The sequence below is a fragment of the Pseudomonas lopnurensis genome, assembly GCF_015070855.1.
Classification (GTDB): Bacteria; Pseudomonadota; Gammaproteobacteria; order Pseudomonadales; family Pseudomonadaceae; genus Stutzerimonas; species Stutzerimonas lopnurensis.
Genome location: NZ_JADDIX010000091.1, coordinates 1 through 57,671 on the forward strand (window position 1 = coordinate 1; position 57,671 = coordinate 57,671).

Genomic DNA, 57,671 nt, shown 5'->3' on the forward strand with positions numbered 1-57,671 from the left:
AAGCGCGTTCTGCTGGCGCAGTCGAGTCCAGGTCGCGGAGCCAGATTCGAAAGCCTCGGTTCATAACCGCAATGCCGTTCAGATATAAGCACAGAGCTCCGTAGGAGTGCGCCATGCGCGCGAATCGCGGGCATGGCCCGCTCCTACACTCGCTCCTTGCATCCAGTGGGGGCCGAGCGTCTGCCGGATGGCGTGAAAACCGCTCGCTCACCAGGGACTGCGGCCTTTAAGCTTCTGGCAGGCCTTGCGTCGCAGCGAGGGCGCGCCCCCACAGGGCCCAGCCTGCACAGCCCTCCCTGTTTTTTTGCAGGAGCCCCGTCATTCGGCCACCGGCTCGGCGGGACGCTGCCGCAGCCACTTCTCCATCAGCAGCGAACAGCCCCACCCCAGCAGGACCCCGAGCACGTTCGCCAGCATGTCCCAGCGGGATGCCGTTCGGCCCGGCAGGAAACCCTGCCCCAGCTCGATCAACAGCGCGGCCGCTACCGTCAGCGACAGTCCCCAGAGAAAGGGAACCCGAGCAAAGGCCAGGCGCAAGGTGAAGGCCAGGGCGGCGAACCCCAGTAGGTGATGTAGCTTGTCCTGCTGAACGAAAAGCTGTGGAACGGGCTCGGGCTTCAGGCCGTTGAACAACACGATCGCCAACACGATCAGAAAGGGCACGGCACGCAAATACGGCATAAGACGGACAACTCGTTCAGGGCGCACCCGCCTACGACAGGCGGCGCAGTGGGCCAGGACCGGAGAGCCAGGCGAGAACGAGCCTCGCCGTGCACCTCCGCCACGCGGCCAATAGACCAGCGAAACGGCGTAAAGATCGCAGGCCGTTCACCATCCGTCCGTAACCGCGCGCCACAATCGAATATAAAAATGCCCGCAGCGCTTCGATGCGGGCATCAGTATCAAGTGGCTGCCGACCGAGCGGGCGCCTCGCCCGACGGCGCAAGGCTCGAATCGAGCGAAGCCGCGGGTCAGGCGTCGGTCTTGCCGACCGTCGACTTGATCAGTTCCTGCAGCTCACCCTTCTCGAACATCTCGAGGATGATGTCGCTGCCGCCGACCAGTTCGCCATTGACCCACAGCTGCGGGAAGGTCGGCCAGTTGGCGTACTTCGGCAGGTTGGCGCGAATTTCCGGGTTCTGCAGGATGTCCACGTAGGCGAACTTCTCGCCGCAGCCCATCACCGCCTGGGTAGCGCGCGCGGAGAAACCGCACTGCGGGGCGTTGGGCGAGCCTTTCATGTACAGCAGCACCGGGTTGTTGGCGATCTGTTCTTTGATGGTTTCGATGATATCCATGGAGTACCTCGGCTAGACACGGTTGCCGCGTATTGTAACGGAAATCGCCCCCGAAAGCCGAGCGAAGGACTCAGCTTTATAGCGCCGAAAAGGCCGCCAATGCTGCAATTCAGGGCGTTGCGCCAGGCCGGCGGGAGATTTGCGCCTGCGCTTGGTTTCTGGATAAGATCGCGCCTTTCCCGTTTCGTCGCTCCCCGTGCGACCCCCAGTCGTCGGTCCCCTTTCCCCGGAAATCCCAGGACTGCGAACTGCGGCAATAAAGGTAGTTGATATGAGCGCAAGGCATTTTCTCTCACTGATGGACTGCACGCCCCAGGAGCTGAACAGCCTGGTCCGCCGCGGCATCGAGCTGAAGGAACTGCGCGAGCGCGGCGTCCTGTTCGAACCGCTGAAGAACCGCGTGCTGGGCATGATCTTCGAGAAGGCCTCGACACGCACCCGGCTGTCCTTCGAAGCCGGCATGATCCAACTCGGCGGTCAGGCGATCTTCCTCTCGCCACGCGACACCCAGCTCGGCCGTGGCGAGCCGATCAGCGATTCGGCCATCGTCATGTCCCGCATGCTGGACGCGGTGATGATCCGCACCTTCGCCCACTCGACCCTGACCGATTTCGCCGCGCACTCCAGCGTGCCGGTGATCAACGGCCTCTCCGACGACCTGCATCCCTGCCAGCTACTGGCCGACATGCAGACCTTCCATGAGCACCGTGGCAGCATCGCCGGCAAGACGGTGGCCTGGGTCGGCGACGGCAACAACATGTGCAACACCTATATAGAAGCGGCGATCCAGTTCGACTTCCAGCTGAAAGTCGCCTGCCCCGAGGGCTACGAGCCCGACGCCGCGCTGCTGGCCCAGGCCGGCGACCGCGTGCAGGTAACGCGCGATCCGCGCGAGGCCGCCGCCGGCGCACACCTGATCAGCACCGACGTCTGGGCCTCGATGGGCCAGGAGGACGAAGTCGCAGCACGCCTCGCCACCTTCCGTCCCTATCAGGTCGACCGCGCCCTGCTCGACTGCGCTGCGGAAGACGTGCTGTTCATGCATTGCCTGCCGGCACACCGCGGCGAGGAAATCAGCGAAGACCTGCTCGACGACCCCCGTTCGGTCGCCTGGGACCAGGCGGAGAATCGCCTGCACGTGCAGAAGGCGCTGCTCGAATTCCTCGTCGAGCCGGCCTACCACCACGCATGAAGCACGAACCGCCGCTACTGCAGCTGCGCGACCTGGCCTGCGGCTATGGCGCGCAGAGCATCGTGCAGCACCTGAGCCTGCACCTGAACCGCGGCGACATCGGCTGCCTGCTGGGCCCCTCGGGTTGCGGCAAGACCACCACCCTGCGCGCCATCGCCGGTTTCGAGCCGGTGCATCAGGGCGAGATCCAGCTGGCAGACACGGTGATTTCCCGCGCCGGCTTCACCCTCGCACCGGAGAAGCGCCGCATCGGCATGGTCTTTCAGGACTACGCCCTGTTCCCGCACCTGACCGTGGCGGAAAACATCGCCTTCGGCATTCGCAAACAACCCGACAACCAACGTATCGTTGCCGAGATGCTCGAGCTGGTGCACCTCTCGCACCTTGGCAAGCGCTACCCGCACGAGTTATCCGGCGGCCAGCAGCAACGCGTGGCGCTCGCGCGGGCGCTGGCACCGGAGCCGGCCTTGCTGCTACTCGACGAACCCTTCTCCAACCTCGATGTGGAGCTGCGGCGGCGCCTCAGCCACGAGGTGCGCGAAATCCTCAAGGCACGCGACACCAGCGCAATCCTGGTCACCCACGACCAGGAGGAGGCTTTCGCGGTCAGCGACCAGGTCGGGGTGTTCAAGGATGGACGCCTGGAGCAATGGGACACGCCGTTCAATCTCTATCACGAACCGCTGACCCCCTTCGTCGCCAGCTTCATCGGCCAGGGTTATTTCATCCGCGGGCAGCTGCTCGATCCGGAAACCGTGCAGACCGAACTCGGCGTCATCCATGGCAACCGCGCCTACAACTGGCCGGCCGGCAGTTCGGTGGATGTCCTGCTGCGCCCGGACGACATCGTCTACCGCCCGGACAGCCCGCTGCGTGCACTGATCGTCGGCAAGACTTTCCTCGGCGCGTCGACCCTGTATCGGTTGCAGTTGCCCACCGGCAACCAGCTGGTGGCCATCTTCACCAGCCATGCCGACTACCCCACCGGCCAGGACATAGGCATCGCCATCGCAGCCGACCATCTGGTGGTATTCCCGGCCCAGGGCAGCATTGCCGCCCGCGACGCACTCCCGGTAGGCGCCGCGGCTCGCTGAGCACGGCGCCACGCCAGGTTCGCGGAACTCACGACCCCGTAGGGTGGGCCTCAGCCCACCGGCAGGAGAGATTGGGTGGGCTGAAGCCCACCCTACGACGTTCAGGCCGCGAGGGCGATGCTTTTGAGCTTCGGCAATCCTGCAACAATCCAACGAAGCAAACCAGCGCGCCTCCTGTAGGGAGCCAGCTTGCTGGCGATGCTCTCGGGCGTCGTCGGGATCACCAGCAAGGGCCGGGCGTTCCCCGTGTGCAAACCGGCACACCGGTATCAGCCGTCCGCTCGCCCCTTCAGCCGCCGCAGGCGAAAGAACTCGCTGAGCATTGCCCCGCACGCCTCCATCAGCACGCCGCCCTCGACCAGCACCCGGTGGTTGAGAAATTCCTGCGCGAAGAACTGCCCGCGACTGACCACCACGCCGGCCTTCGGCTCGGTCGCGCCGTACACCACGCGCTGGATGCGCGAATGCACGATCAGCCCGGCGCACATGCTGCAGGGCTCCAGCGTCACGTACAGGGTGCTACCCGGCAGCCGGTAGTTCTCCACGGCCAGGGCGGCATCGCGGATCGCCACCATCTCCGCGTGGGCACTGGGGTCATGCCGGGATATCGGGCAGTTGAAGCCACGCCCGATGACCTGCCCGTCCTGCACCAGCACGGCACCCACGGGCACTTCGCCCAGCGCCGCGCCTTGCGCCGCCAGCGCCAGCGCCTCGCGCATGAAGCGCTCGTCCTGGCTGCGGTCGATGATCTGTGGTCTTTTCATAATTCAGGCTTCAGGGCTGGACGCTGGAGGACAAGCTTCGGCTTCGGCTGCTTTTCCGCTCAGCTTCCAGCGCTTTTATCGTCTTCTGCGCCTACACCACCTCGATCGCCGCCATCAGCCCGGTTTCCATATGGTCGATGACGTGGCAGTGGAACATCCAGACGCCGGGATTATCCGCCACCAGGGCGATCCGTGCGGTTTCGTTCTTGCCCAGCAGGTAGGTGTCGGTGAACCAGGGCTCGATCTTCCGACGGTTGGAGGCGATCACCTTGAAGGCCATCCCGTGCAGGTGGATCGGATGCTGGTACTGGCTGAGGTTGCGCAATTCGAAGATGTAGTGACCGTCGCGCTCGAGGGTCGCGATCGGCCGCTCGGCGCAACTCTTGTCGTTGATGTCCCAGGCCTGGCCGTTGATCTGCCAGAAGGTGTAGGCACCGCCCTGCTCGACGTCGGTCGACAGGGTGCCGGCCCATTCGAAATTGAAGCGCAGCGTCTCGGCGCGCTGCAGATCCGGTTCGGCCACCGGGTTGGCCGGCAGCGCCGGCGGCCAGTCGCCCGCCGCTTCGCCGTTCGCCACCGAGCGCAGCGTCGCCAGGCGCAGCGGCCCGTTACGCAGCGACAGCTCCGTACCGGCAGCCGGCACCCGCAGCGCCAGTTCGATACGCATGCCCGGGCCGAGCCAGTATTCCTTGCCCAGGGGGCGCGGCACGACCGGATGGCCGTCCAGGGCATAGATGCGCGCCTCGCCATCGGGAAGGTTGAGTCTGTAGGTCAGCGTGTTGTCGAGGTTCAGCACGCGCAATCGCACGATCTGCCCGGCCGGCAGACCCAGAGTGGGCGCATGTTCGCCGTTCACCGTCGACAGCACGCCCGGCGTGCCGCCACGTGCCGCCTCGCGGGCCACACTGAAGGCGGTGAAGGCGCCCTGCTTGTCGACATGCCAGCTTTTCAGGTTCAGTGTGCGCTCGTGGCGGAAACCGCTCGGCTCGCGTTCCTCGACGATCAGCGGGCCGACCAGCCCACGCCCCAGTTGCTCGCCGCTAGCGGTGTGGGGGTGATACCAGAAGCTCCCGGCATCGTGCAGCTGGAAGCGGTAGTCGAAGAACTCGCCGGGCAGCACCGGCAGCTGCGACACGTAGGGCACGCCGTCCATTTCCAGCGGCAAGCGGATGCCATGCCAGTGGATGGTGGTCGGCTCCGGCAACTGGTTGATGAAGCGCACCCGCAACCAGTCGCCCTGGCGGCCACGCAACTCCAGGCCCGGCGCCTGACCACCATAGGCCCAGGCGGGGGTCGAATGGCCGGGTACCAGCTCGATATCGAGCGGCGCGGCAATCAGCTCATAGTCGTGCGTGGTGACGTCGGCGGGACGCCCCAGCCAATAGCGAACACCGCCGGCACCGAGGCCGACCACACCGAGACCGGCCAGGCCGGTAAGAATCTGTCTGCGGGTAAAGGACATGCGTCGGGCTCCAGCCAGTCCAATTCATGGGCCCATCAGGCTCTGCTGCGCGCTTCTCTACGGAAGGCTGCGCATAGCATGAGGGCAGCCTGGGCTGCCCTCATTGCTTCAGATCACTCCCACTCGATCATCAACAAGCCGCCCGAGCCCGCTTGGCTTAGGGGATTGGCTGAAATTGAAATGGGCCTTACCGTCACCTCTACCGTCAATCGCGCAGAGCTTTTACTGACGCGGGAGATAGACCGATTTGTGGGGCGACGGTTCTAGCAACGCCATCATCAATCAGCCTACATATTATCCGCACCCCGCCCCCGAGACGAGCCCGAACATGCCATCGCCGAATCAGGGGCCCAGGTGTTACCCGTCTTCAATCTCACCTACGCCACAGTAGGTTGCCATCCTGAAACCCTCGGGCTAGAGTGCGCCCGTCGTGGTAAATCCCACGACCGGGTGTGACAACCTGATTCGTTCGAGGCGCGGTAGCGCCATAGCTTGAGTAGCCAGCACTTGATGTGCTTGGTTGCTTAACTTCTATGGTGGGCCGTGTGGGGCAGGCTTTTGCCTGGCCGGTTCCCTCGGACGCCGGTTTGTCACCCCCGCACGGTCCGCCACCCACATCCGAGTGACAACGGCGGGTGACGGCTCCTTAATCGTCTGAGGAGCACAAGGAAAATGCGCTACCCCTTTTTTACCCGAGAGCTCCGCCTTGGGCTTCAGGTCTTGCTGTCCACCTCTGATCTGGAGGTGAGCCATGGCTGAGTTCAAATCCTGCGTTGTACCTTTTCCACTGCAGCGAAGCCCGCTGCATGAATCCGAACGCTCTCCCCTGCCCTCCGAAGCTGCCGCTGAACTGCGCGGCGTCATGCTCGGCAATCTGCTGGATCAACTGGCTGAACCTGATGGGCTGCAGCCGGCAGACCTGCGCGTACGGATCGCTGCATATTCAGCCCTGGATCTACTCGACGAGATGGTGGTGCTCTATCGTCGAGCCCTCTCCGAAGTACGAGGAGGCACCAGATGAGCAAGGGTGTCATAACCTGTCTTCCTCCCCACGATGGCCACCCAGGTGTAGAAATCATCTGGGCTGCCGACTGCAGGGAGGCATTCAACCAGGGCGTCAAACTTGCCCAGACCTGGCTCGACAACGCCCGCAGCGGCTGGCTCTGGGCAGTAATGATCGCCGAACGCGACCTACTGCCCTGCGCGATAGAACGGAGAGCCTTCGAAGTGGGCTTCCTCAGCCGCGTCCACCAGCGCATATGCTCTCACAGGTGCTGCGGCCAGTCGGCCAATCCCCTTTCCTTGGAGCTGTAAAGCGGATGTGCACGAGCCGGCCTTGCCGGCTCGCGCTAACTGTCACATGTCGTCAAATTTTGGGGACGTCCCCCAAAACGCGGGCGCCCTAGAACAGGCCGAGAACGGCCGATTCTGTTGAAAAAGTCGGTTTCTGAGAGCGCCGCTTCCTGGCTGCTTAAAAATCGCTCAATTTCGGCGTTGCTACGTAAAAGCTAGGACAGCTCCGTCTTCTGACCGAGCCAGATTTCAACGTCGGTCACGTTCTTTCATCGGCAAAAAAAGCGACAGGACTTTTTCAACAGAATCGGCCAAAAGTGGTCGTTCCTAGCCAGAAACAGCTGCTTGAAGGAGTCTACGAATCTATGGCCGATTCACTCTACATCTGTAAATGACCTAGCTCCGCCTCGTTGGCTCTGATAGCTTTTTGACATGGTCTACCATCAGGGAGGTAATACAGTGGACGTTCAGGCAGAGATTCGTACATGGCTGCTCAAGCAAAATGATTGGCTACAAGAGGCCGCTGACAGACTTCTGAAAAATGGAGAGCTGAGTCCGGCGGATATTGCTGCCCTGGTGGCCATCCTCAAGACTCCAGCAGGCCAAAAGCCTACCAAGCACCGCGGCTTCGTGGAATTGACCAACAATCCAAAGGTAGGAGATGAGCTGCGGTTGGTTCGAATCGCCGAGGTTGTCGGGATCGAGAACCTGGAGCCCCGCGCTCCACTTGAGTTTGGCAGCGCGAACCTCACCGTGATCTACGGCCACAACGGATCAGGTAAATCCAGCTATACCCGCATTCTCAAAAAGGTCTCGGGCAAGCCAAGGGCCGTTGACCTAAAAACCAACGTGTTCAAGGCGGCTCCGGCGCACAGCAAATGCCATATCACCTCTCAGCTCAACGGCGTAGAGAGCTTGCATGAGTGGAGCGTAGGAGGCGACGCCGTCGACACACTGCGAGGCATCGACATCTTCGACAGTGACGAGGCCAGTCATTATCTGACAGCTGAAAGCGCTGCGACCTATATCCCTCCCGTCCTTAGTCTCTTTGAGAAGCTTGCTTCCGCAGTCGAAATGGTTCGGCAGACTCTGGAGTCCGAGCAAGACAAACTGGTCAGCGTATTACCCGTGCTCCCACCGATTTACGGTACAACCCCCTCCCAAAAGCTGTACAGCGAGCTCGGCAAATTGTCCGTGGCTGAACTTGAAACGGCCTTGCATTGGGCCGCTGAAGATGAGCTTAGGCTTGTAGAGCTAGTGGAGCGCCTCAAGACCGAAGATCCCTCCGCGTTGGCACAACAGAAACGACGCACTAAGGTCGAGCTCCAAAAAATCATCAGTGCACTCCAGCAAGCGTCTACTGCTTTTGGAGTCGATAACATTCAGGCACTGCGCCTCCTCAGACAGGATGCGGTGTCCAAACGACAAATTGCTGTCGAGGGCGCCAAGGTAAAGTCAGCCGTGCTTGAAGGGGTGGGCACCGCCACATGGCGTGCGATGTGGGAGGCTGCCAGGCTCTATTCCGCAACGCCATATCCGGAAACTGCCTTTCCGGCGACTGCGGATGCACGGTGCGTGCTATGTCACCAAGAACTTTCTGAAGATGCGCAGCAGCGGTTGAAGGACTTTGAATCATTCGTGCATAGCAAGCTTGAATCAGATGCGAAGACCGCTGAAGCAAAGTACAAAGCGGGCCTTGATCAGCTGCCAGGCATCACAGCTGAACAAGATATACAGACCCAGTGCCAGGCTGCCGGCGTGACAGATGAGGCTTGGTGGAATTACCTCAATGGCTTCTGGCAGCAAGCGCTTTCAGCAAAAAACGCTCTGATTGCTCATGAAGTCGAGCAGCTTGCAACCCCAGTTCACGCAGTCGATGAAGCCATCATTAAGTTGACGGGTTATCGAGATGAACTGGAAGCGACCGCAGCTCAGTACGATCAGGATGCTCTGGGGTTTGATAGAGCGCAGGCGACCAATCAAAAGCTAGCGCTGGAAGCCAAGAAGTGGATTACAGAGCAAGCTGCGGCTATTCGTGTTGAGGTCGATCGACTGCGCCAGGTGAAAGACTATGAGTCCTGGAAAGGGTTGGCAGGCACCCGAGCGATATCGATGAAATCAGCAGAGGTGACCCAAGCTGTCGTCACCGAGGCGTACGTTGAACGATTCAATCGGGAGCTCCTGGCACTCGGAGCAACCCGCATACAAGTTGAACTGGTCAAGACCAGAACTCGCAACGCCAAGGTACTGCATCAGCTCAAGCTCAAAGGTGCTCAAAACGGTCGTGCCATGCCCGACAGTGTCTTGAGTGACGGAGAGCGTCGCATCATTTCCCTTGCGGCATTTCTGGCCGATGTCTGTGATAAGCCGGGCGCGGCCCCTTTCCTATTTGATGATCCTATCTCCTCCCTCGACCATGATTTTGAATGGTTTGTGGCATGCCGCCTCGTTGAGCTTGCCAAAACCAGGCAGGTAATTGTGCTCACTCACCGATTGTCCCTTTACGGAATTCTGGAAGACTTGGCCCGAAAACAAGGCGATAAGTGGAAAGCAGATCACTATCAACCTATGTGTATCGAAGCCTACGCTGGTGTTGCTGGCCACCCGGCAGACCAGGACGTTTGGAACGCCAATACAAAAAAGGCCAACAACCTTTTGATCACCAAGCTGGATGCCGCGCGCAAGGCGGGTGAGACGGGTGGTGCTGCGGCCTACCGGATGCTCGCCCAAGGAATTTGCAGTGAGTTTCGCAAGCTGATTGAGCGGTCAGTTGAAGAGGATTTGCTTAACAAGGTCGTGCTCCGGCATCGGCGTAGCATTACCACCGATAACCGACTGCATGCTATTCAGGGCATCGAGCCACAGGACTGCAAACTGATTGATACGTTGATGACCAAATACAGCTGCTACGAGCACAGTCAATCTAGTGAAGTACCCGTATTTATTCCGGATGAGCCAGAGCTGCGTCAGGACTTGGAAGCACTCAAGGCCTGGCGTGACGGTTTGACCAAGCGACGCGCTGAAGCGGCTTAGGCGTGGTCGCCTCAGTGGTCAAATGACTTATAAGGCGAAGCCTTTAATCTCCTTCGAGTCAATGGATAGGAATGCCATGCCAGCTTTGAATTTCAAGGAAATCGCTCCGGCTCACAAAGGCACGGAGCGTGATCAGTTTGAGCTGTTCGCACGTGATTTTCTGGAAGCGGAAGGCTTTTCCGTTGTCGTAGGCCCTGATCGAGGACAGGACGCGGGGCGGGATCTTATCGTGAGTGAAATCAGATTTGGTCCAGGTGGGCAGTCCGAGTACCGTTGGCTCGTCAGCTGCAAACACAAAGCGGGATCGGGCGAATCTGTCGGTCACAATGAAGACATCAATCTACGCGATCGACTGGGGACTCATCGCTGCAATGGCTTCATCGCCTTTTACTCGACCGTGGCCAGCAGTACCCTCGCGACACACCTAAAAGCCTTACTCCCCGAATACGGTCTTCTGGTATTCGACAACGAATTAATCGAAGCCAAGCTGCTCGACTCGCCAAAGGGGCGTGCGCTCGCTGCCAGGTATATGCCAGTGTCATTCCAACGCTGGGTACTTGCCTCTCAATACGCCGAGGCACCGGCCACAGCAAGTGCCGTTAAGGATCGCTTCTTTCTCCGTGAGCCCCACTCGTCATTGGAAACCGCACTTTCGGAAGCCGCGGCCAGGGATGCCATGGTCTTCGTTGTCGTGTACGACGAACTTCACTCCACAAAAAGCGATTTGACCTATCGCTTGGGCTACTTCATGGGTTATGAGCTCACAAAGCGCCTTGTGGATGAGCATTTTGTAGCGGTGCTAGGTTCAAGCTCATTGCCTTCGCTGCAGGCCCTGATTCCCGACGATGATCCGCTGGAAGACTGCCGGCTGATCATCATGGACGCGACAAGGCGGGAGATCTACTCGGACACTGTCTACGCGAACAAGAAGGAAGCACTAAAGATAGTCCGATCTGCTATCCAGGACGGATCCAAGCTCAAGAGTAGCCTCAGCAATTAGTCAGTGATACACACCGTACTCACGAGGAATGAGGCCAATACCTCATAGTCAGAGGGGGCTTTGAGTAGATCCTGTGGGATCCGCTGCTCCAGCCCCAGTTTTGATTTGCTAAGCCATCGCTCTGCTTTGATCCCCGAACCAAACATGGGCTCCGCGCGCGAGTACGGCGAGCAATCGGAGCAAATGGATGCCGTTTTCGGGTGTGAGGCTTGCAGGCGGCACCCTGAGCCATCGCTGCAGCGTTCGCGCTGAAATGCCCATTGCCCGTATGACCAATTGGCGATTTTTCAGGAGATTAGTGTGCTGGGCAACCTGAATCAATTCGCAGAGTACCAAGTCGGTGGCGAACGCGTCAGACACCTCTGCTGCGCTCCAACTTTGCGTCGCTTGGTCAACCACTCGTTTAGTCAAAACTCCGAGTGCGAGGTCGGACACGAAGGACTCATTCATGTATTTCGTCCGTGCGCATATCTAGTAGAGGATTAGTGGCCCGCCTCGCGAGAAGGCGTGACCTAGCGTCATCACCAGGAAGTGGCTGGGGGACAGCCACAGAACCACCCAATATCCGCTTCGCCGTTGACTGGCTGCTTCTGGCCGGCTGCTGCCTGTCGCGACAGGCCGGAATCGACCCACAGCAGTCGTTCATGAATGTCTCCCGTTGGATGCCTGAATTTCCCTCTAACCCGAACTAGTCGGGTATATCGCCTACCTCTGTGGCAATAGATGACAAATTTGATGCTCTGCCAGGATAGGTGCGACCAGCAAGGACTGCCCCTTTGGGCTCACGATAAAAGTTAGAGATCTACGGGCGGCCAAGATTGGCCGGATGCGAGATCGGGGTGACGCGGTTCGCCCATCGGCCTGCCATGTTCCAGGCGCCATTCTTCGATCTGACCGAGAAGCATGAAGGCAGACCTCCGTCGTTTCTCGTCCCCAATCGCCATTCTGAACAGCAGGACGCGCAGTTCATTTGAAGCGCGTGCGTGTCGCGTGAAGACGTTGGAATTTTGCCCATAGGGTCGTCGTTCGACGAAAGCACTTTCGAGTTGGTCCCAAATGCCCTGCGGAACCGGTGAGGGCTTAGCGTCATCGATCAGGTTCATATTTGCGGCAAGGGCTTCGGGCGTTCCGAGCCAGTTCATTACCTTCGAGAGGACGTGCCGACTGAGTTCCGGCAGTTCGCGTTCGCACAAATTCAGCAGCCACGCGGCCACCTCAGGCCTGCGCTGGGCCAGCTCCGTGAGCCGCGCGACCAGCACGTCCTCGCGGTGAAGACGACGCGTCAGCGCGATGCCGCAAATATCCGGATCGACAAAACCCAGGAGCAGTTCCTGCGCGCGCGGAGTATCGAGCGCGGCGAAGGCGTTGATGAAGCTGTCCTCGCATTGCTCGAACGTCTGCGCATCACGCGCAAGCTCGTACAAGAGATCGACGGAGGCATCCGATCGGCTCTCGCCGAGAGCGGTGACAAGTTCGCGCAGTTCATACCCCCGGAATTGCCGCTTGCCAAGCACGTCGCGCATCTTGGCGATCCCGGCCGCGGGGTCGTCGACGAACGGGCAGAGCGCAAGGATGCGGCGCAGAAGGTACCTGTCTGAATCCTGCATCCATTTCTCCGTCCGCTCGACGATAGAATCGACGAGGGCGAACGCGGTGGTTGCGGGCAAGACGACACCCGCCATCAACAGGCGCTCGGCGGCGTCAAGACAGATGTATTGGTCCCATTGGCCGGGCATGGCAATTGCGTCGAGCACCGCTGACGCGGAACCACGGCCGTCAATTGCGGCAAGCGCCTTTGCGAGCTCTTTCAGCCCTGCAGCGGATTTCCCGTCTTGGTTCTGCTCTCGCAGGCGCTTGATTTCGGCATCGAGTGCGGCGGCGAACCGTGTGCGCCGCAGGTCGTCGCCGGGCTGCGGAGTGCGACCTTCGCGTGCGGCCCACATCATGTCGTAGCGGAACGTCCGGTCGAAGGAACGCTCCGATTTTGGCACGAAGTCGCGCGCCATCGCAGCGGCGGCCTCGGAGCGGTATTCCGGCTCGGGAAGCAGGTCAATGAGCACCTGCTCGGCACCGGCCGCGTTGAGGTGCATGACGGCGGCGATGTGCCAGCCGGCGTAGCTCATGGCTGCACCATCACCGAGAGGTCCGCGGTCGCCGGCAGCACGCTCGGCCCGGCCGCGGCGTACCCGCTCGATGTCGGCGCGGATGAGCCTCACCAGGTCCGCCATGTCTTCGGGCCTTCCGGCTTGGGCGATCGACGAGGCCAGGTTAGCTTTCTCCTTGCCGTTGAAATCGTCTTGGCGCAGGACGACATCAACGCTGTTTTTCAGGTAGGTGCAAAGGTGTGCCTTCAGGTCGTCGTCCGCGATGCGGAGCGGTTCCACGTCCGATCTGGCGACCCTGCTCAGAAGGCCGGCTGCGACTTTGATGTCGAGCGGATCGCCGCTGGTGACGGACGAGAGAATGCCAGCCGCGGCGATGTCGTCGGGAAGGTGGCGAAACATGGCTTCCAGTTGGCGCATCATCTGCCACTCGAGTTCGTGCCGCACGCCGGGCTCCGCATCCACATTGCGCCGCAGCTCGCGCAGCTTCGCAAACACGCGCGCCGCAAGGTTGGCTTCTGCACGCGCGGCAATGATGGAAATCACGCCGCCGAAGTGCCCGTTCTTGAGGTCTTCGGTCTCGAGGCGTTGCAGGTATTTCTCGACGAGACTGTCGGGAATGACGGTCGCAAACGGCAACCAATACTCGGGCTCGTAGAGGAAGCCTTCGGCAATCTGGACGGCCACCCACTCGCTCACCCAGGCGGGATCGCTTTTGCGCAGATGCTTGAGCGCCGGCTGGATGTAGTGCGGAGCCAGATTGCGCAGGTCGCCGCCGGACAGCGCCGCCAGTGCATCCTTGATGACTCCGTCCATCCCTGTCTCGCCAAAATCGATCAAATCGAGCGCGGTTCGCAGGCGGGCGGGATGGTCCGTGGTGCTCTCGATGAATTTCCGCATCGCTGCGATAGTCTTGGGCCTGAGGGCCGCGGGCATGCGGTCGGCGGATTGGCGCGAGACCTCCTCGAATGTCTGCTCATCCATCGACTCGAGGACGCGGGTCAGCGCGTCGTCAGACCCGGTCCACATGAGGCCGGAGACCGCGGCCTTCTTCACCGCGACGCTCTTGTCCTCGGCAGCAAAGGCGGCAATCTCGTCATCGATACGATGATGTAGCAGTTCGGAGACGAAATCCGCGCGCGCCTCGTCGCCCCAGCCGCGCACCTGTTCGTGCCAGTTCGCTCCCAACGACGAGACATGGATGTCCGGCCAGAGCCGGTAAGTGCGTAGCCGCGTCTGCTGGTCTTGTTCCGACAGAAGCGGCACGATGAGGTCGCTGAAGTCGTCCGCGCCGGTAGCCAGCAAGGCGGCGGTGGCATACTGGCGAAAGCTGCCGTCGCGGATCGTGTAGAGGGCGCGAAGACGCTCGCCGACGGCTGCGCGAACTTCATTCCAGACGGCCGTGCCGCAAAGCTGCGCAAGCTCGGCAGCGAATACTGGGTCGACGGCGAGTGCCATTGCCACCAGCTTCCTGCCGGCGCTGGTGTTTCTCCTGTCGGTTTCTCCGTCGCCGGTCTGTTCAGCAAACGTCTCGGCGATCATGAGCAGGGGTTCGGCCCATGCCGGATCGTTCACGTAGTCCGCCGTAAAGCAGCCGGTCGCGTCGTGGTCATCGCACCGCAGGTCGAAAAGCAGCCCACGCAAGTCAAGCGCAGCGTAGTACTCCTGAAGCTGCTGATGCTCGAATTGAAACGCCGTTTGCGGGTAGTCGACGCGCTCGAAGACGTGGTGCGCCGTGAGCGTCGCGAGGATCGTCGGCGCTCCTACCGGCTCGATCTGGCCACGGTGCGCAAGCTCTCGTGCAACGGCAGCAACGACAGCGCGGGCATCAGCCTCGGGCAATGCCACCGCGCCGCGGCGGGTCATCTCGGTTGCGATGGCCTTCAGGTAGTCCTTTTGCCGGCCGAAGATTGGTGCTGCGTGCAGCGCGTTTCTGTGTTCGTCGCGTCGTTCTTGCAAACGGAGAACTTGGTCTAGGATTCCGATTTTCGTGGAGGGAATTTCGGCGCCAGCTTCAAACAGCGAAGCGACTTCCGAGAGGATGAATGGCGTGCGGGTCAGCTCGTCGAGCGACGGGTCGGCATCGATGCGGGCGCGAAGCTCGGCGTCTTTCGCGCCAAGGCGGGCCGCCAGATACGCGACCCGCTGCGTACGCCGCAGGCGCAGCAATCGCAGCCGTAAAGCGCCGGGCAGTGGCGGTGTTAAATGGTACGTGCGGGTTGCGACGATGATGCCAGCGCTCGGAAAATCCCGTTCGAGTTCCCGGAGTGCGTCATTCGCCTGCGAGGAATTCGTCTCCGCAATTTCATTCCAGCCGTTCAACAAAAACAGGAAAGGTTCCGTTTGCTGCACGCGCGCGAGGTCGGCGGCCGTGAGACCTTCGGCCTGGAACGCAGGCATGCCGGCAATGTATTCGAGAATTCCCCGGTGCGAGGACGTCCACGCCGGAAGTTCGACGATAAGCGGTGTGCCGGCGGTGCGCACGCGTTGTGCGAGCTGTATCAGCGTCGTGGTTTTTCCGCGGCCGGCGGGCCCTTCGAGAACGATGCGGCTGCTCTGCAATAGCGCCAGGTCGATTTGCTCCAGCGACAGCACGTCGGCAGACTCCGCGCCGTTCGGGTCAAGCCGCACTGTTGTGAGCTCGATGAGCGGATGCCCTTTTGTCTTGGCTGCCCAGGCCCGTGTGACAGCATTGGCCGCACGCTTTGTTCTTTCAATGAGGTCTGCGACCTGCGGTTCGGCATCGATATCGAGGTGGAGGAAGCTCGCACGGAGCGAAGCGTTCTCCGGCATCATCATCTGCGTGATGATTTCCTCGCGCTCGATGATGTGAAGTTCGACGCTGTGGTCTTTTTGAATAGCCTCTTCCCACCGCTTTCGGTCGGCGTTGCCAACTTTGGCGGACGTCACGAAGAGGAGCTTCCTGAGGTCAGGAAAGTTCTTCTTGGCGGTCTCCGCATCGTCAGAAATCTTCTTCAGCGTTGGCGTGATCGAGGCGGCGAGCCCCTTGCCAATATTCTCCGGCGTCAGGCTTGCGGGCGCGTAGGCATCGAGGCCGAGATCCTTCTTCCGCTGGCGGGCGATGAGTTCGGGCCAGCGCTTCTTGCCGAGTACTACCGCCAGCCCCTGAAAACGCATCCCCTCCTCTTGGGAGGCGAGCTCATCGAGTGCCCTTTCAATGTCGGTTCTCAAGACAGCCATTCGTAGACCGCGCTGCGTGTCGAAGGAGTGTGGGGGAATATGCCACGGCTTACTCGGCCGTTCCACGTGCCCGACATGTCGTTACCATCACCCGTGAACTTTCTGCAGACTGTGAACCTACTCAGGTGACCGACCGCTTCTGGCCGATTCTGTTGAAAAAGTCCCGTCCCGATTCTTGCCCATGAAAGAGCCTGAGCGAGGTGGAAATCTGGTTCGCTTAGAAGGCGGAGCTGCCTTGATTTTTCCGTAGCAACGCCGAAATCGAGCGTTTCTTGAGCTGCCGCCAAGCAGCGCTCTCAAAAATCGACTTTTTCAACAGAATCGGCCGATCTCCGCCCATGGCGACCGGCGGAAATCGGCCCAAACCGGGCCATCGCTAATGCTCGATATAAGCGGAGAGGCTCAGCTTGCTGGGTCATGTCCGCTCGATGGAGGGGGTTAGCCGTTACTCTGCTCGTTCGCCTGCCATTGGTTGAAGTGATGCATTAGGAGCGATGGATCAGGGTGACAGGCGGAGTCAACCGGTAGATTGATGACGCTGCCATTCAGAGGTTGGTAAGTGTCTCCGAGTCCTCTAGATACAACTACCTTGGCAGTTCTTGGATCTATTGAAATGAGGCGCAAATCGAACAATGTGTGCAGGTCAGCCCGCAGGAGCAACCCGTTTGCAGTGCGGTAGTCTTGTGTATCACTGTGGGGGATGATGTGCGCTGCTTCCAATACGTCGACGTCCGCACAGGTCGAGATCGCACAGCGACAACCATATGCGCGGAGGAGTGCAGATCGGAAGCCTGATTGTCCCCTGCGAGTGAGGATCTCGCGCACGACTCGCTCGTCAACAGGGGGCGGTGGTTCCTGAGGCTTCTCCATGGGTATTGCATTGCCTCTTGAGTTCGATAGGGACTCGTAAGCACTGCAGAAAACGCGAATCTCATCGAGGGACCAAACTGCTACTCGCGGCCACCAAAGCGGCGACTTGCTCTCCGCTGAATGAAGAGACTTCTGCGCTTTTAAGAACCATACGGTAATTGCGTCTGGTGAACATGTCAGTTCGGTCGATATGTTTTCTATGCCGACAGCTATCTCGATTTGACCACTGTTCGCGTCGTCAAGTCTATCGTGGTAGACAGTGAAAACCGTGCCATTCAGATAATTCTTGTACTCGGTGCCGTTGCCACTCTCAACAAGCCGGTACGGGGCAAGCTGATTTCGATGCGCGAAATTAGCGAGTTCGCGATGAGCGGAAACTTGAAAATCAGTTTGCATTTAGATGGCCTCAACTTGATGGCATAGAAGCGTTACGGCGAACTTCTTTTCTAACCGGCGAGTGAAGCGTAGCTTTTTTGAGTCAAGCTAGCGAAACGATCGGGCTGAGTGAAAAATGACCAGACTGTTTAGGCCGCTTTGTGCCTATCGCATCAGGCAGGAGTCGGCCAAAAGCTGCCTCTGCAGAACCTGGAAAAAATTGAGCATACCCGCCCAACAAAACTCCCGATATTGCGTGAGGTGGTGCAACTACGAAGTATTAACGATCGGCAAATGGATAGGCCGCTCACTAAGAAGGCGGAAGCGGTTTTGACGTCGTTGGTTTACTGGGGGTCGATAGTGTCTTGAACGTCTCGATCTTCTCCGACTCCAGTTCCTTCAAGATCGTCTCCTTCGCGTCATTCTTGTCAACCGACTTGACCGTATTATCAAAGGTGATCTGCTTAATCCGTAACTCGATTTCGCTGTCCTTGTTTTGGCCTGCAGAAAATTCCGGAAAGCCAAGGGAGATGACGCAGTTACCATCGAGCCCGGACGTACTGAAGCGAAATTTGGCGTCTAGGCGATGCAGGAATAGACTCGGCCTATAGGATGGATTGGATAGAAAATCCGAATCCTCCAAGCTGAACCCCTTCAAATCCAAGTTGCGAATTTTCTCTTTCATCCACCCAAGGTCGGCTGGGAGCATATTGTCGGGGTCGGGTGCTATACCAATATCCACAATTTCGAGGAAAGTGATGGCTACTAACCGGCTGCGCTGGGTCAGGCCTAATAGATAAAGGAATCTGTTCTCGTTGGTAAAGTCGCAGAAACGAATGGATGTAACCGTCTCGTTCTCATCGATTTGCTTGACAGATTTAAAGTGCGAGACCAAGTGCTTGGATATGGCTTTATTCGTACTTCTTGTCTCAGGTGCAGTATGCGTGCTAATCAGGATCAGCTCATCCTGGGCCTTGTTTTTCTTGATCTCGATTGCCCCTTTGAAGGTCTTGTGTGAGTCCGCCCAGCTTTTGGACCGATCAATTCGCTCCAAGACGTAGTCCATCCGGATGGTATCGAGGTCTTTATTGACAGGGTAGAAATTTGGCGTACCCAGTACCTTGAAATTCACGAAGTCGAGGTCAAGAAGCTTGTTTACATCAATCGCATCGGGAATGGAGTCAAGCAATGCGTCGCTCCCTTGCCACTTGATGGTTTGAGTGGTGATCTTGGGATTGTCCTCCTTGGTCGTATAGGCAAGCTGGAGTTGCGAAAACTCACTCGGCCTGATCAAGGAAAGTGTAAGTGCAGGAATAGTCTGTTCCTTTTCCTGACTATTGATGAAGACGCCCCGATTCCTCAGTGCGATCTTGATATCGCCTACACCTATGTAAGGTTGTACTAGATAGGTGCGCAGCGCCTCACCTTGCGGCAAGATTGAGTCAATATTTTGATTGCTCATGGCATCAACCTCTGAAATCCACCTTATAAGACTCTACACTAACTATGGCGGCGAATTCTTTATTCGCGATTGCCACCTTGGCAATATTCACAGTTTCTTCGTGTTCGACGTAGTTGTAGTCGGGAAATGCAAGCGTCACTTTATGTGGGAATTCAAGGGCGATTGCCATCGAAAAACCGATCATGCGTTTCACAGTTTCCTCGCTAAATTCATCCTGGCAGCATATGACCAAGTGCTTCTTGTCATACTCTTGGACAAAGAAAGGAATGAGGCCACTATTGAGATACTCAGGGGGTAAAATTGGGCCATTAGTCAATCTTTGAGTGGGACTTACATTCTTCCCTGTGGATGGGTAGAGGAAGCTCACATTCTCAGATCCGAACGTGTTTCTGACATATGTGATGGTGTCGAAAAGGAAGCTTGCGCGGCTGTTATCTACTACATAGATAGTCCCATAATTGGAGTCATCAAGCTTGCGCGAACCTGCAACCTGACTGACCACATCTGCCTCGGCATCAGATTTCGCACTTAGCCAGAACAGGACACCTGCGATCGCCTGAGAGCTGGCATTGGAGTAGCCGGCATTAATTGATTTCTTCACAGAGGAGCGATTGAAGCATTCGACCGTTGTCGCTAGGTCAACGAAATGTTCTTTAAATTTGCTACCGGGCGAGGTGGGATAGGGCACGCTAGAAAATTTCGACGAGATGACCATGTGTTTGAGCACGCCATCCTCAAGGGGAGACAGGCAACTGAAGACGAAATCTGCACCATGCGTCTCTCTCGGGTTACCGGTCGTGCTGTGCAGTTTTGGCTTGACGCAGTCAATGCTTGTTCCCTTGAGCGCCGCTTTCCACCCAATAAGGTTGAGTAGGGTTTCAACAACGTGCTCCCCGCGCTCCCCCAACTTCTTTGACCACTCGCCCATCACAAAATCCTTATAAGCAAAGACGTAACTACCATATGTCAGCAGAACGCTACGGAGTCTGAACGATGATGTCTAGTAGCACTTTGCCAACGAAGTGAATCCCCCTGACTTTATGGTTACCCTACAGCAGCAGCTTTTGGCCGACTCCGGCCAGTTACCGACAGACGAAACGCAAGGTTGCCACCACTGGTGACACTCTCCCCTATCCATGAGCAGGGGTTCTTGCCCCCTCAAAATCAAGAAAAATAGGCGGTTTCCACCCGGCCGCTGCGCTGGGTGGAGCCTCCGCGATTTTTCCTGATTTTTTCACGACCGCCTTAGTCGCCCTAGTCGGCAGGGGTTCATGCGCAGCGCAAGCGCAGCCCCCTGAAGACGAAGGAGCGAAAGCCATGAGCGAACACATCAGGATCTACATTGCCGACCTGGCCGCCTACAACGCCGGTCACCTGCATGGCGTCTGGATCGATGCCACCCTGGAGCTGGACGACATCCAAGCACAGGTCAGTGCCATGCTGGCGGCCTCACCAGTGGAGGATGCAGAGGAATACGCCATCCACGACTTCGAGGGTTTCAATATCTACCGCCTCGACGAGTACGAGGGCCTCGAAAGCGCCCACGAGATTGCGTGTTTCATCGAGGAGTACCCCGAGTTCGGCGGCGCCCTGCTCGCTCACTTCAACGACCTAGAGCAGGCGCGCAAGGCGGCCGAGGAAGACTATTGTGGCTGCTACAGCTCGCTGGCCGACTACGCCCAGGAGCTGACCGAGGAAACCAGCAGTATTCCGCCGCACCTGGCCATGTACATCGACTACCGCGCCATGGCCCGCGACATGGAGTACAGCGGCGACCTGTTCACCCTGGAGACCGGATTCGAGCAGGTACACGTGTTCTGGAATCGCTAGGCCAGCGGAAGGCACCGGGGCGACCAGGTGCCTTGTTATTTGCGCCCCTGCCCTGCCGGCCACCCGCGCGCCCCACCCGGAAGGCTGATGCACGGGCGCACGCACCCGGCGATCAGGCTGGAGCAACCGCGTTGTCTCTCCTGCTGATTGAGACCGTTACGGTCTTACGGTTTTGCCCAAATCTGTCGATCCGTATCCACGGTTTTACGGATTTACGGAAATCCACCGAAGCGGTTGTCCGGTTTTGCAGAAAGCCGTAGAACCGCACATTCGGAGACTGCTGCCACACACGCCATATGCCGCCCGTTGGGCGAGACTGCGGGACGCGAGCTCGCACACGAACAGGCCAGGCTCGACCAGTTGCCCACATGTTCACCCTTGAGCCACGCTCAACGACAGCGGCCAGAAACGCCTCCAGAGCCCCTTAGAACGCTCCAGCAGCTTTACCCTACCTGCGCCCTTTCCCAAGTCACCTGAAGCGCCTCAACGCGCTCCTGGACCGTTTCCGGCAAACGCGCACAGGCCCGGAGGGCGACCATCGGCGCTAACTCCAGCACGAGGACGATGCGCGGCAGATCGTGACGCCTCTCCTGAGCGCAGTTATCTCGAGCCTGCCCGCACCCAGATCCGGGATCGGCGCCAACCCCAACCTAGGAAACCGCTGAAACATCGCAGCGCTTGCCCCCCCAGGCGAGCGGATCTCCGGCGCGTGCCGTCAACGGCACGGGGATAACTTCGGGAAAAGCTGTGAATGCAGTCGTGCTATCAGGCGCACGCCGGCACGTGCTATCAGGCGCATCACTCTCGTGCTATTAGGCGCACGAACTCCGCTGTAGGCCACGTCTGGCGGGGCTTCCAGCCTCCCTTAACTTAACTAACTTAAAAGCTCTAACTTGTTATTGGGGCAGCGCCTGTGTGTGGACAGGTGCTAATCGAGGCAGTCTGGCCGGGGAGATCCGGCCATGATCGTCGCCCTGCTCAACCAGAAAGGCGGGGTGGACAAGACCACCCGGCCACCCATATCGCCGGCGAACTGGCCCTGCGCGGGCAGAACGTCATCCTGCTCGATGCCGACCCACAGGGCTCGGCGCTGGACTGGACGCAGCGGCGCAGCGGCGCCGCCAGCAAGGTTTGCCGAGATTGTTCAGTGCTGTCGGCCTGGCACGCGAGACGCTGCACCAGGAAGCCCCGGAGCTGGCTTGTCGCGCCGATCACGTGATCATCGACTGACCCCACGCATCGCCGCCCTCGCCCGCTCGGCGTTGCTGGCGGCGGATTGCGTGTTGATCCCGGTGCAGCCCAGCCCCTACGACCTGTGGGCCAGCGCGGAGATGGTCAACCTGATCCGTGAAGCGCAGATGTTCAGGCCCTTGCTGCGCGCGGCGTTTGCCATCAACCGCCGTGTCAGCACCACGGTGATCGGCCGTGAAGCGCGCGGCGCCTTGGCCGACCAACCGCTGCCGGCGCTGTAGGCGGAAGTACGCCAGCGCATCGTCTTTGCCGAGAGCGTGGCGGCCGGTCGCCTGGCGCGTGAACCGGCGCCGGACAGCGCCGCCGCGCGCGAGGTCAGCAGCCTGGTCGAGGAGCTGCTGAGGTGGTCGCCATGAGCGGCAAGCGCATCGATATCGGTGCACGCCCGCTGACCGATCCGCAGGCCAAAGCCTGGATACGCCAGGGCGCTGTCATCGACAACGGAAAGGTCGAACGCTACAGCACTCGGCTGACGCTGGACGTGACGCCAGCACTACGCACGCGCCTCAAGCTGGCGGCCTTCGCCCCCGGCGTGACCATGGCGGAAATGTTGCGCGAGGTGCTGAAGCAGTAGGCCACTTCATGACGCCGGGGACTCACCAGGCATGGCGACCGCTGACACTGCCCGCAGGCAGCATATTCGCCCTGGGTTGGGCAACGCTCGCAACGTCACCACCACGGCTGATCTACAACATGTCCGACAGCATGCCTGCCGGCTGGTATCGCACTTCGCCGGCAACTCACTGGCGCCAGGCGATCTGATGCTGGTTCACCTACCGCCGGAGGCAATGCAATGGCTGCGCAGCACGCCACCTGCAGGCGACCACACCGTTGTTGAAGACCGTGGCGGCGATGGGACCGCAGCACGTGTGCATGCAAGATAGCCAGACGGAAGCGCATCAATGGCGTCCTTGTTGTCAGGCTCTTGCGCAGAGATCGACAGGGTCGCGCGCTGCCAGCCTGGCAGACCCGCCGGCGCCTGGTTGGCGATGAACCGCCCCTGCTCAGCAGCACCAACCAGAAGGCATTCGACAGTCGCCACTTCGGTGCGCTGTCTGTCGGCGGGATGATCGTTCTGGCGCAGCTCTTGTGCTCGGACTCATGTCGATGAGCTGTCCATTATCGCGTCGATCTAGATGTCGATAGCGTGTTGCGCGGCGTGTGTAGTCGGGCACCGCGGACCTGCGGATACCTCAGCCCTCAGATACCGCCTAGCGACTGCGAGATCCTTTAGTATCCCCCAACCTGATTACCCTGCTCAGGCGCACAAAGGCACGGAAAAAGCGGAGGGCAAGATAAAAGGGGGCGGCACTTCGTTGGCCCGAAAAGCAGTCTGCACGGGGGTTGGAGACGGCACCCAATGAGTGCATCGGGGTGCCGTGCACAGCGCAAACACCCGATAGCGCTGGCCTTGGCGCGTGCCTAGCACTCCTCAATGCGATCGGGTTCTACCCAGTTCCACGGACAGTTTGAAAAGGGCTGAAAACTTCAGATCTTGCCAGGCGACTCTACGACACGCTCATGGTTTATCAACCCGCTCGATGTAGTCGAACAGATCTGCCCGTGCTTCATCACGAATTCGATACGACTGATGGACCACGCGCTCCTATCTGAGCAGACTGAAGAAGCCTTCACAGGCAGCGCTGTCGTCACAACGCCCAACGGCACTCATGCCGCAGAACAGCGCGTTACGACGACCGGTTGAATCCGCCTTGGCTACCGCGATCCCAATGCAGACTCGCCGAGCAATCCCCCTGCGCTGTCAGATCGCCGTATCCACCGCTCGAATCATATCTGCCTATACTGACGGTGATACCTCGATTAACCGATCACAAGCTTGCTTTACAGGCCGAGCACCACGCATAGGAAGAGCTTGCCTTCCAGTGAGCCTACCTCCGTGATGACTGTGCTCCAATTGCGCTCCGGTTCCGGCGGGGTGAAATCGTGCCCCAGCAGGTTTTTCACGCCTGCTGGATGGCAGCTGGCGACTGTTCCAAAGCCACGCCTCCTCCGACGTGGCCAGCATTGAATTCGCTCAGTTGTTATTAGGCGAGCAACGCGGTTTAGGCTGATGGTTTCGCCCTCGTCGAACAGATCCTCATGCTTGCGCGGCGCTCCCATCACACCACGACTGTCCTCGTGAATCTCCCGGATGCACTTCAATAAGTGCGTATTCTCTTGGGCACGCGGGCTTGGCTCGCGATCCCGCCAAGCGCAATAGACACTGGCAGAAACCTTCAGGCAACGGCACATCAGTCACACGGGGCACTCGTTACGGCAAAGCTAGATCACCGTGTACCGCTCGATGACACCTTGGCAAAGTACGCTACCAGCGTCTATTAATAATCACGTTCCTTGGTTACTCGGGCCAGCTCGCGTTAGAGGCGGGCAAGTTCCTCATCCCGCTGGTTTCCCATCCCGAGAAGGGCTTTTTCTGTGCCTAGCTGCGCCTCTAGAACCCAGCACGTGAGCAGGTTGGTGGCAATACTGATTCCAGGGCCACCTGGCGGCGACGCACCCTTGAACCACGAAACAGTTCGATGGCTTACCGCTTGAATTCGGGACTGTATTTCTTGCGTTTGGAGATGAACACTCCTTCAGCTCCGTATGAGCTTGCTCGAAAGTGTTCATGCTAACGGATAGAACCCTAATTGCATTTTTCCAGACCTTGGTCTTTGCTTTGGCAAATGGCCATTAGGGGGACAGTGATCCTTCCCTGAGCGCGCCGAGCGGTCCTAACCGATAGCACTACCGTTCTATGCAGGGAGGCAAGATGGCACGCAAACAGACACATCTTTTGAAACTAACCTTTATTGCTGCTTATGTTCCTGCAGCGTCCTTCGCAGCTCTGTTCAGCTGCCCTAAGGTAAGTACTACATCCCTCGCAACAGAGACGCCCCTACCGTGGGTTATATTCGAGGAGCAGTCACCAGTAAACATAGCCCGTTTGGAGGGATCAAATCCAACGATACGTAGTGTTAGCGATTCATCATCGGTCAGTACCAGTGAGCTCCGCTTATTATCTTTTTCTGATCAAAATCTTGCTCAGAGCTCAGCAGCAGAAGGAGGCGTGCGTTATATACACCATTTCCGTCAGACGCCTGAAATAGTCCAAAGCCCAGAGAACTGGCTTGAGAAATTTAATCCCAATAAGGGTTTGTACCCTTACAAAACAACGCCTGACAACAAAATAGAATCCACCGTACTAGAGCTATATCCAAAAACCCCTAGAAAAACCATTGACTCCATAACCTCCCCAAATGGAAGCTGCGACAACTACACAACTGAAAATTACAAAACCGCGCACAGCATAATTTATTCAAGCAAAGAGCTTTTTGCTGGCACTATCAACTACCTAAAAACCAATAATTTACCCTCCGAACTCACATCGTCGCAGAAGAAAAAAATTCTAGACTTTATCGATGCCACACGAGAAGTTCTCACTAGCTGTTATATTCCAGCTGAGGAATCTAAATTCGCACAATCTCACGCCATACTTAAATCAATCGGAACAATTTACGACGGCATCAACCCAATTTGCACCGCTTTATTGGTTGGCAGCCAAGGCAGAATTCTAACTGCACGACACTGCTTTGATTCCTTAAGTCAGAGAAACTTAAAAGAAAGCCAGTCTAGCCTCTGGTTCCAACCAGCCTACGAAAATAACACCTATCAAATTTGCTCTATCCTCGAAAAAAATGCACTTTCAAAAGATTTAAAACTTGCCGAAGATGATCAAGTAATTGCAAGAATAGCCCCTGGAAACTTCTCACCAACCGCAATAACCATTCCACCGCCAGAAAAAATAAAAACACCAAACAGCAGTTCTCCAGAAATAAAACCGACCCCCTTAGTACAAATTTCACAATTCCCACTCTCCTCATTGATTCTACCTGAAAGATTCAAATCAGGTTTTGTACAAAGCATTAATCCGTCATGCATTATTATTAGCAAGGAGTCAGGCTGCTTTTCTCATACTTGTAGCGCCACACCCGGCGGAAGCGGCGCTGCTATTTTCATCAGCCAACCAAAAATCCTAGCCTTAGCCGGTACACATATAGGAGATTCACCTGACAACTATAGCGACTGCAGACTTCCACATGACATCCAAATGAATGGCGGGACATTCATCAACGACAAGGTCAGAAACTTAATTCAAGAATCGCTCTAACACGACAGCAAAGGAGATTTTCAAAATGCCAGCCAGCCATAGCTTAATATTTACACTAATTACGATCTCATTGCTGCTTGGGTGTGCATCAACCACAACCAACAACAAGTCACCTAAGCCCTCACAATCTTCGGTAGAGGAACCAACTCAGCTACGAGTCGGGTTCACTCCCACCTGTCCATCCAAAGACTCCAAGAAAGAGAGTGCTGTCCTTGCAACTGTCGGCGCTACAATTGCTGCCAGCATAGGGCAAAAAGTAGCAGAGGCAACCATTGACAAAATATCGACTTATCTTTCCCAAAATGAAGAATACATTTTAGGCGGTGACGGACGAATGGAGGCCTTTGCTGTATGGACAAAGGAGGGAGACATCAAGCCTAACCCCGAGCAACAGTGCATGATTGTCGTTATTGGAAAATCATTTGCGCCAGCAAATCTATCCAAAGACGAATTCAAAGAGCTCACAGAAAACTTCAAAACTCCTTTTCCAAATTATAATAACGTCGTCGTTTACAACGCCACAGGCCTCATAGGCGAACCACTTCTTTACCTTGAAGCCTTGATGGAGTTCCGCGACTCAAAAAACAGCCCGTCATTTTTTCATTTCACCCCTCGCGCATGGCATTACCCTAACTTTATTAGCGACGACAGCTGGAGATTCAGCAAAGCCCGTGACTTTCTTCTGAAAGTTGATTTCAATATTCCCGGACAAGCGAAGCCTTTTGCAACCCTAGAGATCAAACAGGAAGACATGGAACCAGGGGGTCTTACAAGCAGATCAGTTATTGACAAAACACAACCGTGGATTCCACTCCCAGATGTTATTGACAAGCCTGCCGCACCTGAAAAAATAAAAACAGATGAGTACGTTTACCCAGTCAATGCACGCGCCATCATAACCGAAACAAAAAAACCACACACCTTACTTAAATACCTTGGCGAAGCTACTAGCAGCCAAAAAGATGAAATCTCACAACTCGCCGCAGACGAAATCATGAGGGCAACAGATCAATCTGCAAGGCTGACAGCAAAGGAGGTTGCACTTTCCACCGCAGCTACAAAATATGACGCATACGTAACTGCATATACGGCAGCAAGTGATGCAGTTACTGCTTATCAAGCTGCTTCTGAAAACCAAAAAGCCTTGGCGCGTACGAAAGCAGAAATTGCGATTAAGAAGCTGGCTATTGCTCGTGCCGTAGCGAAATCGGCAATCAAGGAAGCAGGTATCGGAGGTTTTGAAGACCTACCTCCCTTAGCAAGCGTGGGAAATTAAGTGAATCAAACGAAGCCCCTGATTCGAGGGAGAGGGGCTTCGTTACCCTCCTCCTTACTTCGCAGACTACGAATAAACTCCCAGAATCCGCCATATATCCTGGCGCTCGTGGTCATTCAGAGTAAATCTACCGACATCATGGGGAACAGCTATTTTTTCAACAGAGCCTGCCGGAAGCATCCCCTACACCAGACTACGCCACAGCAAGTTGGCTCACCTGGTATTGAAACCCACCATCTCCCCATGGAGCGTAATCATGGAGATAGAGATGGATACTTCTGCGCGTACAACCGATGCCTTCGACACTGCCTCTGAGCAGTCCCTCCCCTTACCGGGCACGGAAGCCTACGAGTCGCTTCCGCAGTTCCCCAAGGGCAGCCCCCTGCCCTTCCGGCGCACAATTCGCAAGCATGAGCTTAGACAGATCGTGCCCCTGGCTGAATCCACGATCTACGAGATGGAGCGCCGTGGCGAGTTCCCCAGGCGCTTCAACCTGACACCACGTTGCGTGGTCTGGGATCTTGCCGAAGTAGAGGCCTGGATCGAGGAGCGCAAGCAGGCGCCTCGGGTCATTATCAGCAAGCCGGATGTTTATCTAAGGAAAACCCGCCCTGTCCGGGCGGGCTCAAACCAAGCATGAAGTCGGCGCCGTCCTCATCCGACAAGGGCCTGCAGTTCCTTGGAGGCGGGACGCGTTAGCCGCCGTTCTTCCTTGGCTAGATTGACCTGCAGGGCCACCTGAGCCACGTCCAAGACACCGCCAGGCAGCAGATAGCTGCCTTTGGCCTGTAGCCAGGTCAGCACGTCCGCCAGGTGCCAGATCGATGCACTGCCCTCATGTACCGGTGTAGGGAAGCTGCTCGGATAAGCCAACATCAGCTTGCGCATGTTCTGGCGCGACACGCCGACGATCTCCGCCACATCGGTGAGTCCGACCAGGTCCGGTGCCACCTCGATCAGCCTGGCCGAAGGTACGGCACTGCGCACGTCGGCCAGTGCGCTACGCACAGCCGCCTCAGCGTTCTCTGCTTCACGGGTGAACTCCAGCGCCAGCCGCCCTGGCTGGCCAATGCCAATCAAAGCATCGTCGCAGCCGGCCTCGCCGAGGCGCTCGACCAACGCTTCCGGGTCACGGTCATCGTCGGCCAGTTGGTATTTCAGGGTGAAGATGTATTCCATAGCGCTACTCCTCTGCGCCCTCAGCGGTCTGCCGCTGCTTACGGTGCGTGGTGCAGTTGTCGACGACGCGCCGAAGGGCACGCGCATGGTTGCCTGGGTTCTTCGGTGTGCTCCACACGCTGGTGATGCAGAACTCGCCGCAGCGGCACTCTTCATCGTTGTAGGGACAGTAGATTCGTCCCCAAGCGTGGCTACCACCCAGCTCTATGCGCCAGCCCTGCTCTTCGGCATGCCTGAGTGCTTCTTCGACCTCTTTCTTCGAGTGAGAAGGACGGGTCATCAGTGATCTCCAGTATTCGCATGACCGGCAAGGTTGTCAACTGACAACCTTGCACTTTCCTTAAACCGTGGCACTCAGCACCGGCACTACGACGTTGTCCGGCAGCAGCTGGGGAACATGAGTGCGGCCATCGATCCAAGCGTCGATCATGTCCGCCCACTCCTGCAGCATGTGCCGGCGCTGCTCCGCGTACTCGGCCTTGTTGTAGACCGAGCGAGAGGAGCGACCATCCTCGTGAGCCAGGCATTTCTCGATCCAGTCGCCGTTGAAGCCCACCTCGTTGAGCAGCGTGGAACCCGTCCTGCGCAGGTCGTGGACGGTGAACGGCTCCAACGGCAGGCCTGCTTCCTTCGCACGGGAGGCGATGAGCTGGGTGATGCGGTTCAGGGTGGCGTGCGACATGGAGCGATAGATGTCATAGCGCGAGGGCAATACGTACCGGGAACCAGCCGCACAGGTGTGCAGCGCCACGAAGATGTCCAAGGCCTGGCGCGACAGGTAGACAACGTGCGGGTTACGCCCCTTCATCCGCTCCTTGGAGATCGTCCAGGTGGCGTTCTCGAAATCCACCTCGTCCCAGGTTGCCTCGATCAGCTCGCTCTTGCGTACCAAGGTCAGCAGCACCAGCCGCAAGGCCAGCTTGATCGTGGGATACGCGGCGATAGTCTCCAGTTGATGGAAGGCCAGCCGAATTTCGGTCGGGCTCAGTGCCCGGTCCTTCGGCACGAAAGTGGCGATGGAAGACGCCTTAACGTCGTCAGCCGGATTCTCGACCTTCTCGCCATGCAGGATCGCGAACGCGTAGACCTGTTTCACGATGTCGCGAATATGGACCGCAGTTGCCGGTGCCCCTCGAGCCTTCACCTTGGCACACAGGGCTCGCAGATCGTCAGGGGTGATTTCGGTCAGCAGCCGGTTCTCGAAGACCGGCAGGATGTCGCGGTCGATGATGCTTTTGCGCATCGCGCGCGTACTGTCGGCCATGCGCGCACCGGCCAACCACTTCGTCAGCGTTTCACCGAAATTCTTGGCAGCGTTCAGGCGCCGCTTAGCGCGCTGCTTTTCCAGGGAGGGAGACTTGCCCAGGGCGACCATGCGCTTGGCATCGAGTAGTTTCTCGCGAGCCATGGCCAGGGAAATGCCAGTTGGCCCATAGCGCCCGATGGTCAGCGTTTCTCGGCGTCCATTGAGACGGTAGTCGTAGCGAAAGGTGACGGTACCGGTAGGCGATACCGTCACGTACATACCATCGCGGTCGAAAGCCTTGTACAGCTTGGACTTGGGCTTGAGATTGCGCAGTTTGGTATCAGTAAGCATCGAGGTTTTTACTCCTGTTCATGACGGCTTTTACCGTCAAGGGTCAGGAGACCTGTTGATGCCGGGAAAGCCGCACGGGGCAAGCTTTCCCAAGGAGCGATTTACCGTCAAAGACCGGTTTTGACTGGATAGTAAACAGAACGGTCTCAATCCGACCGCTGTTTACTACCGTCACCGCTACCGCCAATCCGTTCTGCTAATCAGCGATAGGCCTCGATAACCATTGCAACGAATTTTCTTTTAAATCAACACGTTGCAACTGTCTATCAATACATCCCAATGAGTCCAGAAGGACCCGACATCACTCCCACTCGATGGTGGCCGGCGGCTTGCTCGACACATCGTAGGTGACGCGCGAGATGCCTTCGATCTCGTTGATGATGCGGTTGGAGACCTTTTCCAGCAGCTCGTAGGGCAGGTGCGCCCAGCGCGCGGTCATGAAGTCGATGGTTTCCACCGCGCGCAGCGCGACGACCCAGGCATAGCGGCGGCCGTCACCGACCACGCCGACCGATTTCACCGGCTGGAACACCACGAAGGCCTGGCTGGTCTTGTGGTACCAGTCGAAGTTGCGCAGCTCTTCGATGAAGATGTGGTCGGCGCGGCGCAGCAGGTCGGCGTATTCCTTCTTCACCTCGCCGAGGATGCGCACGCCCAGGCCCGGCCCCGGGAAGGGGTGGCGATAGACCATGTCGTAGGGCAGGCCCAGCTCCAGGCCGATCTTGCGCACCTCGTCCTTGAACAGTTCACGCAGCGGCTCGACCAGCTGCAGGTTCATCTCTTCCGGCAGGCCGCCGACGTTGTGGTGCGACTTGATCACGTGGGCCTTGCCGCTCTTGGCGCCGGCCGACTCGATCACGTCCGGGTAGATGGTGCCCTGGGCGAGGAACTTGATGTTCTCCAGCTTGCTGGCCTGGGCGTCGAACACGTCGATGAAGGTACGGCCGATGATCTTGCGCTTCTTCTCCGGGTCGGCTTCGCCGGCCAGGTTGGCGAGGAACTGCTCCTCGGCATCGGCGCGGATCACCTTGACGCCCATGTTCTCGGCGAACATGGCCATCACCTGGTCGCCCTCGTGCAGGCGCAGCAGGCCGTTGTCGACGAACACGCAGGTCAGTTGGTCGCCGATGGCCTTGTGCAGCAGCGCCGCGACGACCGAGGAATCCACCCCACCGGAAAGGCCGAGCAGCACGTTGGCGTTGCCGACTTGGGCGCGCACCTGGGCGATGGCGTCCTCGACGATGTTGGACGGCGTCCACAGCGCCTCGCAGCCGCAGATATCGAGGACGAAGCGCGACAGGATGCGCCCGCCCTGGCGGGTGTGGGTCACTTCCGGGTGGAACTGCACGCCGTAGTAGCCGCGGGCGTCGTCGCCCATGGCGGCGATCGCGCAGCTCGGCGTGCTGGCGAGGATATGGAAACCGGTCGGAATCTCGGTGACCTTGTCGCCATGGCTCATCCAGACGTCGAGGCCGAACACGCCGTCGTCATCCATGTGGTCCTCGATGCCGTCGAACAGCTTCGACTTGCCGACCAGGTCGACGCGTGCATAGCCGAACTCACGGATATCCGAGCCCTGCACCTTGCCGCCGAGCTGCTCGGACATGGTCTGCATGCCGTAGCAGATGCCGAACAGCGGCACGCCGAGGTCGAACACCATCTTCGGCGCGCGCGGGCTGCCTTCGGCATGCACCGACTCCGGGCCGCCGGCGAGGATGATGCCGCGCGGCGCGAAGGCGCGGATGTCCTCCTCGCTCATGTCCCAGGGGTGCAGCTCGCAGTAGACACCGATCTCGCGCACGCGGCGGGCGATCAGCTGGGTGTACTGGGAGCCGAAGTCGAGGATCAGGATGCGGTGGGCGTGGATGTCATGGGTGGCCATAAGTGCCTCTGCGAGGCAGCTGCAAGCCTCAAGCTGCAAGCTGCAAGTGAAAGAGCGAGGCGGCAGCTACAGGCTCTGGCTTGTAGCTTGCCGCTTGGAACTTGAAGCTGATGGGCTTCAGCCCACCCGGTAATTGGGTGCCTCTTTGGTAATCTGCACATCATGCACGTGCGACTCGGCCATGCCGGCGCCGGTGATGCGCACGAACTGCGGCCGCGAACGCATCTCGTCGATGGTGGCGCTGCCGGTGTAGCCCATGGAAGCGCGCAGGCCGCCCATCAGTTGATGGATGATCGCCGCCAGAGTGCCCTTGTACGGCACGCGGCCTTCGATGCCTTCGGGCACCAGCTTCTCGGCACCGGCGGAGGAATCCTGGAAATAGCGGTCCGAGGAACCCTGGGCCTGGGACATGGCGCCCAGCGAGCCCATGCCGCGGTAGGCCTTGTAGGAACGGCCCTGGAACAGTTCGATCTCGCCCGGCGCCTCTTCAGTGCCGGCGAACATCGAGCCCATCATCACCGCGTTGGCGCCGGCGACGATGGCCTTGGACAGGTCACCGGAGAAGCGGATGCCGCCGTCGGCGATCATCGGCACGCCGGTGCCTTCCAGCGCCGCGGAGACGTTGGCGATGGCGGAAATCTGCGGTACGCCGACGCCGGCGACGATGCGGGTGGTGCAGATCGAGCCCGGGCCGATGCCGACCTTGACCGCGTCGGCGCCGGCCTTGACCAGGTCCAGCGCCGCTTCGGCGGTGGCGATGTTGCCGCCGATCACCTGCACCTGCGGGAAGTTCTCCTTGACCCAGCGCACGCGCTCGATGACACCACGCGAATGGCCATGGGCGGTGTCCACCACCACCACGTCGACGCCCGCCGCGGCCAGCGCCTCGACGCGGTCGCCGGTGTCGGCGCCGGTGCCGACCGCCGCGCCGACGCGCAGGCGACCCTGGCTGTCCTTGGACGCCAGCGGATAGGTCTTGGCCTTCTCGATGTCACGGAAGGTCACCAGGCCGCGCAGGTGGAAGTTGCCATCGACCACCAGCATCTTCTCGATGCGGTGCTCATAGAGTTTGGTCTTGATCTCTTCCAGGCCGGTGCCTTCGAGCACGGTGACCAGCTTGTCCTTGGGCGTCATGATCGCCGCCACGGAATCGCCGGCGTTCGGCGTGAAGCGCAGGTCGCGGCCGGTGACGATGCCCACCAGTTCCTTGCCCGAGACCACCGGGAAGCCGGAGAAGCCCAGTTCGTGGGCCTTTCGCAGCAGATCGCTGATCTTGGTTTCCGGGGTGACGGTGACCGGGTCATGGACGATCGCCGTCTCGTGACGCTTGACCTTGCGTACCTCGGCGGCCTGCTGCTCGATGCTCATGTTCTTGTGGATGATGCCGATGCCGCCTTCCTGGGCCATGGCGATGGCCAGGCGGGCTTCGGTGACGGTGTCCATGGCCGCGGAAACCAGGGGAATGTTCAGCTCGATTTCGCGGGTCAGGCGGGTCTTGAGGCTGACATCCTTCGGCAAAACCTCGGAATAACCCGGGATCAGGAGAACATCATCGAACGTCAGGGCTTCTTGGCTGATACGCAGCATGGCGGGGGCTCCCAGGCGGGAAAAAGGAAGCGCGGCATTATACCCATGCGAGCGGCAAGCTCCAAGCCGCAAGCCACATGAGCAATCGTGGCTACCGCCCAGTGGCGGGCCTTGGTGGGCTGAAGCGGATCGCCGCCCGGCCCGCCCTACCTGACGGGTTGGCAGACGGTATTGTCTCGGAGATGACTCACCGGCACTTCGCGATTACTGCACCAGTCTGACGGCAAAACCCAGGCGTTCGCCGAATTGCTCGACGAACGACGGGAGCAGACCGGCTTCGGCCCAGCCATTGAAGATAAAGCCCAGGTTGGAAAAGCCACAGGGCTGCAGGAACAGGAAGCCGTTGATGTCGTCCTCGAAACCACACTCGGGGCAGGTGAAATTGTCGGTTTCCCCCGGCCACCACTCCTCCAGGCTCTCGAACAGCGGCACGCCCACTTCCTGGCGGCACCGTGGGCAGCCTGCTTCCTCCAAAAAATCGCCGGTCGGCGTATAGATGCAGCGCCGGGTGACGACCTCGAGACCGTTGATCGGCTCGCCGAACGGCAGCAGTTCCGGGCGCAGTACGACGTTGCGTGCCCCCGGCGCGATCGCATAGGCCATGCCGCTGGCACCGCGACCGCAGGTGGTCGGCAGCGCCTCGACGATCCGACGCTCGGCGAGCCAGCGCAGGATCAACCGCGCCCTGGCCTCATGCGCGGGAAAGGTGGAAATGCGCGGCACGATGATCGCTTGGCTGTGGCTCATGACGGCTCGGACGAAAGGCGAAAGGAAGCCGCGCAGCTTAATGCGCTGGCCGCGCAGGTCAATCGCGCCCGGTCGGAACCGCCAGCGGCGCTCTTCGCAGCCTTTTTCCCGTATCATCGCCGCCATGCTCAAAGATCCCTTCCAGCGCCTCAACCTCGATCGCGAGGTGCTCACCGTCAGCCAGCTCAACGGCCGCGCCCGCTTGCTGCTCGAGGACGTGTTCGCCCAGGTCTGGGTCGAAGGCGAGATATCCAATCTCGCCCGCCCGGCGTCCGGCCACGTCTACTTCACCCTCAAGGACAAGAACGCCCAGGTGCGCTGCGCGCTGTTCCGGCAGAACGCCGCGCGGGTGCGCCAGGCGTTGCGCGACGGCCTGGCGGTGCGGGTGCGCGGCAAGGTTTCGCTGTTCGAGGGCCGCGGCGATTACCAGCTCATTCTCGATTCGCTGGAACCGGCCGGCGATGGCGCGCTGCGTCTGGCCTTCGAGGCGCTGAAGGAAAAGCTCGCCGCCGAGGGCCTGTTCGCCGCCGAACGCAAGATCGCCCTGCCCGCCCATCCGCGACGCATCGGCATCGTCAGCTCGCCGACCGGCGCGGTGATCCGCGACATCATCTCGGTCTTCCGCCGCCGCGCGCCGCAGGTCGAACTGACCCTGATCCCCACGGCCGTGCAGGGCCGCGAAGCCACCGGGCAGATCGTCCGCGCCTTGCAGTTGGCCGACGCCCAGGGCTTCGATGCGTTGATCCTGGCCCGCGGCGGCGGCTCGCTGGAAGACCTCTGGTGCTTCAACGAGGAAGCCGTGGCCCGTGCGGTGGATGCCTGCGTGACGCCGATCGTCAGCGCCGTGGGTCACGAGACCGACGTATCGATCGCCGACTTCGTCGCCGACGTGCGCGCGCCGACGCCCTCGGCGGCCGCCGAGCTGCTGGCGCCCAGCAGCGCCGACCTCCAGCAGCGCCTGAGCGGCCTGCAGCAACGCCTGCTGCTGCGCATGCGCGACCGCCTGCACCGCGACGCCATGCGCCTGGAGAGCCTGACCCGGCGCCTGCGCCACCCCGGCGAGCGCCTGCAGCAGCAGGCCCAGCGCATCGACGATCTCGAACAACGCCTGCTGCGCGCCGTCGATCGTCGCCTGTGCAGCGGCCAGGAGCGCCTGGCCCGGCTGGAAACGCGCCTCGCCGCGCAGCATCCGGGGCGTACGCTGAAGCTGCTGCAGCAACGCCTGGAACACCTGTCCGGCCGCCTGCCGCGCGCCATGCAGGAATCGTTGAAAGGCCGGCGCCAGCACCTGCTGGGACTTGCGCAGACGCTCAACGTGGTCAGCCCGCTGGCCACCCTCGGCCGTGGCTACAGCATCCTGCTCGACGAACGCGGCCAGGCGATCCGCCGTGCCAGCCAGACGCATCCTGGCCAGCGCCTCACGGCCCGGCTCGGCGAAGGCGACCTGGAGGTCAGGGTGGAAGACAACCATCTCGAGCCGGTCACGCTGCCGCTGCTTTAAAGGCATCGCCGCGAGGGCGGGCAATCCACAGGGATGTGGTGAATGCCGCAAGCCCGCCGGGAGCGGGCGCGGCCTCTCACAAAAGCGGCAGGTGCACGCCGAACCCTGTGGGAGGCGCACCCTCGCGGCGATGCAGAGCGTAGGGAGGGTTGTAACCCCGCCAGTCGTGCCAGACGCCAACTCCGTATCGGCGGGTTGCACCCGCCCTATGATGCTTGAAGCTTGAAGCTTGAAGCTGCGACCCCGCCCCTTTCCCTCGTCAGGCGTTTACGCGAGGATGGGCCGTCCTTCCAAGCGGAACCGCTCATGCTACGCACCGTCACCCTGCTGCTGTCTCTCGCCTGCATCCTTCCCGTCCATGCCGAAGGCTTCATCACCCGCCTGTTGAACAAGCCGGTGCCGGGCGGGGTTGCGGTGATCGAACTCGGCAACGGCCCCACGCCGCCGCAGGTGCGCTACCAGGGCAAACCAGCGCTGGTGATCAAGGAAGACGGCAAGCGCTGGATCGCCATCGTCGGCATCCCGCTCACGGTCGGGCCCGGCGAGCAGCGGCTGGAGGTCGGCGAGCGCAGGCAGAGCTTCCATGTCCTGAGCCGCGAATACCGCGCGCAACACATCACGCTGAAGAACCAGCGCCAGGTCAATCCGAACCCGGACGACCTCAAGCGCATCGAGCGCGAACTGGACGAGCAGAGCCGTGCCTATCGCCAGTTCAGCCAGAGCCAGCCGAGCAACCTGCTGTTCGACCGCCCGGTGGACGGCCCGCTGTCGTCGCCGTTCGGCCTGCGCCGCTTCTTCAACGGCGAAGAGCGCAACCCGCATTCGGGACTGGACTTCGCCGCCAAGGCCGGCACGCCGATCAAGGCGCCGGCCGCCGGCACGGTGATCCTCACCGGCGATTACTTCTTCAATGGCAGGACGGTGTTCCTCGACCATGGCCAGGGGCTGATCAGCATGTTCTGCCACCTGTCCGAGATCGACGTGAACGTCGGCGATCGGCTCGGCCGCGGCGAAGCACTCGGCAAGGTCGGCGCCACCGGCCGCGCCACCGGGCCGCACCTGCACTGGAATGTCAGCCTCAACGACGTGCGCGTCGACCCTTCGATCTTCATCGGCGCGTTCAAGCCCTGAAACCACAAGGAGAAAAACATGCGTATCAGAGCCGAGGAATCGACCCTGCTCATCGTCGACATCCAGGAGCGCCTGCTGCCGGTCATCCAGGACAGCGAGGCGATGATCGAGCATACCGCCTGGCTGCAGCAGATCGCGCAGCGGGTCGGCGTGCCGGTGCTGATCACCGAACAGTACAGCAAGGGCCTGGGCCCGACCGTCGCGGTACTGCGTGATGGCGTCGACGAAACCGCCATTCTCGAGAAGCTGCACTTCTCCGCTGCCGGCGATGGCGAACTGTTCCAGCGCTCCGGTGGCGACCGAGCGCAGTTCGTGGTCTGCGGCTGCGAAACCCATGTCTGCGTATTGCAGACGGTGCTCGACCTGCTGCAACGCGGCAACGCCGTGTTCGTGGTCGAGGAGGCGGTCAGCTCGCGTCGCGCCTCGGACAAGGCGCTGGCGCTGGAACGCCTGCGCCAGGCCGGCGCGATGATCGTCTCGCGGGAAATGGTCGCCTTCGAATGGATGGAGCGGGCCGGTACCGAGCTGTTCAAGGCCGTCAGCCGCGAATTCATCCGCTGACCGGCGAATGACGGGCCCGAGGTGGGCCATGGCAGTGCAAATTTGTTAAGGTCCCGCGGCCTGGAGCTGTTGACGCTTCATCGCGGCTCGCGATGAAACGTCAACAGCCCTTAGGACGGACCCTCCCCGTCGAAGCCACCGAAGGAGCAACTCATGACGGAAGAACTGGCCGGCGGGCTGGACTGGCTCAGAGCTCACCCCGAACTGCAAACCCTGCTTGCCTGCGCGGCGCTGATCTTCGCCGCCTGGCTGTCCAACTGGATCGTCAAGCGCATTCTGGTGCGCGGCCTCTATCGCCTGCTGCGCCATGCCCGCGACGAGAAGCTGCAGGATTTCGGCGTCATCAAGCGCCTGTCCAACATCGTTCCGGCGCTGGTGCTGTCGATCGGCGTAGGTGCCGTACCGGGCCTGCCGGAAGCCGCGGTGACGGTGGTACGCAACGTCTGCGGCGGTTTCATCGTGCTGACCGTCGCCCTGGCCCTGGGCGCCGTACTGGACATCGTCAACCTGCTCTACCAGCGCCGTTCGGATGCCCGCCTGCATCCGATCAAGGGTTACCTGCAGGTGGTGAAGATCGTGCTCTACGCCATCGCCACCATCCTCATCATCGCCACGCTGATCGACCGCTCGCCGCTGATCCTGCTGTCCGGCCTCGGCGCCATGGCCGCGGTGCTGATGCTGATCTTCCAGGACACCCTGCTGTCGCTGGTGGCCAGCGTACAGATCACCTCCAACGACCTGATCCGCGTCGGCGACTGGGTGGAAATGCCGCAGCTCAATGCCGATGGCGACGTGATCGACATCGCGCTGCACACGGTGAAGATCCAGAACTGGGACAAGACCATCACCAGCATCCCGACCAAGCGCTTCATTTCCGACTCGTTCAAGAACTGGCGCGGCATGCAGGAATCCGGTGGACGGCGCATCAAGCGCAGCCTCTATCTGGACCAACAGAGCGTGCACTTTCTCGATGCCGAGGAGCGCAAGCGGCTGTATCGCTTCAGCCTGCTGGAGGATTATCTGGTCAACAAGCGCAAGGAGATCGACGCCTGGAACGCCCAACTCGCCGAGCGCGGCCAGGAGCCGGTCAATACCCGTCGGGTGACCAACATCGGCACGTTCAGGGCCTATGTGGAACACTATCTGCGCAGCCATCCGGGCATCCATCAGGGCATGACGCTGATGGTCAGGCAACTGAGCCCGACCGCGGACGGGCTGCCGCTGGAGATCTACTGCTTTACCAATACCGTGGCCTGGGCGCAGTACGAGGCGATCCAGTCGGACATCTTCGACCACCTGCTGGCGATCCTGCCGGAGTTCGGTCTGCGCGTGTTCCAGCACCCGAGCGGAGCGGACATGCGCGAGTGGCGCCAATCGCTGGAGCCGCACGACGCACCGGCATTGCACCGGTCGGCGGGGCATTCGGTGGAAATTGCCAGTCAATCGTAGGTTGGCGCTGAGGCACGAGGCATGGCGCGGCGCCGAGCGCTGCCCATTGCCTCACCCCTGAAGCCAGCGCCATGAGCCGCACCACAGCGCCCCGCGCCTCAGCGCCAACCTACGTCCGGAGTGGGGATGAGGTGGCATCCCCACTCTTGCAGCGGTTGCGCCGGATCAGAAGCTCATGTCGATGCGCGCCCAGTAGGTACGCCCCGGCTCGTTGACGCGGCTGGTGGCATCGAGCCCATAATCGGCGAACCCGGCGCTGCCGGCCAGGTTGAGGTGCTCGCTGTAGTTCTTGTCCAGCAGGTTGTCGACACCGGCGCTGAGCTTGAAGTGCTTGTTCAGCCGGTACGCGCCATTGACCGCCAGCACGCCGAACCCGGCGCTCTCGTCGAAGTCCTTGCCGACCACGGTGCCCTGGTTCTCGGCCACCCGGTTCTGCGCCGCGACCACACGCCAGAGCGCGCTGGTGCTCCAGTTGTCACGCTCGTAGGTGAGGCCCAGGCGCCCTTCCAGCGGCGGGATCTGCGGCATGGCGCGATCGTCAACGCGGTTCTCGCCCCAGGCGTAGGCCAGGCTGGCATCGCCCTTCCAGTTGGGGGTGAAGCGATAGCTCGCGCCCATCTCGGCACCGGCAATGGTGGCGTCGATGTTGCTGACCTCGGCGCGGATCATGTTGGGCATCGCCCCGGGCACATAGCTGAACAGGATGTAGTCCTCGACCACACCGGCGTAGGCGGACACCCAGGCTTCCAGCGGCCCCTTGGCATACTGCAGGCCGACATCGAGCTGCGTGGTCTTCTCCGGGCGTACCGTGTCGAACGGCTGTACGGTGCCGACCGGCCCCGGGTTGGAGACGAACAGTTCCCAGTAGTCGGGGAAGCGCTCGGCATGGCCGAGGCCGGCATACCAGGTCGCCGGCAGGCCGGCGAGCTCTTCCTCGTAGCGCACGAAGCCGCTGTACAGCGTGTCGCGGCGGGTTTCGCCGGCCGTGGGGTTGTCCCAGTCGCGCGAGACGATGGGCATGCTGGAGGTATCGTGGCTATTGAAGAACGCGCGCTGATCCTCGGCCTCGTGCAGGTCTATCCGCAGGCCGCTGACAATCTTCTGGGTCTCGCTCATGTCCCAGGTCAGCTCGCCGAACAGGCCATAGCTGTGCAACATGGCGTCCGGTACCCAGGGCAGCGCATCGCTGCCAGCCGCAGCGACCATCTGGTTGGCGGCGCCCGCCGGGCTCATCACCTTGCGGTGCTCGCTGCGTTGCGCGTCGACACCGGCCTTGAGTTCGACATCGGTCCACTGCCAGGTCCCGACCAGACGTCCGCCGAGCGTACGGCGATCCACTCGGGAAAGCGTCGGATTCGGCATCATCATCGAGGGCACGAAGTCGCGCAGGCTGTAGTTGTCCATGACGTGGTCGGCGTAGTTGTAGTAGACCTGCGCCTCCAGGCCGTAGAAGGTCTCGCCGATACTGGTCTTCTTGAAGCGCAATCCCAGGCTCTCGCGCTGGAACTGGCTGCCGTCCATGCCACGTCCGGCATAGCGTGCGTAACCATCACCACGGCCCGCGGTCAGCTCGACCAGGGTGTCGGCATCCGGCGTCCAGCCCAGGGCGACATCGGTGTTCCACTTGTCGTAGCGCGACGGCACGGTGTCGCCGTTGCCGTCATCGTAGTCGTCGGCCTGCGAGCTGTTGGCCATCAGCCGCGCGTAACCCTGGCTGTTGCCGGCGGCAGCATCGAGGTTGCGATCGAAGCGCCCGTTGGAGCCGGTCAACAGGCTGCCATTGAGGCGGTAGTCGGGTTCGCTGAACTGCTCCGGCTCACGTTCGAAGAGCACAGTGGCGGCCGAGGTGCCCGGTCCCCAGAGCACGGTCTGCGGCCCCTTGATCACCGTCAGCTTGTCGAAGGTGTCCGGGCTGATGTAGGAACTCGGCGAATCCATCCGGTTCGGACAGGCGCCGAGCATCTCGCCGCCGTTGCTGAGCAGCTTCAGCCGCGAGCCGAACATGCCACGGAACACCGGATCGCCGTTCACCCCGCCGTTGCGCACGGCGGAAAAGCCCGGAATGGTTTTCAGGTAATCGGCGCCATCGCTGGCCGGCACCGGCTGGCGCGGGATCTTCGGATCGGTTACCACAGTCAGCGGCGATTGCTGGGCAACGCCGGTGATGACCATCGGCACCAGTTCGACGGAGTCGGCGTGTTCGGCATGGCCGGTATGCTCGGCCGCCAGCGCGGAGCCGGCGAGTATCCCCAGCAGCGCGGCGTGGGCGAGTTGCCAGCGCAGGCGGGACGGTTGGATCGAAAAGCGTTCGGCCAGGCGCGAACGCGCCTTGTAGCCAGGTGTATTGCTGGACATGGGAATTTCCACTTTCTGATTGTCGTACAGCCACGCTCGGGCGGCTGGTCTGGAGCTCAGCAGTGGGAAGGCGGAGGTGCGCGGGGATGGCCGCTGCTGCGACGCAGGGTCGATAGCAGGGGCTTGTCGGGCAATGGCTGGAAATGGACCGGCTCATGCCGCGGCAGGGCCAGATCGACGGAAAGCGTGAGCGGCGGGTTGAGCGTCAGCAGCTCGCAATAGCCGCAGAGTTCCAGGGCGGCCAGCCAGGCCGGCTCGCCGGTCGTCGCCTGCCGATGATGACCATGGGCGGACGGCGAATGTTCATGCTCGGCATGCGGGTGATGATGCTCGCTCGCCGGAGCAGCGGACGCCTGGGCGGCCTGCAGCGCCGAATACAACGGGCCGACGTGGATCATCAGCATGGCGAACAGGCCAAGCCAGATGCTCATCGTCGATAGCCGTTTACGTGTCAACCGCTGTGTCCTTCACTAAACCGTGACCGCCCTGGGGGAAGTGCCGGGATGATCGCATGGCCACTTCGACCGCCACGCTGCGACATGAGGCCGCAATCGTGGCGAGCAAACAAGCCTCCGTTTTTGCCGGCATCTCAGCACCGAATGCCGCTTATTTTAGAATATTGGCGTTATTCACCATTTTTCTTGCAACTCTTGCACGAGCCAACCTGAAAGCAATAACTTCGCACCATAAGTCATTGATTCAGACGAGCAGAACAGCTGCTCGCTCAAGGAACGCTCGAGGAAACGCCATGACCATGCTCAAGAATCCATCGCAAAAATATCGCGCCTTTGCGGCCATCGACATTCCGGATCGCACCTGGCCGTCGAAGACCATCACCCAGGCGCCGATCTGGCTCAGCTCCGATCTGCGCGATGGCAACCAGTCGCTGATCGAGCCGATGGACGCCGAAAAGAAGATGCGCTTCTTCAAGACCCTGGTACAGGTGGGCGTGAAGGAGATCGAGGTGGGCTTCCCTTCCGCCTCGCAGACCGATTTCGACTTCGTCCGCGAGCTGATCGAGGGCGGCCACATCCCCGACGACGTCACCATCCAGGTGCTGACCCAGGCCCGTGAGGACCTGATCACCCGCACCTTCGAGTCGCTCGAGGGCGCCAAGCGGGCCATCGTCCACTACTACAACGCCACCGCGCCGAGCTTCCGCCGCATCGTCTTCAACCAGGACAGGGCCGGCGTGGTGGACATCGCGGTCAACGCGGCGCAGATCATCAAGCGCCTGGCCGCTGCCGCGCCGGAAACCGATTGGCGCTTCGAGTATTCGCCCGAGGTGTTCAGCTCCACCGAGACCGATTTCGCCGTCGAGGTGTGCAACGCGGTGATCGAGGTCTTCCAGCCGACGCCGGCACAGAAGCTCATCCTCAACCTGCCGGCGACCATCGAGGCGGCCACGCCGAACGTCTATGCCGACCAGATCGAATATTTCGGCCGCCACATCGCCCGGCGTGACAGCGTGCTGATCAGCCTGCACACCCATAACGACCGCGGCACCGGTGTGGCGGCGACCGAACTGGGCCTGATGGCCGGCGCCGATCGCGTCGAAGGCTGCCTGTTCGGCAACGGCGAGCGCACCGGCAACGTCGATCTGGTCACCGTGGCGTTGAACATGTACACCCAGGGCGTCGATCCGCAGCTGGATTTCTCGGACATCGACGCCGTGCGCAAGGTGGTCGAGGAATGCAACCAACTGCCGGTGCACCCGCGCCATCCCTATGTCGGCGATCTGGTGCATACCGCCTTCTCCGGCTCGCACCAGGATGCGATCCGCAAAGGCTTCGCCCAGCAGGACCCGAACGGCCTCTGGGAAGTCCCCTACCTGCCGATCGATCCAGCCGACATCGGCCGCAGCTACGAGGCGGTGATTCGTGTGAACAGCCAGTCCGGCAAGGGCGGCATTACCTTCCTGCTCGAGCAGGAGTACGGCATCAGCCTGCCGCGCCGCATGCAGATCGAGTTCAGCCAGGTCGTGCAGAAGGAAACCGACCGCCTCGGCCTGGAAATGACCGCCAGGCAGATCTACGCGCTGCTCGAAACCGAATACCTGCAGGCCACCGCGCCGTATACCCTCAAGGGCCATCGCCTGCAGGAGGAGAACGGCACCAGCGCGGTGGATGTGGAGGTCGCCGCCGACGGCGAGACCGCCCACTGGCGCGGTATCGGCAAGGGTCCGCTGGAGGCGCTGGTCGCCGCCTTGCCGGTCAAGCTGGAGATCATGGACTACCACGAGCACGCCATCGGCGCCGGCAGCAATGCCAGGGCCGCGGCCTATATCGAGGTGCGTCTGGACGGCGAGCGGCCGCTGCATGGCATCGGAATCGACGAGAACATCACCACTGCGAGCATTCGCGCCCTGTTCAGCGCGCTGAACCGCGCGCTGCGCGAAGCCGAGGCGAAGGCCGCCTGATCCTGCCGTAGGGCGCGCCGCTTCGGTATCGGCCGAGCGGCGGTGGCGAGAAGTTTCGCAGGAGCCTTCTCCCCTTATCCGGCACTGCCCGTAGGGTGGGCTTCAGCCCACCAAAGCCTGCCCCGGTGGGCTAAAGCCCACCCTACGGCGGCAGCCAAGGAACCAAGTGCTCCCGAGCCCGGTGGTGCACGCAGCGCACCCTACGAATGGGCGATCATTGGGTGTCAAGCGTCGCCTCCGCATGGGCTAGCGGCGGCAACCAAGTGAACCAATCCCCGGCCCAAAGCCTCCCAACTCGATACCGATCATCCAAGTCCCCCGGCCTCGCCACCCGCCTTGCGAACCCTTCCGGCAGGAACGCGTCAGGTATCGGCAGGATCGTGCAACCGCTCCCGTGAATATCGGTATTAGGCTTGAATTCTCCACCCCGAACATTCAATCCAAAGGAGCCGCCATGAGCAAGGCCATCGGTTATGCCGCCTTCGACCCGAACACCCCGCTCGCCCCCTATTCGTTTTCACGCCGCGCCGTCGGGGCGAACGACGTGCAGATCGACATTCTCTACTGCGGCGTCTGTCATTCGGACCTGCACACCGCCCGCAACGAATGGAACAACACGCTCTATCCCTCGGTTCCCGGTCACGAGATCATCGGCCGGGTCAGCGCGGTCGGTTCGGCCGTATCGCGCTTCAAGGTCGGCGACGTCGCCGGCGTCGGCTGCCTGGTCGACAGTTGCCGCAACTGCCCATCCTGCAGCGAAGGCCTCGAGCAGTATTGCGAGAACGGTTTCGTCGGCACCTACAACGGCCCTGCGTTCGGCGGCGGCGAGAACACCCTCGGCGGCTACTCCGACATCATCGTGGTGGACGAGAAATACGTGCTGCGCATCAGCCACACCGACAACCTGGCCGCCGTCGCGCCACTGCTCTGCGCCGGCATCACCACCTATTCGCCGCTGCGCCAGTGGAAGGTCGGCCCGGGACAGAAAGTCGGCGTGGTCGGCCTCGGCGGCCTCGGCCACATGGCGGTGAAAATCGCCAATGCCATGGGTGCGAAGGTCGTGCTGTTCACCACCTCGCCGGACAAGAAGGAAGACGCCCTGCGCCTCGGCGCCTCGCAAGTGGTGGTTTCGAAGAACAAGGACGAGATGGCCGCGCACGCCAACAGCTTCGACTTCATCCTCAACACCGTTGCCGCCCCGCACGACCTGGACGCCTTCCTCAATCTGCTCAAGCGCGACGCCACCATGACGCTGGTGGGCGCCCCCGCCTCACCGCACCCGTCGCCCAGCGTGTTCGGGCTGATCTTCAAGCGCCGGCGGATCGCCGGGTCGCTGATCGGCGGCATCGCGGAGACCCAGGAGATGCTCGACTTCTGTGCCGAACACGGCATCGTCTCGGACATCGAGATGATTTCCATGCAGGACATCAACGAGGCCTACGAACGCATGCTCAAGAGTGATGTGAAGTACCGCTTCGTCATCGACATGGCGACGCTGAAGGCCGCCTGAGCAGCGGAGTGTGCAGCCTTGCTGGCGATGCCGTTGAATGGCCATCGCCAGCAAGACGGCTCTCATCAAACATAAAATAACGCTTTGTTTTGATTGGATAAATTTTAGAGATTTAGCCAGTTTGCAGGGTGGGCAACGGCGAAGCCTTGCCCACGCGTCTGCCGGGTATGAACGCGGATTATCCTTTTGCCCCACCGGTAGGAGCCCGCTTGCGGACGGCCGGCCGCAACGCCGATGATCGCCGGCAAGGACTCGGCGTCCCCGGGCTCCTACGGGCGCGGTGTGCACAGGTGGCTTTCTCGGGGCTGCATCCTGTTTGCTGCGCGACAGCGCTGCGACGAAGACGCGCAGGCGCCTCCTACAATTATGACCGCCGGTAGCGCCGGGGCTTTATTCAGGTTGCAAAGCCTTTTCCACCGCCGCGACCAGCGCCGGATCATCCGGCTTGACCTTGCTGGAAAAATGCGCGATCACCCGCCCTTTCCGATCCACCACGTACTTGTAGAAATTCCAGCGCGGCGCCTGCCCGGCCTGTTCGGCCAACTGGCGAAACAGCGGCGTGGCATCTCGCCCGCGCACCGGCTGGGTCTGGGTCATGGTGAAGGTCACGCCGTAGTTCACGTAGCAGACCTCGGCCGTCTCGGCCTCGTCGTCCGACTCCTGGAAGAAATCGTCCGACGGCACGCCCAGCACCTCAAGGCCATCGTCCCGGTAGCGCTGATAGAGGGCTTCGAGCCCCTTGAACTGGGGCGTGTAGCCGCAGTGGCTGGCCGTATTGACCACTACCAGCGCCTTGCCCTGGAAGGCCTGGCAGAGATCGACGCGCTCCTTCGAGCGCAGCTTGGGCAATTCGTGCTGTAGCAACGCCGGGCATTCGCTGGCCGCTGCCGGTATTACCGGCAAGGCGAACGCAAGCAGGGCAATCAACGTGCAAACCTTCATGGCGAGTCTCCATCGTCGGTTTGCAGTCACGCTACTCCGCCCACGGTCGCCGGGCAACGGCTCATGCGAGCCCGTGAAACGTTGGGCATCGCCTTCATGTGAGTTGGGCTTCGACGCTGCGCGTCTCGACCCGATCACCCCGTCGACATCCAACTGTTGAGTCGGGGCGCGCAGCCTGGGCACAGCCAAGCCCAACGCACGGTCACAACCAAGCCAAGCCCCCAACGGGACGGGTGCCAAGCGTTACCTTCGTGTGAGCTGGGCTTCGACGCTACGCGTTTCAGCGGAACGCCGTCCGATCCAACCTACCATCCCCGCCGACATCGTTGGTTCGGCGGGGCCGCCTGGGTTGAGCGTAGCGAAGCCCAACGCATGGTCACAGCGGCAAGTCGAATGCCGGAGCGATCTGCCGCAGCCAGGCGTCCAACCGCTCTTCGGTGAGGTTGCTCTGGTTGTCCAGGTCCAGCGCCAGACCGACGAACTTGCCGTCCACCACCGCTTGCGAATGGGTGAATTCGTAGCCCGTGGTCGGCCACTCCCCTACCAGGGTGGCGCCGCGCTCGCTGAAGAATTCGTGCAATTCGCCCATGGCGTCGAGAAACTCGTCGGCATAGCCGACCTGGTCGCCGAGACCGAAGATCGCCACGGTCTTGCCGGTGAAATCCAACCCCTCGATCTGCGGCAGGAATTCCTCCCAGCTCTCGTTCTCGCAGTCCGCGCTCAACCCAGGGAGCAGCCCCTCGCCCAGGGTCGGCGTGCCGAGGATCAGGTGCGAATAGGCGGCGAAATCCTCTGCGCTCGTGCGGTTGACATTGAGCGGATCAGCCAGGGTGTCGTCGTCGAAGCGCTTCTTGATCATCTTGGCGACCTTGCGCGTCTTGCCCGTGTTGCTGCCGAAGAAAAGTCCGATCCTGGCCATCACGCCACCTCATTGCTATTGGATGAATGTGCACCTCGCCGGGTCCGCGCCCGCTCGGCAAAGACTTCATAGCAGGAAGCACGCCAGCCGCTTTTCTAGTGTAAGTAGCTGAAAATAAATAGTTTTTATAGAATCCTTCTGTCGCAAACCACACAAGCCGGCTGCCGACAGCCGCTTGCCGCTGTCGGCAATGCGACATTGGGGCAGTTGATCCGCCAAACGCCGCCTCGCCCCGTTCGTGACGAAACGGGAACGGCCTCTGGGCACCGCCGCTGCGCTGAGACGCACCGGGCTTTTTTAGTTTGGGTTGACCGCGAAGCGGCGAAGCCCAACACATGCCACTGCATCGGCTGCCCCATCGCTCGCCGGGCTTCGCTGCGCTCAACCAACCGACTGTTTTCGTCGCGACCGCGTGGCTTGCAGCTTGCGGATGAATCTCGACAGCCCCAGAGTCTCTCACGCATCCGGCGTCGGTTTCGTAGGGTGGGCAACGGCGAAACCTTGCCCACGCGTCTGCCGGGTATGAACGCGGATTATCCTTTTGCCCCACCGCTAGGAGCCCGATCGGCCGCAACGCCGATGATCGCCGGCAAGGACTCGGCGTCTCCCCGAGCTCCTACGGGCGCGGTGTGCACAGGTGGCTTTCTCGGGGTTGCCCCCTCTTTGCTGCCCGACAGTGCGGCATCGAAGACACGCAGGCGCCTCCTACAGTGCGTGCGTTCCATGGTTGACGTAACACTAGCCATCCACCACCACCAGCTGGGCACGCTGCGCGGAGGCCGCAGCCGCTCGGCTGTCGGCAGGTTGCGCCTCGGCGTGCTCGTCGAACTGCCTGAGCACCACCAGTTCGCTGCCCTCCTCGTCGAGGTCGAGCAGGCAACTGCGCAGTTGCGGCTGCGCCGGCATCTCGAACATGGTGCGCTGCAGCGCACCTTCCATGACCGCGCGCAACCCGCGCGCGCCGGTACCGCGTAGCAGCGCCAGGTCGGCGATATGGCTGAGCGCCGCCGGGCTGAACTCCAGCTTCACGCCCTGGTAGGCGAACAACTGCTGGTATTGCTTGACCAGCGCATTACGCGGCTCGCTGAGAATGCGCAGCAACGTCGCGTGATCCAGCTCACGGAGAAAGGTGATGATCGGAAAACGGCCGATGAATTCGGGGATCAGCCCGAACTCATGGAGATCATCCGGCAGCAACGCCGCCAGCAGCTCGTTGATCGAAGGTGTCTGCTGCTGCGGCCGCGCATGGAAGCCGATCGCGCTGCCGCGCGGATGCACGCGGCTGCCGACCAGGGTTTCCAGGCCCGGAAAGGCACCGCCGGCGATGAACAGGATGTTGCGGGTATCCACCACCTGCTCCTCGCCGTGTTCGCCGCGCCGACCGCCCTTGCCGATGCGCACCTCGCTGCCCTCGACCAGCTTGAGCAATGCCTGCTGTACGCCTTCGCCGGAAATGTCGCGCACCGCCGTGCCGCCCCCGCCACGCCGCGCCAGCTTGTCCACCTCGTCGATATAGACGATGCCCCATTGCGCCTTCTGCACGTCGCCGCCAGCGGCGTCCAGCAGGCGGGCGATGATGCTGTCGACATCATCCCCGACATAGCCGGCCTGGGTCAGTGTGGTGGCATCGGCCGAGGCGAAGGGCACGCCGAGAATGCGCGCCAGGGTGCGTACCAGCAGCGTCTTGCCGGTGCCGGACGGGCCGGCCATGAGGATGTTGGATTTTTCCAGCTCGACCGACCCGCCCAGCTGGCAGACCGGCTCGCGGGTGCAGTTGAGCAGGCGCAGGTAATGGTTGTAGACCGCCACCGCCAGGGTTTCCTTGGCCGCGTCCTGGCCGATCACCGACTCGTCGAGGTGCTGCATGTAGGCCGCCGGGGTGAGCAGTTGCGGAGCCAGTTGCTGGGCCTTGCGCCGCTGCCCCCAACTGGTCACCACCTGGTGGGCGAGCTTGACACAGGCCTCGCAGATGCGCCCTTCGTTACCCGCGATCAGGGGGACCGACGGCGATTTCTCCGCACCACAGAATGAACAGCAGGGCTTGTCGATATCAGTCATGGGCCAGCGTCTCCACGAAGGTTGGGGCGGACTGCAGCAAGCCGGCCAGCCATGCTCGCTGGTGCCGCTCGTATTGGCGGGCGCGGAGCTTCTCGCGCAGGTGCGGCAGCACCTCCTGCAACGTCAGCTGGCCGGCCGGATGGATCGCCTCGCAGAACACCAGGTGAAAGCCCATCGGCGTCTCCACCACCGGCCCGATCTCGCCTTCACGCAGGACGAACAGGCAGGCTTCGATCTGCGGATAGAGCACGCCGGGGCGGACCAGACCGAGGTTTCCGCCTTCCATGGCCGAGGGGCATTCGGAGTGCTTCAGCGCCTGCTCGGCGAAACGCTGCGGCTTGCGCCGCAGGCGCTCGGCGATCAGGTTGATGCGGCTCCAGGCACTGGCCCGGCTGTTCTCCGGAAAATCCTCGTTGATGGTGATCAGGATGTGCCGCGCCAGCCGCGTGGCGGGCCGCATGAAACGCTCCGGATGATTGAAGTAGTACAGGCTGACATCCGTGTCGGTGATTTCCGGCAGCCCGGCGCAGACCCGCTGCAGCACCGTCTCGACCTTGAGCTCGCGGGCCAGCAGCTGGCGCAGCCCGGCTTCGTCCAGGCCGCTGTCGAGCAGCGCCTTGCGCAGCGCGAGCGGGTCCTCGTAGCGGGCGGCGATCTGCGCCCAGGCTTCGTCGACCTGCTCGTCCGGGATCACCACGCCGCAGGCCTCGGCGCTGTGCAGCACGGCATCCTCCAGCTGCAACTGGCGACCGACGATGCGCTCGGCCTGCTCGCGCTGCGGCGTGCTGAGGGCGGCCGGGGCACAACCGAAGCGCTCGTGGGCGATCTTCAGCAACTGGTAGCGGACGCCGTTGGCGACGGGATCAATGCTCATGCTCGCCTCCCGTTTGCGCGTCGGCCCAGGCCAGGCTCTCCTCGGGCACCTGCAACACCCGGCCATCGCCGAAATACACGTGGTACTGGATGCCGCCAGGCAGGTCGCGCAGCACCTTCTCGATGCTGCCGGCGCGGCCCTGCTCCACCACCACCTCGCCGCGCACGGCAAGGCTGCGGGTGGCGATCACCTGGTCGCGGAATTCGAAGAGGTTGGGTATCCAGGGCGCCGATGCGGGAATCAGCTCCTCCTCGCGGCAGCCCACCGTGCAACCCTGATCGAGGAAATGCACGCGGTAGATCAACTGATCCTGCAGGTAGGTGCCGACGTCGTAGACGCAGCCCACCGCGCCGCGGCGCATCAGCAGGGCGCCGGTGTCCTTGCCAGGGTAGGTGCCGTCGTTGCGCACGTTGCGGATCAGCCTTACGGCCTGGCCATATTCGTAGAGCGGCAGGCTCATGGCGCTCACCTCCTGCGGTCAGAGCTTGAGAAAAACTCGAACGCAGTCGAGGGCGTTCGGTAGCGGTCGCAGTAGATGGGAAAAGGTTTTCCCACGCGTTCAGCCCAGCAGTTGATCGATGGGCACGAAGGTCGTCTGCGGTTCGTGCATGTGGAAGACCTTGAAGACCTTCTCGGTCTGCGCGTCGGAGACGACGAAGTCCTCGTAGGCACGGCCCAGCAACTGGCGATAGACCGTATGCCGCACCTCGTCCGTCAGGTGCTCGATGTCACCGGCCTGGCACAGGTAGTCGTGATAGCGCTGCATGATGTGCAGGCGGTTGACCTGTACCACGGACGGCACGAAGGGCACGCCGAAGAAGTTCAGGAAGTCCTCGGCGGACACCAGCTCTTCCAGCGCCTCGTCCAGCGTCATATCGGCGGCTTGTTCGTTCATGGGCGTGTCTCCACGGTGGCGGCAGGGGGAAAGGTGAAAATGGCGGCACTGTTGGCCGCCAGTACGTCGAGCAGCAGGCGCGCGCCGAGGCGGTTGTCCGCATCGAGCTCGGCGACCTTGCTCAGCATCGCCTTGCCCTGGCCGAACAGACCCAGGCGCAAGCTCAGGTAGCCGGCGCCCTTGAGCGCCAGCAGATGAAAACGCAGCAGGCCGATTGCCTGGGGCGCCACGCGCGCCAGGCAATCGGCATCGAGTTCGCTCCAGGCCGTGGGCAGTCCCAGACGGGGCGAGACCACTTCCAGTACCTGCGCGGCGATGCGCAGGGCATCGGCATGGCGATGCTGGTAGAAATAGAACCGGTAGAGCCCGACCAGCACGCTGAGGTCGCTCGGTGCCAGCGCATGCGCCGCCAGCAGCGGCTGCTCCGCCGTGCCGGCGGCGTACTGCGCGGCGGCTTCGACCAGCAGCGCCGCGACGCGCGGCAGGCGCGGCTCGTCGAAATACAGGCCGGTGCCGTCGAAATCCTGCAGGTCCATGGCGCGCTCCGTCACTGACCGGCCACGGCCGGGCAATCGTTTTCACACAGGCTGTTGTCCGGCTGGCAACTCTGGTAGCGCCGCTGCTGGCTGCCTGTGGCGACCAGGCCACCCTGCTCCACCTGCTTCTCCAGACTGTCCAGGCGCTCCAGCAGGCAGGCGATGGCCTTGCCCACCGGGTCGGGGATCAGGTGATGATCGAGATCGATACCATGCGCGTTGGGCCGGCCGGCTTCGCGCAGGCGCACCACCTTGCCGGGGATGCCGACCACCGTGCAGCCGTCCGGCACGTCCTGCACCACCACCGAATTGGCGCCGACCCGGGCATTGGCACCGATGCTGATCGGCCCGAGGATCTTCGCCCCGGCGCCAACCAGCACGCCGTCGCCCAGGGTCGGATGACGCTTGCCCTTGCGCCAGCTGGTGCCGCCCAGGGTCACGCCGTGATAGAGGGTGACGTCGTCGCCGATCTCGGCGGTCTCGCCGATCACCACGCCGGCACCATGGTCGATGAAGAAACGCGCGCCGATGCGGGCGCCGGGGTGGATATCGACGTTGCTCAGCAACCGTCCGAAAAAGCCCAGCAGACGCGCCGCATAGTGCCACTCGCGACACCAGAGGCGATGCGCGAGGCGATAGAGCATGATCGCGTGCACGCCCGGATAGGTGGTCAGCACCTCCAGCGTGGAACGTGCGGCGGGGTCGCGCTGGAACACGCAGCGCACGTCGTCGCGGCATTCGCGGTACAGGCTCATGCGGCACCCCCGGCCAGGGCCAGGCCCTGTTCGCACAGTTGCTGGTAGAAGCCCTGCAGGTCGCTGCTCTGCGGGCTGCGCTTGGTCTGCGTGGAGAAGCGACGGATACAGCCCAGCAGCGCCCGGCTTTGCCACTGCTGCAGCTCGATGCCCAGTTCGCGGTAACTCAGCTCGACCATGTGCGCGCCGGAATGCTTGCCCAGCACCAGACTGTGGCTGCGCCCGAGTTCGTCGGGATTGAGCCCTTCGTAGTTGCGCCGGTGCTTGAGCAGCCCATCGACGTGGATGCCCGCCTCGTGGGTGAACACTCCGGCACCGACCACGCTTTTCTGCCAGGCCACCTGGCGCCCGGAGGCCTGCTCCACCAACGCCGAGATCGAGGGAATGCCACGCACGTCGATGCCGCAATCGATGCCATGCAGGTGCTTGAGCGCCAGCGCGCACTCCTCCAGCGCGGCGTTGCCGGCCCGCTCGCCGAGGCCGTTGACCGTGGTATTGATATGGGTGGCGCCGCCCCTGACCGCCGCCAGGGTGTTGGCCGTGGCCAGGCCGAAGTCGTCGTGGGCATGGACTTCCAGCTCGAGGTCCAGGCGCTCGGCGAGAAAACGGAAGCGCTCGTACATGGCGAACGGCTCCATCACACCCACCGTGTCGGCGAAGCGCAACCGCCGAGCACCGGCGGCCTGGGCGACTTCCGCGACGCGGACGATGAATTCCGCATCGGCGCGCGAGGCATCCTCGCAGCCCAGGCATACCTCCAGGCCGGCATTGCGCGCCGCCTCCACCAGCCGGCCGACCTCTGCCAGGGCCCATTCGCGATCGCGGTCGAGCTTGTGCCTGAGCATCAGATCGGAAACCGGCAGTGACAGGTCGACCATGCCCACGCCCGTGCCACAGGCGGCCAGCAGGTCCGTGTCGCACAGCCGGCACCAGGCCAGCAGCCGTACCGGCAGGGCGAGCCCGGCGATGGCACGCATCACCTCGCACTCCTCCTCGCCCATGCTCGGGATGCCGATTTCCAGCTCCGGCACGCCGAGTTGCGCCAGGGCGCGGGCAATGGCGATCTTCTCCTCGGCGCTGAAGGCGACCCCGGCGCTCTGTTCGCCGTCACGCAGGGTGGTGTCGTCGATCACGATGGACATGCGGAACCTCCTCGGCCATGGCCGCGCGACAATCAGGCGTAAACCGGTGCGAACGAATCGCCCACTTCCTCGGCCGGACCGTTGCCGCTCCAGTAGGGCGACAGCTTGCGCAGCTGGGCGATGATCGGCGGCACCTCACGGATCACGTAGTCGATCTGTTCCTCGGTGGTGTAGCGCGACAGCGAGAAGCGCACGCTGCCGTGGGCCGCCGTGTAGGGAATGTCCATCGCGCGCATCACGTGGGAGGGTTCCAGCGAACCGGAGGTGCAGGCCGAACCGCTGGAGGCGGCGATGCCGACCTTGTTCAGCAGCAGCAGGATGGCCTCGCCCTCGATGTATTCGAAGGCGATGTTGGCGGTGTTCGGCAAGCGATTGTCCGGGTCGCCGGTGACGAAGGCATACGGCACCGCGGCGAGGATGCCGGCCTCGAGCTTGTCGCGCAGGCGCCTGACCTCGGTGTTCTCATGCGCCATGAAGGCCAGTGCACGCTCGGCGGCCACGCCCAGGCCGACGATGGACGCCGCATTCTCGGTGCCGGCGCGCCGACCGCGCTCCTGGTGGCCGCCGCGCAGCAGCGGACGAAAGCGCGTGCCGCGGCGCAGATAGAGCACGCCGACGCCCTTGGGGGCATGCAGTTTGTGCCCGGACAGCGAGAGCATGTGGATGGCGCTGTCCTTCAGGTTCATCGGCACCTTGCCGACCGCCTGCACCGCATCGGTGTGGAACATGATCCCGGCATCGTCGGCCATCTGCGCCATCCGCTCCACCGGGAACAGCGTGCCGGTCTCATTGTTGGCCCACATCACCGAGACGATGGCCACGTCGTCGTCGAGCAGCGCGGCGTACTCATCCAGGTCCAGGCGGCCTTTCTTGTCCACCTTGAGCTTGTGCACGGTATAGCCGTCCTCGGCCAGGTAGTCGCACAGGCTGAGGATGGCCGGATGTTCGACCACCGTGGTGATGAGGGTCTTGCGCTCGGGCTGGGCCTTGAGCGCCGAGAGAATCGCGGTGGAGTCCGCCTCGGTGCCACAGGAGGTGAATACGATCTCCGAGTCGTACTCGGCGCCGATCAGCCGCTGCACGCTCTGGCGTGCCTTCTTCAGCGCCATGCCGACCTGATTGCCGAAGCTGTGCATCGACGACGGGTTGCCGAACTGTTCGGTGAAGAACGGCAGCATGGCCTGCACCACTTCATCATCGACGCGGGTGGTCGCGTTATTGTCGAGGTATATGCCGTTCATCTCACACCTCCGCCATCTGGCTGTGAGCCGCCGAACTGACCGGGACCACCTTGACGAATTCGCCGAGTTCCTCGATCAGCCGTTGCTGGATACCGGACAGCGTCATGCTGGCCATCTGGCAACCGGTGCAGGCACCGGTCAGCTTGACGTAGATGTTCTTGCCCTCGACATCCAGCAACTCGACATCGCCGTGGTCGCGCTGCAGCGTCGGGCGGATCGACTCGAGCACCGTTTCGATACGCCGAATGCGCTGCAGGGTGGTCATGCGCGGCGCGGCGGGCGCCGTCTGCTCCGTCTGCGGGGTCTCCAGGGTCACCAGCGGCGCCTTGGCCTTCTTCTTCGCCGCCTTGGCGCCAGTGCCAGCCGGCACGAAGATTTCGCCGCGAGCGGCCAGTTCCTCGACGAGCAGGCGCTCGATGCCTTCGTGGCAGGACGAGCAGCCACCGCCGGCCTTGGTGTAGTTGGTCACGTCCTCGACGCTGGAGAGGTGGTTGGCGCGGATCGTCTCGCGCACCATCACCTCGTCGATGGCGAAGCACTTGCATACCAGCGCGCCTTCCTCGTGGTCGTCCTCGAGCGTTTCTCCGCGGTAATTGGCCACCGCCGCCTGCAGGGCCTCGCGGCCCATCACCGAACAATGCATCTTCTCCGGCGGCAGGCCGTCGAGGAAATCGGCGATGTCCTGGTTGCTGATCTTCAGCGCCTCATCGACGGTCAGTCCCTTGATCATCTCGGTCAGCGCCGAGCTTGATGCGATCGCCGAACCGCAGCCGAAGGTCTGGAAGCCGGCGTCGAGAATCACGTCGGTGTCAGGGTCGACCTTCAGCGACAGCCGCAGGGCATCGCCGCAACTCAGCGAGCCGACGTCGCCGACGGCATTGGCCTCGGCGACCGCGCCGGCGTTCTTCGGGTTGTAGAAGTGTTCTTTGACCTTTTCCGAATAATCCCACATGACGGCTGATCTCCCGGTGAATACTGGGCGGCCGGTCTTGGCCGGTCGCCTCGAGTGGCCAGCGCCCGCTCGGAACTCGAGCGGACGCTAGCAGGCGAAGGACTTGCCGCAGTTGCAACCGCTGCTGGCGTTCGGGTTGACGAAGGTGAAGCCGCTGCCTTCCATGCTGTCGACGAAGTCCATGGTCACGCCGTCGAGCAGCGGTGCGCTGGCGTCGTCGACCAGCACGGTGAAGGCGCCGCAGTCGACCCGCTGGTCTCCGTCGAGGCCTTGTTCTTCCAGCTTCAGGCTGTATTTCAGCCCCGCACAGCCGCCGCCCTCGACGCTGATGCGCAAGCCGGCGGTGGGCTTGTCGGCGTTGCTGATGAAGCGGCTAACCGCGCTCTTGGCGCTCTCGGTCAAAGTAATCATCGGCATATCTCCTCGGCTGAACGCGGCTGCCTGGGGCAACCTGTGCCAGGTGAATTGCAACCGCCATGCCACTGCCGAGAAGGAGCGAAATACGATGATTATCAACAAGTTGTAATAAGAGGGAGGCGAGGCCGGGTGTCGCGAACAGGACCTGCCGAAGCGGAATGTCACCTTTGCTACAAGCCCCACCCGACCGGACAGGCGATCGAAACTTCTGGCTTCGGCCTGTTTACTTATATACAAAACGACATAGATAAGCCCCACCTGTCATGACCCGAACACTCACGGATCCGCCAAGCAGAAGGCCAACCCCTTGAAAAACCCGCGTTTTCTCCCGAACGACGGCATGGCGATGCTTTTTGCAGACTGAAGCGAGACCGTATTTCCCAGGAGCCCTTCCATGAACGTCCCTCCATTACAGATACAGATACAGATGCCCAGCGACCGCCAGCCCGGGCCCATACCCCTGCGCAACGCCGAGCGCAGCCTCGAGCTCCTGGCATCGATCGAGGCATCCGGCTCCATCAGCCGCGCCGCCAAGCAGATCCGGCTCAGCTACAAGAACGCCTGGGACTGCGTGGACGCCATGAACAACCTGTCCCAGGCGCCCTTGATCGACTATTCGGCCGAAGGCGGCACCCACCTGACCGAATACGGAAGACGCCTACTGGAGGCCTGGCACCAGTTGCAGGAAACGCCCCCATCCGCCGAGCCGATGGAAGCGGTCGAAATCCAGCGGCAATTGCGCGCGCTGTCGCTCAGGACCAGCGCGCGCAACCAGTACCGCGGGCGCATCACCCGCATCGAGCGAGATGCCATCGAAGGCTGCGTAACGCTGGATATCGGCGAGGGCGTGACGCTGCAGGCGACATTGTCGGGTGACAGCCTGGAAGAGATGCAACTGCATGAGGGCTCGATGGCCATGGCCCTGATCAAGGCCGACTTCGTGATGCTGTCGCCCGATCCCGAGGTGCGGATCAGCGCCCGCAACCGCCTGCACGGCAAGCTGCTGAGCCTGATCCCGGGTGTCGTGCGCAGCGAAGTCAAGCTGCGCCTGTCGCCGGGCCGCACGCTGACCGCCCTGGTGACCAATGCCAGCGTCGCCGAACTGGAACTGGGCACCGGCCAGGACTGCACCGCCCTGATCAAGGCCTCGCACGTCATTATCGCCGTCGATTGATCGGCTCCGCCCGTCGGTATCGAGCCACGGCAGGGCCGGCAATGACCGGCGACGAGGTCATGTCCGCATTGCGACAAAATTTAACGATATAGTGTCTTATATAAAACATTTTTGCGATCAGCGTGCACCGAACGCTCAAAGCAGCATTACCACTCAAAAGCAACCTATTGTTCA

Annotated in this window: 47 protein-coding genes and 2 pseudogenes; 19 read left to right on the forward strand and 30 right to left on the reverse strand. The window is 61.4% G+C overall.

Annotated elements, in window-relative coordinates:
• Positions 1-318: 318 nt before the first annotated feature.
• Together IN820_RS18420 and grxD are read right to left on the reverse strand one after the other, a co-directional pair.
• Positions 319-681 (reverse strand): VanZ family protein, encoded by a 363-nt coding sequence (locus IN820_RS18420; protein ID WP_193682451.1) that lies wholly within the window; start codon positions 679-681, stop codon positions 319-321.
• A 290-nt stretch (positions 682-971) separates the two neighbouring features.
• Entirely contained in the window at positions 972-1,298 is a 327-nt protein-coding gene (gene grxD / locus IN820_RS18425) for a Grx4 family monothiol glutaredoxin (protein WP_193682350.1), read from the reverse strand.
• 271 nt (positions 1,299-1,569) lie between these two features.
• On the opposite strand from grxD, the gene argF reads away from it, so the two are divergent.
• Positions 1,570-2,490, forward strand: coding sequence for an ornithine carbamoyltransferase (gene argF / locus IN820_RS18430; protein ID WP_193682351.1), 921 nt, complete (start codon positions 1,570-1,572; stop codon positions 2,488-2,490).
• Positions 2,487-3,584 carry an ABC transporter ATP-binding protein gene (locus tag IN820_RS18435; protein WP_193682352.1) on the forward strand — a complete coding sequence of 366 codons (1,098 nt, stop codon included), beginning with the start codon at positions 2,487-2,489 and terminating at the stop codon, positions 3,582-3,584. Before argF ends, IN820_RS18435 begins: the two co-directional genes overlap by 4 nt.
• Positions 3,585-3,853: 269 nt before the next feature.
• Here the strand turns inward: IN820_RS18435 and tadA are convergent, their stop codons facing one another.
• Positions 3,854-4,348, reverse strand: a complete 495-nt coding sequence (gene tadA, locus IN820_RS18440; RefSeq protein WP_193682353.1) for a tRNA adenosine(34) deaminase TadA — start codon at positions 4,346-4,348, stop codon at positions 3,854-3,856.
• Positions 4,349-4,439: 91 nt separating this feature from the next.
• Positions 4,440-5,810 (reverse strand): multicopper oxidase family protein, encoded by a 1,371-nt coding sequence (locus tag IN820_RS18445; RefSeq protein ID WP_193682354.1) that lies wholly within the window; start codon positions 5,808-5,810, stop codon positions 4,440-4,442.
• A gap of 751 nt (positions 5,811-6,561) precedes the next feature.
• Here IN820_RS18445 and IN820_RS18450 point away from each other — a divergent pair.
• From IN820_RS18450 to IN820_RS18465, 4 genes are all read left to right on the forward strand, one after another.
• A complete protein-coding gene (locus IN820_RS18450) occupies positions 6,562-6,831 on the forward strand; it encodes a hypothetical protein (RefSeq protein WP_112211965.1) in 270 nt (89 codons plus the stop codon).
• Positions 6,828-7,124 carry a LasR-specific antiactivator QslA gene (locus IN820_RS18455; protein WP_112211964.1) on the forward strand — a complete coding sequence of 99 codons (297 nt, stop codon included), beginning with the start codon at positions 6,828-6,830 and terminating at the stop codon, positions 7,122-7,124. The genes IN820_RS18450 and IN820_RS18455 overlap by 4 nt, the downstream gene beginning before the upstream one ends.
• A 438-nt stretch (positions 7,125-7,562) precedes the next feature.
• Entirely contained in the window at positions 7,563-10,136 is a 2,574-nt protein-coding gene (locus IN820_RS18460; protein WP_193682355.1) for an AAA family ATPase, read from the forward strand.
• A 76-nt stretch (positions 10,137-10,212) separates the two neighbouring features.
• Entirely contained in the window at positions 10,213-11,136 is a 924-nt protein-coding gene (locus IN820_RS18465) for a restriction endonuclease (protein ID WP_193682356.1), read from the forward strand.
• A gap of 108 nt (positions 11,137-11,244) precedes the next feature.
• On the opposite strand, the gene IN820_RS18470 is transcribed toward IN820_RS18465, so the two are convergent.
• From IN820_RS18470 to gapS4a, 5 genes are all read right to left on the reverse strand, one after another.
• Positions 11,245-11,586: a hypothetical protein gene (locus IN820_RS18470; protein ID WP_193682357.1), complete on the reverse strand. Its 342-nt coding sequence runs from the start codon at positions 11,584-11,586 to the stop codon at positions 11,245-11,247.
• A gap of 344 nt (positions 11,587-11,930) precedes the next feature.
• Positions 11,931-16,430 (reverse strand): NACHT domain-containing protein, encoded by a 4,500-nt coding sequence (locus IN820_RS18475; protein WP_193682358.1) that lies wholly within the window; start codon positions 16,428-16,430, stop codon positions 11,931-11,933.
• 447 nt (positions 16,431-16,877) lie between these two features.
• Entirely contained in the window at positions 16,878-17,705 is an 828-nt protein-coding gene (locus IN820_RS22885) for an HNH endonuclease (RefSeq protein ID WP_328822109.1), read from the reverse strand.
• A 289-nt stretch (positions 17,706-17,994) separates the two neighbouring features.
• Positions 17,995-19,146, reverse strand: coding sequence for a GapS4b family protein (gapS4b, locus tag IN820_RS18485; RefSeq protein WP_193682359.1), 1,152 nt, complete (start codon positions 19,144-19,146; stop codon positions 17,995-17,997).
• Between the two features lie 4 nt (positions 19,147-19,150).
• Positions 19,151-20,074, reverse strand: a complete 924-nt coding sequence (gene gapS4a, locus IN820_RS18490) for a GapS4a family protein (protein ID WP_193682360.1) — start codon at positions 20,072-20,074, stop codon at positions 19,151-19,153.
• A 389-nt stretch (positions 20,075-20,463) separates the two neighbouring features.
• Here gapS4a and IN820_RS18495 point away from each other — a divergent pair, with 389 nt between their 5' ends.
• From IN820_RS18495 to IN820_RS18505, 3 genes and pseudogenes are all read left to right on the forward strand, one after another.
• Positions 20,464-20,976: an antirestriction protein ArdA gene (locus tag IN820_RS18495; protein ID WP_193682361.1), complete on the forward strand. Its 513-nt coding sequence runs from the start codon at positions 20,464-20,466 to the stop codon at positions 20,974-20,976.
• A 962-nt stretch (positions 20,977-21,938) separates the two neighbouring features.
• Positions 21,939-22,583 (forward strand): annotated as a pseudogene (parA, locus tag IN820_RS18500) (ParA family partition ATPase).
• Positions 22,580-22,801 (forward strand): hypothetical protein, encoded by a 222-nt coding sequence (locus IN820_RS18505; RefSeq protein WP_193682362.1) that lies wholly within the window; start codon positions 22,580-22,582, stop codon positions 22,799-22,801. Before parA ends, IN820_RS18505 begins: the two are co-directional and overlap by 4 nt.
• 858 nt (positions 22,802-23,659) lie before the next feature.
• Here IN820_RS18505 and IN820_RS18515 read toward each other — a convergent pair.
• Positions 23,660-24,769: pseudogene (locus IN820_RS18515) on the reverse strand (IS3 family transposase).
• Between the two features lie 231 nt (positions 24,770-25,000).
• Between IN820_RS18515 and IN820_RS18520 the strand changes: the two are divergent.
• From IN820_RS18520 to IN820_RS18530, 3 genes are all read left to right on the forward strand, one after another.
• Positions 25,001-26,398, forward strand: coding sequence for a trypsin-like serine peptidase (locus IN820_RS18520; RefSeq protein WP_193682363.1), 1,398 nt, complete (start codon positions 25,001-25,003; stop codon positions 26,396-26,398).
• Positions 26,399-26,423: 25 nt separating this feature from the next.
• Positions 26,424-27,674, forward strand: a complete 1,251-nt coding sequence (locus IN820_RS18525; RefSeq protein ID WP_193682364.1) for a hypothetical protein — start codon at positions 26,424-26,426, stop codon at positions 27,672-27,674.
• 256 nt (positions 27,675-27,930) lie between these two features.
• Positions 27,931-28,314 carry a helix-turn-helix transcriptional regulator gene (locus tag IN820_RS18530; protein WP_193682365.1) on the forward strand — a complete coding sequence of 128 codons (384 nt, stop codon included), beginning with the start codon at positions 27,931-27,933 and terminating at the stop codon, positions 28,312-28,314.
• Between the two features lie 14 nt (positions 28,315-28,328).
• Here the strand turns inward: IN820_RS18530 and IN820_RS18535 are convergent, their stop codons facing one another.
• From IN820_RS18535 to IN820_RS18560, 6 genes are all read right to left on the reverse strand, one after another.
• The gene (locus tag IN820_RS18535; RefSeq protein ID WP_193682366.1) at positions 28,329-28,853 is read right to left on the reverse strand and encodes a helix-turn-helix transcriptional regulator; all 525 of its coding nucleotides are present in this window, start codon (positions 28,851-28,853) and stop codon (positions 28,329-28,331) included.
• A gap of 4 nt (positions 28,854-28,857) precedes the next feature.
• Positions 28,858-29,133, reverse strand: a complete 276-nt coding sequence (locus IN820_RS18540; protein WP_012019489.1) for a hypothetical protein — start codon at positions 29,131-29,133, stop codon at positions 28,858-28,860.
• Between the two features lie 60 nt (positions 29,134-29,193).
• Positions 29,194-30,450, reverse strand: coding sequence for a tyrosine-type recombinase/integrase (locus tag IN820_RS18545; RefSeq protein ID WP_193682367.1), 1,257 nt, complete (start codon positions 30,448-30,450; stop codon positions 29,194-29,196).
• A gap of 301 nt (positions 30,451-30,751) precedes the next feature.
• Positions 30,752-32,332: a glutamine-hydrolyzing GMP synthase gene (guaA, locus tag IN820_RS18550; protein WP_193682368.1), complete on the reverse strand. Its 1,581-nt coding sequence runs from the start codon at positions 32,330-32,332 to the stop codon at positions 30,752-30,754.
• Between the two features lie 117 nt (positions 32,333-32,449).
• Entirely contained in the window at positions 32,450-33,919 is a 1,470-nt protein-coding gene (gene guaB / locus IN820_RS18555) for an IMP dehydrogenase (protein ID WP_193682369.1), read from the reverse strand.
• A gap of 204 nt (positions 33,920-34,123) precedes the next feature.
• Entirely contained in the window at positions 34,124-34,666 is a 543-nt protein-coding gene (locus tag IN820_RS18560; RefSeq protein ID WP_193682453.1) for a sugar ABC transporter ATPase, read from the reverse strand.
• 124 nt (positions 34,667-34,790) lie between these two features.
• On the opposite strand from IN820_RS18560, the gene xseA reads away from it, so the two are divergent.
• The 4 genes from xseA to IN820_RS18580 all read left to right on the forward strand — a co-directional run bounded on the left by xseA (position 34,791) and on the right by IN820_RS18580 (position 39,308).
• Positions 34,791-36,167, forward strand: coding sequence for an exodeoxyribonuclease VII large subunit (gene xseA / locus IN820_RS18565; RefSeq protein ID WP_193682370.1), 1,377 nt, complete (start codon positions 34,791-34,793; stop codon positions 36,165-36,167).
• Between the two features lie 306 nt (positions 36,168-36,473).
• Positions 36,474-37,298 (forward strand): M23 family metallopeptidase, encoded by an 825-nt coding sequence (locus IN820_RS18570; protein ID WP_193682371.1) that lies wholly within the window; start codon positions 36,474-36,476, stop codon positions 37,296-37,298.
• Between the two features lie 18 nt (positions 37,299-37,316).
• A complete protein-coding gene (locus tag IN820_RS18575) occupies positions 37,317-37,859 on the forward strand; it encodes a hydrolase (RefSeq protein WP_193682372.1) in 543 nt (180 codons plus the stop codon).
• 153 nt (positions 37,860-38,012) lie between these two features.
• Positions 38,013-39,308 carry a mechanosensitive ion channel family protein gene (locus IN820_RS18580; RefSeq protein WP_193682373.1) on the forward strand — a complete coding sequence of 432 codons (1,296 nt, stop codon included), beginning with the start codon at positions 38,013-38,015 and terminating at the stop codon, positions 39,306-39,308.
• A gap of 165 nt (positions 39,309-39,473) precedes the next feature.
• On the opposite strand, the gene IN820_RS18585 is transcribed toward IN820_RS18580, so the two are convergent.
• The gene (locus tag IN820_RS18585) at positions 39,474-41,663 is read right to left on the reverse strand and encodes a TonB-dependent copper receptor (protein WP_193682374.1); all 2,190 of its coding nucleotides are present in this window, start codon (positions 41,661-41,663) and stop codon (positions 39,474-39,476) included.
• A 56-nt stretch (positions 41,664-41,719) separates the two neighbouring features.
• On the reverse strand, positions 41,720-42,094 hold the full coding sequence (locus IN820_RS18590) for a DUF2946 domain-containing protein (protein ID WP_193682375.1): 375 nt from the start codon (positions 42,092-42,094) through the stop codon (positions 41,720-41,722).
• Between the two features lie 317 nt (positions 42,095-42,411).
• Between IN820_RS18590 and leuA the strand changes: the two genes are divergently transcribed.
• Together leuA and IN820_RS18600 are read left to right on the forward strand one after the other, a co-directional pair.
• Positions 42,412-44,082, forward strand: a complete 1,671-nt coding sequence (gene leuA / locus IN820_RS18595; RefSeq protein WP_193682376.1) for a 2-isopropylmalate synthase — start codon at positions 42,412-42,414, stop codon at positions 44,080-44,082.
• A 454-nt stretch (positions 44,083-44,536) separates the two neighbouring features.
• Positions 44,537-45,592: an NAD(P)-dependent alcohol dehydrogenase gene (locus IN820_RS18600; RefSeq protein WP_207793698.1), complete on the forward strand. Its 1,056-nt coding sequence runs from the start codon at positions 44,537-44,539 to the stop codon at positions 45,590-45,592.
• 390 nt (positions 45,593-45,982) lie between these two features.
• Here IN820_RS18600 and IN820_RS18605 read toward each other — a convergent pair whose 3' ends face one another.
• From IN820_RS18605 to IN820_RS18660, 12 genes are all read right to left on the reverse strand, one after another.
• A complete protein-coding gene (locus tag IN820_RS18605) occupies positions 45,983-46,534 on the reverse strand; it encodes a glutathione peroxidase (protein ID WP_193682377.1) in 552 nt (183 codons plus the stop codon).
• Positions 46,535-46,910: 376 nt separating this feature from the next.
• On the reverse strand, positions 46,911-47,453 hold the full coding sequence (locus IN820_RS18610; RefSeq protein ID WP_193682378.1) for a flavodoxin: 543 nt from the start codon (positions 47,451-47,453) through the stop codon (positions 46,911-46,913).
• A gap of 738 nt (positions 47,454-48,191) precedes the next feature.
• Positions 48,192-49,511, reverse strand: a complete 1,320-nt coding sequence (gene clpX / locus IN820_RS18615; protein ID WP_193682379.1) for an ATP-dependent Clp protease ATP-binding subunit ClpX — start codon at positions 49,509-49,511, stop codon at positions 48,192-48,194.
• Positions 49,504-50,385: a nitrogen fixation protein NifM gene (gene nifM / locus IN820_RS18620; protein WP_193682380.1), complete on the reverse strand. Its 882-nt coding sequence runs from the start codon at positions 50,383-50,385 to the stop codon at positions 49,504-49,506. The genes clpX and nifM overlap by 8 nt, the downstream gene beginning before the upstream one ends.
• Positions 50,375-50,845, reverse strand: a complete 471-nt coding sequence (locus tag IN820_RS18625; protein ID WP_193682381.1) for a nitrogen fixation protein NifZ — start codon at positions 50,843-50,845, stop codon at positions 50,375-50,377. Before IN820_RS18625 ends, nifM begins: the two co-directional genes overlap by 11 nt.
• Positions 50,846-50,944: 99 nt before the next feature.
• Positions 50,945-51,280 (reverse strand): nitrogenase-stabilizing/protective protein NifW, encoded by a 336-nt coding sequence (nifW, locus tag IN820_RS18630; RefSeq protein ID WP_193682382.1) that lies wholly within the window; start codon positions 51,278-51,280, stop codon positions 50,945-50,947.
• Positions 51,277-51,816 (reverse strand): hypothetical protein, encoded by a 540-nt coding sequence (locus IN820_RS18635; protein WP_193682383.1) that lies wholly within the window; start codon positions 51,814-51,816, stop codon positions 51,277-51,279. Before IN820_RS18635 ends, nifW begins: the two co-directional genes overlap by 4 nt.
• 11 nt (positions 51,817-51,827) lie before the next feature.
• Positions 51,828-52,571, reverse strand: a complete 744-nt coding sequence (cysE, locus tag IN820_RS18640; protein ID WP_193682384.1) for a serine O-acetyltransferase — start codon at positions 52,569-52,571, stop codon at positions 51,828-51,830.
• A complete protein-coding gene (gene nifV / locus IN820_RS18645) occupies positions 52,568-53,713 on the reverse strand; it encodes a homocitrate synthase (protein ID WP_193682385.1) in 1,146 nt (381 codons plus the stop codon). Before nifV ends, cysE begins: the two co-directional genes overlap by 4 nt.
• Positions 53,714-53,745: 32 nt before the next feature.
• Positions 53,746-54,954 carry a cysteine desulfurase NifS gene (nifS, locus tag IN820_RS18650; RefSeq protein WP_193682386.1) on the reverse strand — a complete coding sequence of 403 codons (1,209 nt, stop codon included), beginning with the start codon at positions 54,952-54,954 and terminating at the stop codon, positions 53,746-53,748.
• A gap of 1 nt (position 54,955) precedes the next feature.
• A complete protein-coding gene (nifU, locus tag IN820_RS18655) occupies positions 54,956-55,906 on the reverse strand; it encodes a Fe-S cluster assembly protein NifU (RefSeq protein ID WP_193682387.1) in 951 nt (316 codons plus the stop codon).
• Between the two features lie 87 nt (positions 55,907-55,993).
• Positions 55,994-56,317 carry a HesB/IscA family protein gene (locus IN820_RS18660; RefSeq protein ID WP_193682388.1) on the reverse strand — a complete coding sequence of 108 codons (324 nt, stop codon included), beginning with the start codon at positions 56,315-56,317 and terminating at the stop codon, positions 55,994-55,996.
• Positions 56,318-56,717: 400 nt separating this feature from the next.
• On the opposite strand from IN820_RS18660, the gene IN820_RS18665 reads away from it, so the two are divergent.
• The gene (locus tag IN820_RS18665) at positions 56,718-57,497 is read left to right on the forward strand and encodes a TOBE domain-containing protein (RefSeq protein WP_193682389.1); all 780 of its coding nucleotides are present in this window, start codon (positions 56,718-56,720) and stop codon (positions 57,495-57,497) included.
• Positions 57,498-57,671: the final 174 nt, after the last annotated feature.

Bases quoted from the DNA above. Each gene is read 5' to 3' on its own strand.
- IN820_RS18420 (WP_193682451.1), bottom strand. From the start codon at position 681: ATGCCGTATTTGCGTGCCGTGCCCTTTCTGATCGTGTTGGCGATCGTG.
- grxD (WP_193682350.1), bottom strand. From the start codon at position 1,298: ATGGATATCATCGAAACCATCAAAGAACAGATCGCCAACAACCCGGTG.
- argF (WP_193682351.1), top strand. From the start codon at position 1,570: ATGAGCGCAAGGCATTTTCTCTCACTGATGGACTGCACGCCCCAGGAG.
- IN820_RS18435 (WP_193682352.1), top strand. From the start codon at position 2,487: ATGAAGCACGAACCGCCGCTACTGCAGCTGCGCGACCTGGCCTGCGGC.
- tadA (WP_193682353.1), bottom strand. From the start codon at position 4,348: ATGAAAAGACCACAGATCATCGACCGCAGCCAGGACGAGCGCTTCATG.
- IN820_RS18445 (WP_193682354.1), bottom strand. From the start codon at position 5,810: ATGTCCTTTACCCGCAGACAGATTCTTACCGGCCTGGCCGGTCTCGGT.
- IN820_RS18450 (WP_112211965.1), top strand. From the start codon at position 6,562: ATGGCTGAGTTCAAATCCTGCGTTGTACCTTTTCCACTGCAGCGAAGC.
- IN820_RS18455 (WP_112211964.1), top strand. From the start codon at position 6,828: ATGAGCAAGGGTGTCATAACCTGTCTTCCTCCCCACGATGGCCACCCA.
- IN820_RS18465 (WP_193682356.1), top strand. From the start codon at position 10,213: ATGCCAGCTTTGAATTTCAAGGAAATCGCTCCGGCTCACAAAGGCACG.
- IN820_RS18470 (WP_193682357.1), bottom strand. From the start codon at position 11,586: ATGAATGAGTCCTTCGTGTCCGACCTCGCACTCGGAGTTTTGACTAAA.
- IN820_RS22885 (WP_328822109.1), bottom strand. From the start codon at position 17,705: ATGCAAACTGATTTTCAAGTTTCCGCTCATCGCGAACTCGCTAATTTC.
- gapS4b (WP_193682359.1), bottom strand. From the start codon at position 19,146: ATGAGCAATCAAAATATTGACTCAATCTTGCCGCAAGGTGAGGCGCTG.
- gapS4a (WP_193682360.1), bottom strand. From the start codon at position 20,074: ATGGGCGAGTGGTCAAAGAAGTTGGGGGAGCGCGGGGAGCACGTTGTT.
- IN820_RS18495 (WP_193682361.1), top strand. From the start codon at position 20,464: ATGAGCGAACACATCAGGATCTACATTGCCGACCTGGCCGCCTACAAC.
- IN820_RS18505 (WP_193682362.1), top strand. From the start codon at position 22,580: ATGAGCGGCAAGCGCATCGATATCGGTGCACGCCCGCTGACCGATCCG.
- IN820_RS18520 (WP_193682363.1), top strand. From the start codon at position 25,001: ATGGCACGCAAACAGACACATCTTTTGAAACTAACCTTTATTGCTGCT.
- IN820_RS18525 (WP_193682364.1), top strand. From the start codon at position 26,424: ATGCCAGCCAGCCATAGCTTAATATTTACACTAATTACGATCTCATTG.
- IN820_RS18530 (WP_193682365.1), top strand. From the start codon at position 27,931: ATGGAGATAGAGATGGATACTTCTGCGCGTACAACCGATGCCTTCGAC.
- IN820_RS18535 (WP_193682366.1), bottom strand. From the start codon at position 28,853: ATGGAATACATCTTCACCCTGAAATACCAACTGGCCGACGATGACCGT.
- IN820_RS18540 (WP_012019489.1), bottom strand. From the start codon at position 29,133: ATGACCCGTCCTTCTCACTCGAAGAAAGAGGTCGAAGAAGCACTCAGG.
- IN820_RS18545 (WP_193682367.1), bottom strand. From the start codon at position 30,450: ATGCTTACTGATACCAAACTGCGCAATCTCAAGCCCAAGTCCAAGCTG.
- guaA (WP_193682368.1), bottom strand. From the start codon at position 32,332: ATGGCCACCCATGACATCCACGCCCACCGCATCCTGATCCTCGACTTC.
- guaB (WP_193682369.1), bottom strand. From the start codon at position 33,919: ATGCTGCGTATCAGCCAAGAAGCCCTGACGTTCGATGATGTTCTCCTG.
- IN820_RS18560 (WP_193682453.1), bottom strand. From the start codon at position 34,666: ATGAGCCACAGCCAAGCGATCATCGTGCCGCGCATTTCCACCTTTCCC.
- xseA (WP_193682370.1), top strand. From the start codon at position 34,791: ATGCTCAAAGATCCCTTCCAGCGCCTCAACCTCGATCGCGAGGTGCTC.
- IN820_RS18570 (WP_193682371.1), top strand. From the start codon at position 36,474: ATGCTACGCACCGTCACCCTGCTGCTGTCTCTCGCCTGCATCCTTCCC.
- IN820_RS18575 (WP_193682372.1), top strand. From the start codon at position 37,317: ATGCGTATCAGAGCCGAGGAATCGACCCTGCTCATCGTCGACATCCAG.
- IN820_RS18580 (WP_193682373.1), top strand. From the start codon at position 38,013: ATGACGGAAGAACTGGCCGGCGGGCTGGACTGGCTCAGAGCTCACCCC.
- IN820_RS18585 (WP_193682374.1), bottom strand. From the start codon at position 41,663: ATGTCCAGCAATACACCTGGCTACAAGGCGCGTTCGCGCCTGGCCGAA.
- IN820_RS18590 (WP_193682375.1), bottom strand. From the start codon at position 42,094: ATGAGCATCTGGCTTGGCCTGTTCGCCATGCTGATGATCCACGTCGGC.
- leuA (WP_193682376.1), top strand. From the start codon at position 42,412: ATGACCATGCTCAAGAATCCATCGCAAAAATATCGCGCCTTTGCGGCC.
- IN820_RS18600 (WP_207793698.1), top strand. From the start codon at position 44,537: ATGAGCAAGGCCATCGGTTATGCCGCCTTCGACCCGAACACCCCGCTC.
- IN820_RS18605 (WP_193682377.1), bottom strand. From the start codon at position 46,534: ATGAAGGTTTGCACGTTGATTGCCCTGCTTGCGTTCGCCTTGCCGGTA.
- IN820_RS18610 (WP_193682378.1), bottom strand. From the start codon at position 47,453: ATGGCCAGGATCGGACTTTTCTTCGGCAGCAACACGGGCAAGACGCGC.
- clpX (WP_193682379.1), bottom strand. From the start codon at position 49,511: ATGACTGATATCGACAAGCCCTGCTGTTCATTCTGTGGTGCGGAGAAA.
- nifM (WP_193682380.1), bottom strand. From the start codon at position 50,385: ATGAGCATTGATCCCGTCGCCAACGGCGTCCGCTACCAGTTGCTGAAG.
- IN820_RS18625 (WP_193682381.1), bottom strand. From the start codon at position 50,845: ATGAGCCTGCCGCTCTACGAATATGGCCAGGCCGTAAGGCTGATCCGC.
- nifW (WP_193682382.1), bottom strand. From the start codon at position 51,280: ATGAACGAACAAGCCGCCGATATGACGCTGGACGAGGCGCTGGAAGAG.
- IN820_RS18635 (WP_193682383.1), bottom strand. From the start codon at position 51,816: ATGGACCTGCAGGATTTCGACGGCACCGGCCTGTATTTCGACGAGCCG.
- cysE (WP_193682384.1), bottom strand. From the start codon at position 52,571: ATGAGCCTGTACCGCGAATGCCGCGACGACGTGCGCTGCGTGTTCCAG.
- nifV (WP_193682385.1), bottom strand. From the start codon at position 53,713: ATGTCCATCGTGATCGACGACACCACCCTGCGTGACGGCGAACAGAGC.
- nifS (WP_193682386.1), bottom strand. From the start codon at position 54,954: ATGAACGGCATATACCTCGACAATAACGCGACCACCCGCGTCGATGAT.
- nifU (WP_193682387.1), bottom strand. From the start codon at position 55,906: ATGTGGGATTATTCGGAAAAGGTCAAAGAACACTTCTACAACCCGAAG.
- IN820_RS18660 (WP_193682388.1), bottom strand. From the start codon at position 56,317: ATGATTACTTTGACCGAGAGCGCCAAGAGCGCGGTTAGCCGCTTCATC.
- IN820_RS18665 (WP_193682389.1), top strand. From the start codon at position 56,718: ATGAACGTCCCTCCATTACAGATACAGATACAGATGCCCAGCGACCGC.